43 protein-coding genes and 1 tRNA gene are annotated in these 53,125 nt (G+C 51.2%); 23 read left to right on the forward strand and 21 right to left on the reverse strand.

Annotated elements, in window-relative coordinates; genetic code table 11:
* Window positions 1-62: 62 nt before the first annotated feature.
* Together C7B82_RS34410 and treS are read left to right on the forward strand one after the other, a co-directional pair.
* On the forward strand, window positions 63-197 hold the full coding sequence (locus tag C7B82_RS34410) for a hypothetical protein (RefSeq protein WP_281259039.1): 135 nt from the start codon (window positions 63-65) through the stop codon (window positions 195-197).
* Between the two features lie 38 nt (window positions 198-235).
* Window positions 236-3,715: a maltose alpha-D-glucosyltransferase gene (treS, locus tag C7B82_RS24315; protein WP_245940072.1), complete on the forward strand. Its 3,480-nt coding sequence runs from the start codon at window positions 236-238 to the stop codon at window positions 3,713-3,715.
* A 172-nt stretch (window positions 3,716-3,887) separates the two neighbouring features.
* Here the strand turns inward: treS and C7B82_RS24320 are convergent, their stop codons facing one another.
* Together C7B82_RS24320 and C7B82_RS24325 are read right to left on the reverse strand one after the other, a co-directional pair.
* Window positions 3,888-4,880: a glycosyltransferase family 2 protein gene (locus C7B82_RS24320; protein ID WP_219904674.1), complete on the reverse strand. Its 993-nt coding sequence runs from the start codon at window positions 4,878-4,880 to the stop codon at window positions 3,888-3,890.
* 45 nt (window positions 4,881-4,925) lie between these two features.
* Window positions 4,926-8,633 (reverse strand): non-ribosomal peptide synthetase, encoded by a 3,708-nt coding sequence (locus C7B82_RS24325; protein ID WP_106259328.1) that lies wholly within the window; start codon window positions 8,631-8,633, stop codon window positions 4,926-4,928.
* Between the two features lie 904 nt (window positions 8,634-9,537).
* On the opposite strand from C7B82_RS24325, the gene hppD reads away from it, so the two are divergent.
* From hppD to C7B82_RS24375, 10 genes are all read left to right on the forward strand, one after another.
* Complete coding sequence (gene hppD / locus C7B82_RS24330; RefSeq protein ID WP_106259329.1) at window positions 9,538-10,623, forward strand: 4-hydroxyphenylpyruvate dioxygenase; 1,086 nt, start codon at window positions 9,538-9,540, stop codon at window positions 10,621-10,623.
* A gap of 58 nt (window positions 10,624-10,681) precedes the next feature.
* Entirely contained in the window at window positions 10,682-11,785 is a 1,104-nt protein-coding gene (gene tyrA, locus C7B82_RS24335; RefSeq protein WP_106259331.1) for a bifunctional chorismate mutase/prephenate dehydrogenase, read from the forward strand.
* A gap of 318 nt (window positions 11,786-12,103) precedes the next feature.
* Window positions 12,104-13,186 (forward strand): 3-deoxy-7-phosphoheptulonate synthase, encoded by a 1,083-nt coding sequence (locus tag C7B82_RS24340; RefSeq protein WP_106259333.1) that lies wholly within the window; start codon window positions 12,104-12,106, stop codon window positions 13,184-13,186.
* A 206-nt stretch (window positions 13,187-13,392) separates the two neighbouring features.
* Window positions 13,393-14,520 carry a carboxylesterase family protein gene (locus C7B82_RS24345; RefSeq protein ID WP_106259334.1) on the forward strand — a complete coding sequence of 376 codons (1,128 nt, stop codon included), beginning with the start codon at window positions 13,393-13,395 and terminating at the stop codon, window positions 14,518-14,520.
* A 381-nt stretch (window positions 14,521-14,901) separates the two neighbouring features.
* A complete protein-coding gene (locus C7B82_RS24350) occupies window positions 14,902-15,402 on the forward strand; it encodes a DUF2231 domain-containing protein (RefSeq protein ID WP_106259336.1) in 501 nt (166 codons plus the stop codon).
* On the forward strand, window positions 15,399-16,034 hold the full coding sequence (locus tag C7B82_RS24355; RefSeq protein ID WP_106259338.1) for a DUF2231 domain-containing protein: 636 nt from the start codon (window positions 15,399-15,401) through the stop codon (window positions 16,032-16,034). The genes C7B82_RS24350 and C7B82_RS24355 overlap by 4 nt, the downstream gene beginning before the upstream one ends.
* Before the next feature lie 4 nt (window positions 16,035-16,038).
* A complete protein-coding gene (locus C7B82_RS24360; protein WP_106259340.1) occupies window positions 16,039-17,016 on the forward strand; it encodes a cytochrome c oxidase subunit II in 978 nt (325 codons plus the stop codon).
* A 120-nt stretch (window positions 17,017-17,136) separates the two neighbouring features.
* Window positions 17,137-18,816 (forward strand): cytochrome c oxidase subunit I, encoded by a 1,680-nt coding sequence (gene ctaD, locus C7B82_RS24365; RefSeq protein ID WP_106259341.1) that lies wholly within the window; start codon window positions 17,137-17,139, stop codon window positions 18,814-18,816.
* A 134-nt stretch (window positions 18,817-18,950) separates the two neighbouring features.
* The gene (locus C7B82_RS24370; RefSeq protein WP_106259343.1) at window positions 18,951-19,568 is read left to right on the forward strand and encodes a cytochrome c oxidase subunit 3; all 618 of its coding nucleotides are present in this window, start codon (window positions 18,951-18,953) and stop codon (window positions 19,566-19,568) included.
* A 9-nt stretch (window positions 19,569-19,577) separates the two neighbouring features.
* The gene (locus C7B82_RS24375) at window positions 19,578-21,098 is read left to right on the forward strand and encodes a GMC oxidoreductase (RefSeq protein WP_106259344.1); all 1,521 of its coding nucleotides are present in this window, start codon (window positions 19,578-19,580) and stop codon (window positions 21,096-21,098) included.
* Window positions 21,099-21,341: 243 nt separating this feature from the next.
* Here the strand turns inward: C7B82_RS24375 and C7B82_RS24380 are convergent, their stop codons facing one another.
* The 3 genes from C7B82_RS24380 to apcA form a co-directional block, all read right to left on the reverse strand.
* Complete coding sequence (locus C7B82_RS24380) at window positions 21,342-21,539, reverse strand: phycobilisome linker polypeptide (protein ID WP_106259383.1); 198 nt, start codon at window positions 21,537-21,539, stop codon at window positions 21,342-21,344.
* A 278-nt stretch (window positions 21,540-21,817) separates the two neighbouring features.
* Window positions 21,818-22,306, reverse strand: coding sequence for an allophycocyanin subunit beta (gene apcB / locus C7B82_RS24385; RefSeq protein WP_106259346.1), 489 nt, complete (start codon window positions 22,304-22,306; stop codon window positions 21,818-21,820).
* Between the two features lie 60 nt (window positions 22,307-22,366).
* Entirely contained in the window at window positions 22,367-22,852 is a 486-nt protein-coding gene (gene apcA, locus C7B82_RS24390; RefSeq protein ID WP_106259348.1) for an allophycocyanin subunit alpha, read from the reverse strand.
* A 423-nt stretch (window positions 22,853-23,275) separates the two neighbouring features.
* On the opposite strand from apcA, the gene cbiB reads away from it, so the two are divergent.
* Window positions 23,276-24,268: an adenosylcobinamide-phosphate synthase CbiB gene (gene cbiB / locus C7B82_RS24395; RefSeq protein WP_106259349.1), complete on the forward strand. Its 993-nt coding sequence runs from the start codon at window positions 23,276-23,278 to the stop codon at window positions 24,266-24,268.
* A 99-nt stretch (window positions 24,269-24,367) separates the two neighbouring features.
* On the opposite strand, the gene C7B82_RS24400 is transcribed toward cbiB, so the two are convergent.
* A complete protein-coding gene (locus C7B82_RS24400) occupies window positions 24,368-25,930 on the reverse strand; it encodes a pentapeptide repeat-containing protein (RefSeq protein ID WP_245940074.1) in 1,563 nt (520 codons plus the stop codon).
* A gap of 290 nt (window positions 25,931-26,220) precedes the next feature.
* Here C7B82_RS24400 and C7B82_RS24405 point away from each other — a divergent pair, with 290 nt between their 5' ends.
* Window positions 26,221-27,057: a prephenate/arogenate dehydrogenase gene (locus tag C7B82_RS24405; RefSeq protein ID WP_106259385.1), complete on the forward strand. Its 837-nt coding sequence runs from the start codon at window positions 26,221-26,223 to the stop codon at window positions 27,055-27,057.
* 131 nt (window positions 27,058-27,188) lie between these two features.
* Here C7B82_RS24405 and C7B82_RS24410 read toward each other — a convergent pair whose 3' ends face one another.
* A complete protein-coding gene (locus C7B82_RS24410; protein ID WP_181357647.1) occupies window positions 27,189-28,136 on the reverse strand; it encodes an extracellular catalytic domain type 1 short-chain-length polyhydroxyalkanoate depolymerase in 948 nt (315 codons plus the stop codon).
* A 447-nt stretch (window positions 28,137-28,583) separates the two neighbouring features.
* Here C7B82_RS24410 and C7B82_RS24415 point away from each other — a divergent pair, with 447 nt between their 5' ends.
* The 4 genes from C7B82_RS24415 to C7B82_RS24435 all read left to right on the forward strand — a co-directional run bounded on the left by C7B82_RS24415 (window position 28,584) and on the right by C7B82_RS24435 (window position 32,257).
* Entirely contained in the window at window positions 28,584-29,351 is a 768-nt protein-coding gene (locus C7B82_RS24415; RefSeq protein WP_106259354.1) for a hypothetical protein, read from the forward strand.
* Between the two features lie 222 nt (window positions 29,352-29,573).
* Window positions 29,574-29,921: a hypothetical protein gene (locus tag C7B82_RS35290; protein ID WP_339375114.1), complete on the forward strand. Its 348-nt coding sequence runs from the start codon at window positions 29,574-29,576 to the stop codon at window positions 29,919-29,921.
* A gap of 66 nt (window positions 29,922-29,987) precedes the next feature.
* Window positions 29,988-31,259, forward strand: a complete 1,272-nt coding sequence (gene mltA, locus C7B82_RS24430) for a murein transglycosylase A (protein ID WP_245940075.1) — start codon at window positions 29,988-29,990, stop codon at window positions 31,257-31,259.
* A 338-nt stretch (window positions 31,260-31,597) separates the two neighbouring features.
* On the forward strand, window positions 31,598-32,257 hold the full coding sequence (locus C7B82_RS24435; RefSeq protein ID WP_106259357.1) for an FHA domain-containing protein: 660 nt from the start codon (window positions 31,598-31,600) through the stop codon (window positions 32,255-32,257).
* Between the two features lie 359 nt (window positions 32,258-32,616).
* On the opposite strand, the gene ahcY is transcribed toward C7B82_RS24435, so the two are convergent.
* Together ahcY and C7B82_RS24445 are read right to left on the reverse strand one after the other, a co-directional pair.
* Window positions 32,617-33,903, reverse strand: a complete 1,287-nt coding sequence (ahcY, locus tag C7B82_RS24440) for an adenosylhomocysteinase (RefSeq protein ID WP_106259359.1) — start codon at window positions 33,901-33,903, stop codon at window positions 32,617-32,619.
* A gap of 298 nt (window positions 33,904-34,201) precedes the next feature.
* Window positions 34,202-34,570 carry a cyclic nucleotide-binding domain-containing protein gene (locus C7B82_RS24445; RefSeq protein WP_106259361.1) on the reverse strand — a complete coding sequence of 123 codons (369 nt, stop codon included), beginning with the start codon at window positions 34,568-34,570 and terminating at the stop codon, window positions 34,202-34,204.
* A 200-nt stretch (window positions 34,571-34,770) separates the two neighbouring features.
* Here C7B82_RS24445 and C7B82_RS24450 point away from each other — a divergent pair.
* Window positions 34,771-34,852: transfer RNA gene (locus C7B82_RS24450), tRNA-Leu, on the forward strand.
* A gap of 165 nt (window positions 34,853-35,017) precedes the next feature.
* On the opposite strand, the gene cobO is transcribed toward C7B82_RS24450, so the two are convergent.
* The gene (cobO, locus tag C7B82_RS24455) at window positions 35,018-35,665 is read right to left on the reverse strand and encodes a cob(I)yrinic acid a,c-diamide adenosyltransferase (RefSeq protein WP_106259390.1); all 648 of its coding nucleotides are present in this window, start codon (window positions 35,663-35,665) and stop codon (window positions 35,018-35,020) included.
* Window positions 35,666-36,467: 802 nt separating this feature from the next.
* On the opposite strand from cobO, the gene C7B82_RS24460 reads away from it, so the two are divergent.
* Window positions 36,468-37,673, forward strand: coding sequence for a homospermidine biosynthesis protein (locus C7B82_RS24460; protein ID WP_106259363.1), 1,206 nt, complete (start codon window positions 36,468-36,470; stop codon window positions 37,671-37,673).
* Window positions 37,674-37,729: 56 nt separating this feature from the next.
* Here C7B82_RS24460 and C7B82_RS24465 read toward each other — a convergent pair whose 3' ends face one another.
* The 7 genes from C7B82_RS24465 to C7B82_RS24495 all read right to left on the reverse strand — a co-directional run bounded on the left by C7B82_RS24465 (window position 37,730) and on the right by C7B82_RS24495 (window position 43,222).
* A complete protein-coding gene (locus tag C7B82_RS24465; protein ID WP_106259364.1) occupies window positions 37,730-38,362 on the reverse strand; it encodes a YqiA/YcfP family alpha/beta fold hydrolase in 633 nt (210 codons plus the stop codon).
* A 5-nt stretch (window positions 38,363-38,367) separates the two neighbouring features.
* Window positions 38,368-39,594, reverse strand: coding sequence for a DUF1501 domain-containing protein (locus C7B82_RS24470; protein ID WP_106259366.1), 1,227 nt, complete (start codon window positions 39,592-39,594; stop codon window positions 38,368-38,370).
* 21 nt (window positions 39,595-39,615) lie between these two features.
* Window positions 39,616-39,900 carry a hypothetical protein gene (locus C7B82_RS24475; RefSeq protein WP_106259367.1) on the reverse strand — a complete coding sequence of 95 codons (285 nt, stop codon included), beginning with the start codon at window positions 39,898-39,900 and terminating at the stop codon, window positions 39,616-39,618.
* Between the two features lie 27 nt (window positions 39,901-39,927).
* Complete coding sequence (locus C7B82_RS24480; protein WP_106259369.1) at window positions 39,928-41,541, reverse strand: DUF1800 domain-containing protein; 1,614 nt, start codon at window positions 41,539-41,541, stop codon at window positions 39,928-39,930.
* 67 nt (window positions 41,542-41,608) lie between these two features.
* Complete coding sequence (locus C7B82_RS24485; protein WP_106259370.1) at window positions 41,609-42,133, reverse strand: Spy/CpxP family protein refolding chaperone; 525 nt, start codon at window positions 42,131-42,133, stop codon at window positions 41,609-41,611.
* 148 nt (window positions 42,134-42,281) lie between these two features.
* Window positions 42,282-42,656, reverse strand: a complete 375-nt coding sequence (locus tag C7B82_RS24490; RefSeq protein ID WP_106259372.1) for a hypothetical protein — start codon at window positions 42,654-42,656, stop codon at window positions 42,282-42,284.
* Window positions 42,653-43,222, reverse strand: coding sequence for a sigma-70 family RNA polymerase sigma factor (locus C7B82_RS24495; RefSeq protein WP_106259373.1), 570 nt, complete (start codon window positions 43,220-43,222; stop codon window positions 42,653-42,655). Before C7B82_RS24495 ends, C7B82_RS24490 begins: the two co-directional genes overlap by 4 nt.
* A gap of 308 nt (window positions 43,223-43,530) precedes the next feature.
* On the opposite strand from C7B82_RS24495, the gene C7B82_RS24500 reads away from it, so the two are divergent.
* The gene (locus C7B82_RS24500) at window positions 43,531-44,430 is read left to right on the forward strand and encodes an SDR family NAD(P)-dependent oxidoreductase (RefSeq protein ID WP_106259375.1); all 900 of its coding nucleotides are present in this window, start codon (window positions 43,531-43,533) and stop codon (window positions 44,428-44,430) included.
* Between the two features lie 87 nt (window positions 44,431-44,517).
* On the opposite strand, the gene C7B82_RS24505 is transcribed toward C7B82_RS24500, so the two are convergent.
* The 3 genes from C7B82_RS24505 to C7B82_RS32660 form a co-directional block, all read right to left on the reverse strand.
* Window positions 44,518-44,778 carry an NACHT domain-containing protein gene (locus C7B82_RS24505; RefSeq protein WP_106259376.1) on the reverse strand — a complete coding sequence of 87 codons (261 nt, stop codon included), beginning with the start codon at window positions 44,776-44,778 and terminating at the stop codon, window positions 44,518-44,520.
* A gap of 95 nt (window positions 44,779-44,873) precedes the next feature.
* Complete coding sequence (locus C7B82_RS24510; RefSeq protein WP_106259378.1) at window positions 44,874-45,161, reverse strand: hypothetical protein; 288 nt, start codon at window positions 45,159-45,161, stop codon at window positions 44,874-44,876.
* An 86-nt stretch (window positions 45,162-45,247) separates the two neighbouring features.
* A complete protein-coding gene (locus tag C7B82_RS32660) occupies window positions 45,248-45,406 on the reverse strand; it encodes a hypothetical protein (protein ID WP_181357648.1) in 159 nt (52 codons plus the stop codon).
* Window positions 45,407-45,728: 322 nt separating this feature from the next.
* On the opposite strand from C7B82_RS32660, the gene C7B82_RS24515 reads away from it, so the two are divergent.
* Window positions 45,729-47,417 (forward strand): hypothetical protein, encoded by a 1,689-nt coding sequence (locus C7B82_RS24515; RefSeq protein WP_106259379.1) that lies wholly within the window; start codon window positions 45,729-45,731, stop codon window positions 47,415-47,417.
* Between the two features lie 191 nt (window positions 47,418-47,608).
* On the forward strand, window positions 47,609-49,231 hold the full coding sequence (locus tag C7B82_RS24520) for a DUF2079 domain-containing protein (protein WP_106259392.1): 1,623 nt from the start codon (window positions 47,609-47,611) through the stop codon (window positions 49,229-49,231).
* 179 nt (window positions 49,232-49,410) lie between these two features.
* Here the strand turns inward: C7B82_RS24520 and C7B82_RS24525 are convergent, their stop codons facing one another.
* Window positions 49,411-53,091 (reverse strand): non-ribosomal peptide synthetase, encoded by a 3,681-nt coding sequence (locus C7B82_RS24525; RefSeq protein WP_106259381.1) that lies wholly within the window; start codon window positions 53,089-53,091, stop codon window positions 49,411-49,413.
* Window positions 53,092-53,125 lie beyond the last annotated feature (34 nt).

A 53,125-nucleotide genomic window follows, 5' to 3' on the forward strand; every position in this document is an offset into this window, starting at 1 on the left:
ACCGTTCCACAAGCCCTCAGAGCTTGGGCTAATCAACTGCATCAGGTCTTTCATTTCCTTGTATGAAACCACCCTGCGAGTTCCTACCGCAGGGTGGGCTGTGGAATCATTACAGTGATTATGACGATCGCCCGTGGGACTTAACTGGGCGATCGTTCCTACCTTTGCAAGATGACGATCGCAACTATTTCCGCTAACTTGTTTACGGACTCAGACGTCAGTGGATGGACTAACTTTGAAGAACGACTCCTTGTGGTTTAAGAACGCCATTATCTACGAAGTGCCTGTTCGCGCCTTTGCAGACAGCAATGGGGATGGTATTGGCGATTTTCGAGGACTCACTGAAAAGCTAGACTATCTACAAGATTTGGGCGTCACTGCCATCTGGCTCTTACCGTTCTTTCCATCGCCACTGCGGGATGACGGGTACGATATTGCCGATTACGTGAACGTTAACCCCATTTATGGGACATTGGATGATTTCAAAGCACTGATGCAAGCCGCGCATCAGCGGGGCATTCGGGTCATTATTGAACTCATCGTCAATCACACGTCTGATCAGCACCCCTGGTTTCAACGTGCGCGCAAAGCGCCTAAAGGTAGCACCGAACGCGACTTCTATGTCTGGAGCGATACGCCTGAAAAATATCAAGAAGCGCGGATTATCTTTCAAGATTTTGAATCTTCTAACTGGGCGTGGGACCCTGTAGCAAAGGCGTATTTCTGGCATCGCTTCTATTCCCATCAGCCAGATTTAAACTATGACAATCACGCTGTGCGTCAGGCCGTGTTTGACGTGATGGATTTTTGGCTGGCGATGGGTGTGGATGGGCTGCGAATGGATGCAGTGCCCTATTTATATGAGCGCGATGGCACGAACTGTGAGAACTTGCCTGAAACCCATGCGTTTTTGAAGCAACTGCGCCAGCACGTAGACGATAAATTTCCGAACCGGATGCTCCTGGCAGAAGCGAACCAGTGGCCCGAAGATGCTGCCGCTTATTTTGGGGATGGCGATGAGTGTCACATGAACTTCCACTTCCCGCTGATGCCTCGGCTGTTTATGGCACTGCGGATGGAAGACAGCTTTCCGATCGCCGACATCCTCCAACAAACGCCCGCCATTCCTGATAACTGCCAGTGGGGCTTGTTTCTGCGCAACCACGATGAATTGACGCTGGAAATGGTGACGGATGAAGACCGGGATTTCATGTATCGTGTCTATGCCCAAGATCCAGAGATGCGCGTGAATCTCGGTATTCGTCGGCGTTTGGCTCCCTTGCTGGGGAACGATCGCCGCCAGATTGAGCTACTCAATGGCCTACTGTTGTCGCTACCCGGTACACCCGTGCTGTATTACGGCGATGAAATTGGCATGGGCGATAACATCTATGTGGGCGATCGCAATGGGGTTCGCACACCCATGCAATGGAACTTTGACCGTAACGCCGGGTTCAGTCACGCCAGTCCTCAAAAGCTCTATTTGCCTCTGATTGTGGAAGCGGAATACCACTACGCCACGGTGAATGTTGAGGCACAACGGGCAAACCCCAACTCGCTCCTTAATGCGACCAAGCGGCTCATTGCCATGCGTAAACGCTTTCAGGCCTTGGGCAGCGGTGATTTGCAGATTCTCCATCCCGATAACCGCAAAGTCCTGGCCTTCACACGCACCTATGAGGATGAACAAATCCTGGTCGTGGCGAATTTATCGCGCTTTGTGCAAACGGTGGAGCTAGATTTAGCCGCCTTTCAGGAGCGGGTGCCCGTTGAGATCTTTGGGCGCACCGAGTTTCCCCCGATCGAGGGCTCCTCCTACTTTCTCAGCTTGGGCCCCTACGCCATTTACTGGTTCACACTCAAGCGGCAACCCAGCTCCCTGCAAACCGCAAAGCCACAAGTTGAGTTGCCGATGCTGGTGATGACCAGTACCTGGCAAACCGCGTTCTCTCAGTTGCAGTCTGCGCAGACGCGTAGTTTTACAGCGGCATTAGAATCGCTGCTGCCAGAGTATCTAGCCAGTCATCGCTGGTTTGGTGGCAGAACGCGCACCGTACAGTCCGCTCGCATTGCAGACGCGATCGCCATTCCCTACAAAGACAGCCACGCGCAGATGATCGCCCTGCACGTAGACTACATTCAGGGCAACCCCCAAACCTATCTTCTGTTTCTGGCCTGTGCTACAGGCGATCAGGCACTACAGTTGCTTACCGAAAACCCGCAAGCCGTGTTTGCACGACTCCGATCGCAAAGCAGTGATGCGGTCGCCGTGTTGTTTGACGCGATCGTTGACAAGCAATTTTTAACCGCTCTGTTGGATAGCATGGCTCAGAAGCAGCGCTACAAAAATGCGGCTGGTGAACTGGTTGCCCTGTCAACAAAGCTCTTTGCTGAACGGAGCGGTGGCAATCTTGACTTCGACGCTGCCTTGCTGAAAGGCATCCACAACAATACGTCGATCATGTATAGCGATGTGAGTGGCAGTGGGGTTGTGGCTCAAAATCGTTTGATTCTAAAACTCTTCCAAAAAGTGGAGGAAGGCATTCAACCCGATTTGGAAGTGCGCCGTTTTCTGGATGAACAACAGCGCTTTGCGTTTATCCCGTCGATCGCAGGTACCCTGGAATACCACCGTCCTAATGCGGAACCGATGACAGTTGGCATTCTGCAAGAGTTCATCCAAGATACACGTAACGCCTGGGACTACACGCTGGACAATCTGCGCGACTACTTTGAACTGGTGGTGATGCAACCATCAGACATCGCCGAAGCACCCATGCCATCGGGCTCCTTGCTAGAATTGCTGACTGCGATCGAAACCGAGACTGCAACCACCAGCACCGACGCGACGGCGGTCTTCTTTCCGTTGCCGTCCTGTCCAGTCGATTTTTCGCCCTCCCAAATTCCTGCCTGCAAAGCGATCAATAATTACCTGGCAAACATGCAGCTCCTGGGACAACGTACGGCAGAACTGCATCTCGCCCTGGCATCGGCTCCAGACCAGCCTGCTTTTACTCCAGAGCCCTTTACCTCGCTGTATCAGCGATCGATCTATCAATACAGCCGCAATCTATCCGGGCATGTCTTCCTACTCTTAAAGAATCGGTTGACGTCCCTATCACCTGAGACACAGCGCCTAGCGAACCAAGTGCTGCATCAGCATGATGCCTGTCTACAACGGTTCCAATTGGTCTTGAACCATAAAATCAACACCTTGCGCACTCGCTATCACGGCGATTACCACCTGGGGCAGGTGCTTTTTACAGGCAAAGATTTCTACATTATTGATTTTGAAGGTGATCCGGCTCGAAGCCTTAGCGAACGCCGCATGAAGCGATCGCCCCTGCGAGACGTAGCAGGCATGCTGCAATCCTTCTACTACGCTGCCAATGTGGCACTCGATAACGAAATGGAAAGCGGCATGATCCAGTCTGAACCGCTACAGCAGTGGGCAACCTTCTGGGATCGTTGGGTCAGCGCCACCTTTCTCAAAGCCTATTTGACCACTGCTAATCAAGGTAGTTTCCTGCCCAAGACCCACCAGGAATTACAGGTGCTGTTGGACTACTACTTGATTGAGCAAGCCATCTATGACCTGGGACGCGAACTAACTAACCATTCCGAGCAAGTTCACATTCCACTGCGACGGATTCTGCAACTGCTGGCGATCGCTGATGAAGCAGGCGGAGCAGTTGTAGCCACCGAAACGGTTTGAAGCTAAGGGGCTTTCGTGACTTAGCCCCTTTCGGTAGCACCTTCGCAACAGCATCCATTGCTACCCAAACCCCAAAATCCAGAGAGTTTGGAATCCAGAGATGTTACATCTGATGCTCTACTTATAGATGATCTGTGTGAACAATTGGCGGCATACATTCTAGCAAGTTTCTTTACAGCCCTTTATTCCCCCACTTTAGAAAGACGCTGTTTTGTAGGGAATCTAGTAATAGGTAGGGTGGATCTGCATCCGGTTTGCATTGAATCGCTCGTCGCACTCTCCATAAAGCAAAACTCAATGACCAGGCAAGATCGGCTAAGGCGGCATATAGAAAACCGTGATTCTTCACGAAATAGCGTCGGCGAGAATCAAAGAGATACTGTGGCAATCGTTTAGGAGTGTCATCTCTGGTTGTTACCCCTGTACTTGCTCCTGCGATATGCATGACGCGACCTTCAGGGACATACCAGCAAGACCAACCGCTCCGTCTAGCTTGGAGACAGAAATCTGTCTCTTCGTAATAGAGGAAATATCCTTCATCCATTAAACCTGCTGATTCAAACACTTGCCGACGGATCATCATACTTGCCCCAGGCAACCAGTCTACCTGCTGTGGCTCGTTGGTCATTGTTTGGGGAACAATCCATTTAGCTAAGAGTTTTGACACAATTCCTAATCGCACACCATTCTCTAGCTCGCTCAATATAGAGGGAAAGCGAAACGCTGTAGACCAGGTTGTGCCATCTGGATTTTCAAGACCGCTGCCGACAATGCCGACATCTAGGTGCTGCTCCATAAAGCCTGTGAGTGCCTTGAATAGACCGGGACGCACCTGCGTATCTGAATTGAGTAGTAGGAAATACGAGGGTGGATTGGGGGACTGAAGTGCGGGGCGAATTGCCAGATTATTGCCATAAGCAAAACCGCCATTATGGTCTGAGGGCAAGACTGAAGCCCAATTTCCCCAACCATTGGTTGTAATGGCTAAATCAATTGCTTCTGCGGAGTGATCTCCAGATGCATTATCAACCACGACAACACAAGTGTCTGGACGTGATCTCACTTCATCTTCAAGAGAGCGCAAACAGTCAATGGTCAGCGAGGACGTGCGGTAGTTGACGATGACAACCATTAAAGAACATGGATCCGTGTTTTGATTAGTCATATCCATAGGGTAAAGATTCAGTTCACTCGGTTTTAGCTGTCTGGTTTAGCAGTCTCTAGAAGACGGCTCTAGAAGCAAAGATGTTTCTGATTGTTGTGCCACAAGGCTCGGCGACGGTTGGTCTTTGGCTACATCGGCGATCGCCGCATCAATGTAAGCTTGCATCTGTTTAGCCATGATCTGCACATTGGGTGCTTGCAACATACTGGAATGCCCACCAGGGTTGGTATGAACTTTGATTCCTCCTGTTGCCCTGTTGCCCCATCCCAACAGCGAATCACTGTAAATGTCAGCGTAGGGGGTATCGTCAATGGGGGTACCGTCAATGAGAGTACCGTCAAAGCGATTACTTTTTTGAGTTGCCAGGACAAGAAGCAGTTCTCCTTCATAGGGAGCCTGCGGAACATATTCTCGTTCGGCAAATTTCAAGACGAGCCGAACGGGAAGATTGTACAGAAAGGGTGGGATGGGTCGGTCTTGATCCAGGCAATACCGGAACAGCTTGATCTTGGTCTGGTTTTGAACTTTCTTAAGCTTTGTCTGGATCTCGTAGCTGATCAGGTTGTAAATCTTCTGACTGGCTTTCTTCAAAATCGAGAGTAACGGCGGCGGGTTCCCTTCTCCCCCTTGACTTAAGGATTGCGAAAAACTGCTCAACCGTTTATTGGCAATCAAACCACTTCGCACCGTTGCTTCCACATCCGCTGTGTCAATCAGCGCGACCATGGCAACAGTTTGACCCTGCATTTGCAGTTGGCGAGCGATTTCAAACGCTAGAAAGCCACCGACACATAAACCGCCCAGTAAGTAAGGTCCGTCTGGTTGAACGGTGCGGATTTGTTCGATATGGTGGGCTGCCATCTCTGCAATGCGAGTGTGTAGGATAGGATGGCGCTCCTGGCTATGGGGTTGGATGCCATAGACGGGATGCTCCGGCTTCAGGCAGTAGGCCAGATTTCGGTAGAGTAAGGTTTCGCCCTCGCCATCATGAATGAAGAACACTGGGGGTTGGGTGCCGCCCTCCTTAAGTAAAACGAGCGAGCTACGTTGATCTAATTGCCCTGGCTGATTGAGTAATGCTGCCAATTGCGCGATCGTTGGCGCAGTCAGAAGCGCGCTGAGGGGAAGCATTTTACCAAACACAGCTTCGATTTGAGCCATAAGGGATACAGCCAGTAGGGAATGCCCTCCGACCTCAAAGAAATTGTCATGGATACCAATGGGACTGATGCCAAGTGTGTCTTCCCAAATAGCCGTCAACTGCTGCTCCCATGCATCGCGTGGGGCAACAAACGCTTTGAACCCAGCCATGTTTTCAGGCGTCGGCAGCGGCAAGGCTCGGCGATCGACCTTTTGGTTGATATTGACTGGCATGGCGTCTAACACCACAAACGCAGCTGGAACCATGTAGTCCGGTAATTTCTCTTGCAGTACGCTACGGATGCTTTCAATCAACGGCGTTTGAGCCTGATCGAGCACTACATAAGCGACCAAACTTTTTTCGCCCTGACCCGCTTCACGAGCACCCAGTTCGCGTGCCATGACGATGCCCTCGCGTACACCGGGGATCTGACGCAGAGTGGCTTCAATTTCGCCTAACTCAATGCGCATACCGCGCAGTTTAATCTGAAAATCAGTGCGACCCAGCATTTCCAGATTGCCATCCGCGTCGAGCCGACCTAAGTCACCTGTACGATAGAAGCGCTGACCATCGAGCGTGACAAATTTTTCCTGGGTCAAGGCTTCTCGTTGCAAATAGCCCTTCGTCACACCATCGCCACCGATATAAATTTCACCCGGAATGCCGATCGGCACCAGGTTTTGATGGGCATCATACAGGCGCACAGAAACATTTGAAAACGGCTTGCCAACCCGGCTTTTGGTGATCTGCTGATCTCTAACAACTGGATAGGTACAGCCCATACAGCTCACTTCACTACAGCCATAAATCACATAGACTTCTGCTTGCTGAAACACCTTCTTCATGGTGTCCAGCAACGCGGCAGGCACCATATCACCGCCTGTAGAAACGTGTTTGAGCGCTTGGAAGGGCTTGAGGTCTAAATGATTGTCTTGAATATAAGCTAAGAGCTTTTGCAGCAAACTCGGTGAGGTATGAATCACGGTCAACTGTGACAGAGTTTGCGTCAGGCGCTTGAAATCTAAAATATGATCCCGTTCTAGAATCATGAGCGTGCCACCTGCAACCAGCGGTGACAAAAGCTCAAACATGGTGATACTAAAGGTGAAACGAGCGATCGCGGGCATCACATCGTGGCAGTCAAAACCAAAGCGCTCTTGAGCCACCAAAATGTAATTCACCAGATTGCCGTGGCTGGTTACAACACCCTTGGGCTTACCCGTCGTTCCAGAGGTATAAACTAAATGAGACGTTTGATCGAGGCGAATCTCAACTTCAGGGTTATGCGTGGGGAACGGCTGCACCAATGCCCAATCTCGGTCAAGACAAAGAAGATGGTCTGCAAGTGCGGGTAAGCGCTCCGCAAGGTGAGACTGAGTTAATAAGACTTTGGGTTGAGCTTCTTCCAGAATGGTGGTCAAACGTTCTGCCGGATGGGTTGGATCAAGCGGCACATAAACACCACCCGCCTTGAAAATACCCAGCAAACTCACTGCAATGTCTAACGATGGTTCAACACAGACTGCCACCCGTACCTCTGCACTAACGCCAGCAGACCTTAAGTAATGAGCCAGTTGGTTAGCGCGTTGATTGAGTTCTGCGTAGGTGAGCTGCTGATCCTTAAACGTCAGAGCGATCGCATCGGGCCGTTGAACGGCATGAGCCTCGATATAGCGATAAATCGGCGCTTGTGGATACTGAGCGGGGGTACTTTGCCACGTCACTAACAGTTGCTGTGTTTCCGCCTGCGTCAATAATGGCAGTTGAGCGATCGAGCCATCCCGATCGGCCATAAGACCCTCTAGCAGTACTTGAAAGTGACCTGCCAAACGATTGATGGTCTCTGGCTGAAACAGGTTGGCATTGTATCGAAGCACGCCTGAAAGGTTGTGTGGCTGCTGCAGCATAATCAGATGCAAATCAGGGCTGTCAGAGCGCCCAGGCGTTTGCAGTTGAAAGTCTGCTAGCCACTGCTCCTTCCCTTCAATGCGAAAGAAGTCTGTAATAAAGGTGACAGCAACTGGTAAAGATAGGCGTTGATGGCTTGGCTGACCTGTCTGGGTTCGATCCAGCAACGTGTTTGCAGGTGCTTGAATTGCTTTTAACGTTTCTGAAAGTTGGTCAATTAAGGCACGAGCACTTAATTCACCGTCGATCGGAGTACAAATTTCGACTATGCAAGCCTGGTTTGTTGCGTCACCTGGAAGCTTCAGTTCCAGATCAATGCTTTCCTGCTGCGTATACCGATAAAGGAGCGCATTGAATGCGGCTAGTATGAGCGATCGCTCATCAATCTCATCCTGTTGAGCCTGCGTCTGCAGAGACTCAACCAGGCGATCGGGCAAGGTAAGTGCGCAGTACTTGGGCTGATACGTTGTCGTGGGTGTTTTAAGAAAATCGCTTGGTAATTGCAAAACCGATCGGTCTGGGTCTACCGTCTGTTCTAGCGCTATTTTTTGAGGGGAAAGCGCTCGTTGATTATCCGTCTTCATTAGAGTCGACGTTTGAGTTAACAAGTTTGCTTTTGCCAAACCTACAGGTTCTGGCGCTGGTTCAGGGTTGATGGCTGAGTTTTCGGTTGAAGAAAACGTTTTTTGATTAGTGGCAACCATAACAAAACTCCTAAATTTTCATAGCAAATTTTTTCAAACGTGCTTACACGAATGAAGAACCATTACCAAGGGTTTTAACGATCACAAACTGCAGACTTAGTTAAAACGATGAGTCGGCAGGCTTAAAGAGTGATCACCAAAGGCCCGTGAAGTAGAATGCAAGATCAATTACAACTGTCAGCTACGGTAATCCTGAGTTATTTGATCATTAAAGCCCCAAAGCATTGGGAAACCCGGTAAAAATGCTGATATGTATGAAGCACTCATCGCTGGGACATCAGCATCTGAGCCTTAACATCAACGTTTATGTGCAGCAAGAAAAAACCATTGGCTAATTGCCGTTGAAGGTTCAGTCTTAACAGGGAATGGACAGCAAGCGCAGCGACAGTCATTCATGCAAGCGAAGGTTGTCGAGCAAAACTTGGCTGAGTAGATGAGTCTGAGGGGCCTCAATCACAATTTATGCGAGACTAACACGGCTTTATTTGGAGCAACCACTGTTCTCCAAAAAGTTCATCAAGAGAATACAAGCTACTCACCCTATGATGAGCAACGCGAACTAAAGAATAGCGATGATTAGAGATGCCATGAGGCTTCTACGGGATTACCAGTCGAAGCACGTAGGCAATTGGATTTAAACTTCCCGTAAATTCTCGGTCAAAAACGGCTGCATTGAGAAGGTTACGCTTTATGGCTTTCTTCCAATCGACCTTGAAAGACCACCAGGCATAGCTTCCGAGCAATCTTTACGAAGTCAGACTTTTTAATGAAGACTGCGTAATTCCACTAGGCATTTCTTCTAGAGAGCAAATAGAGTTAACCAATCAAGTCGATAAAACTCCTAACGAGTCCTGAGGCTTGGTTGGTGTGAAGCCTTTTCTTGTCATCTTTAAGAGAAATTACTATGAACGACAACTGCCCTATCAAAGGACTTGACCATCTGGAGTTTTATGTTGGCAACGCTAAGCAAGCTGCACTTGTTTACTCTAAATGTTTTGGCTTTACCACCACTGCTTATCGAGGTTTAGAAACTGGCGATCGCAAAGTGACATCCTATCTCTTGCAACAGGGAGAGATACGATTCGTTTTGAGTTCAGCATTAAATTCAGAGTATGCCATCGCACAGAGCGTTCTAAAGCATAGCGATACCATTGCCGTCATTGCGTTAGAAGTCTCCGATGCAGCAGTCGCCTATAAGCAAGCAGTTGATCGAGGCGCGATCGGAGCAATTCCACCGACTAATCATGAAGACGAGTATGGTGTCTTACGTTATGCGGCCATCCGTACGTTTGGTGACGTTTTGGTGAAATTTATCGATCGTAGCCACTACGTGAATAACTTTGCACCAGGTTTCGTCTCGCGATCGTCGGCATCCACCAATGAAGCCGGGTTGAAGCGGGTTGATCATATCGTTGGCAATGTTGAATACGGCGCGATGGATCAATGGGTTGACTTTTTTGTCAAGACGATGGGCTTTGATGTGCGCATGCATTTTGATGACCATGCGATCTCAACTGAATATTCAGCCCTGATGTCAAAAGTGCTGGAAAACGGTAGCAAAACAATTATTAATATTAATGAGCCAGCACCGGGACGACGTAAATCTCAAATTCAAGAGTATCTGGATTTTCATAACGGCCCTGGAATTCAACATATTGGTCTGGCAACCGATGATATCGTTCAAACGGTCGTTTATTTGAAGCAGGCTGGGGTTGAATTTCTACCCATTCCCCAAACCTATTACGACAATCTGGAAGACTGGGTCAAGGAGCTTGATATTCCAGTGAAGCAACTGGCAGAGCTAGGGATTTTGGTCGATCGCGATGACGATGGCTATCTCTTGCAACTATTCACAAAGCCAGTGGGCGATCGACCAACACTGTTTTTTGAAATTATTGAACGACATGGTTCACGCGGCTTTGGAGCGGGCAATTTCAAATCTCTCTTTGTCGCCCTAGAACGCGAACAGGCCGCACGGGGAAATCTCTGAACCAACAAACAAGACTGTCGTGAGTGCATGCAACAATTCTCTCCCTTTGGTAGTGATTATGAACACCTCTGAAACGCTCCGACAACTTGATCAAACGTTAATTGCACTTCTCAGCGATCGCATCTCACTCCTGGCAACACTAGAAACGCCTTCAAGGCAGGAACAGCTAGCCAATTACCAATCACAGCTGACCCAAGCGGGCGTTCCAGCCTACCTTTGGGATAGCATCGTCACCCATTGCATGGCAGCGTTAGCGAATGCACCATCACGTCACACGATTGTTGAGCCACGTAATATCACTGTGGTTGGTGGACGTGGTTTGATGGGATGCTTTTTTGTCGATCGACTGTCTGCAGGCGGTCACAACGTGAGTGTTTTGGAATATGACGGTTGGGAACATGCTGACAGACTGCTGGGAGGTGCCGATTTGGTGCTTCTTTGTGTACCGCTAAAGGCCACAGTAGCCGTAGTTCGGAGGGTCGCCCCATACCTTTCGCCAACGACAACACTGGCAGACATTGCCAGTACCAAGGTTTCCATTATGCAAACCATGATGGAATGCCATTCAGGTCCTGTCATGGGTCTTCATCCCATGTTTGGTCCGGGGCCTAGCTCCTTTTTGGGGCAAAAAGTGGTGACTTGCCCAGGGCGAGACCCCGAAGCGAGCCAGTGGTTGCTGGATTTAATTGAAGCGGATGGTGGCAAACTCATTAGTTGCACGCCCGATGAGCACGATCGCATGATGGTTGCAGTGCAGGCCATTCGCTTCTTTGCTAACTTCACGCTAGGGGCTTTTCTGGCAGAAGAGGGGATTGATATCGAACGCAGCCTTGAATTTGCTAGCCCGCTCTATCGCATCGAAATTAACACCGTTAGCCGTCTACTGGCACAAAGCGCCGCTCTCTATATTGATATTCTGCTAGCGTCAGACGAACGTTGTGAGGCGATTAAGCGCTTAGTCAAAACCTCCGATCGGTTAGCGAAGCTCCTGGCACAAGGTAACCGCGCCGCCTTAATCGAAGAGTTTGAAACCGCTCACAAGGCGTTTGGGGATTCACCACGAGCGCTCGAAGAAAGCAATCATGTCATCAGTCATCTGAGCACCTTTCTGGCTGCTAACGCAATGAAGACGAGAGCCAAGGTGGAACCAATCTACAGTTAATTAAGCCCATAAGGACGCAAGGCCCTGCGCCCCTACGAGGATAAGAGGTTTCTCAGCGATCGCCTTCAATCCAACAGGGTTGAAGGCACGACATACCAAGCTCGCTGCGCGACTCCAGATCAGCTGATCGGTACGATTTTTTGTAAGATGGGGTATGTAGTGCTAGTTCACGCAAGCGGCTTGGGTTCTCTGCCGTAATTCAACGTGCAAGCAGCTTGAATGCTTGTCAGCAGCTTGAATTTACTCACACCCATACTTCCTGTTGATCGTAATTGACAAACAACTGCTAAGGTTCTTCATTGAACTATTGACACCCACATGCCTAAGACCTCCGATCTCCACGTCATTGAGACTCGCCCGCTGCTAAGTCCAGCTTTTATTCACAGCGAGTTACCCATTACCGAGAAAGCGTCGGTCTTGGTGACCGAAACCCGCGATCGCATCCGTAATATTCTGCGGAGTGAAGACAGACGATTGCTGGTGATCGTCGGTCCCTGTTCAATTCACGATGTTGATGCTGCTTACGCCTATGGCGAAAAGTTAGCAGTTTTGCGCCAAGAATTAGACGATCAGCTGGAAATTGTGATGCGGGTGTACTTTGAAAAACCTCGCACAACGATCGGCTGGAAAGGGCTGATTAATGATCCTCATCTAGACGGCAGCTTTGACATCAACACAGGACTACGACGGGCGCGGCGGCTCTTGCTAGACCTGGCTCATTTAGGGCTTCCCGCTGCTACCGAGCTGCTTGATCCGATTATTCCTCAATATATTGCTGACGTCATTTCCTGGACGGCGATCGGAGCTCGTACAACCGAAAGTCAAACGCACCGCGAAATGGCGTCTGGACTATCGATGCCCGTAGGCTTCAAAAACGGGACTGATGGTGGATTTGGCATCGCTGTAAATGCAATGCTGTCCGCCAGTCAACCGCATCGCTTTTTGGGGATCAATTTTCATGGTTTAGCGAGCATCGTCACCACCACAGGCACACCAGATACACATCTGGTGCTCCGAGGGGGTAAACATGGGCCAAACTATGACGCCGTTAATGTCGAAAAGGCAGTCGCGGAAATAACGAAACATGGGCTAAACCCGCGAGTGATGGTGGATTGTAGCCATGACAATGCAGCCAAGGACTACACAAACCAGCCAATCGCCCTCCAAAACATTGCCGATCAAATCACAGCAGGCTCTCACCACCTGATGGGAGTAATGATTGAAAGTCACCTGGTGGCAGGCAATCAAAAGCTTGCCAAAGATCTAACCAAACTGGTTTATGGACAAAGCATCACTGATGCCTGTGTGGACTTTGCAACCACTGCCGACATGCTGCGATCGCTAGCGAACTGTCTTGCCAGAGCCAACCCTGAACAGAGAGCAGTGGTCGCTGTTGACTAAGGGATGTTGGCCAGGGGATTGAGAAGAAAGAGCGTCGGGTTATGTAGCAATCAGCAGTCAGCGGCCAGCTTTCGGCTCACTGCTGACTGCTGCTAACAGAATGTCTTTTACGATTTAAATCTGGCGATTTAAATCTGGGATCGCTATCGTTAGAAGGCATCATTGCGAAGGCATTCGTTTTGCTTGTGCGCCATGAGACCGTTGCGATGACACCGCTATCGATGCAGCGTTTAATCCAATTTGCTTTGCTGGTTGTGCTTTTGAGTCTGGTGGCGATCGGCGACATTGGCCTCCAGAGGAACGCGACCGTGGGCTTATCAATCGGCGATCGGACAGCCGAGGAGGGGCAGGAGCGTACGCGCTTGACGCGGATCAGTGCTGGCAGCACCGAAGACGTTTGGACGTTACCGATCGTTCAACTGGCAGCAACGGCAAGTAAAGTCCCTCAGTACACGACGTGGGCAAACGTTGAGGCGTTGATGATCGCGCGGGTCAATCTGATGACCGATCGCGCTTCAGCCGGAAAGCCTGTTCAGGTGCTGGAAGCGGGTCAGCAACGAGCGACAGGAGCCCTGCAACATTCCTCCAGCGAGGCTTCAAAGGCTCAAGACCCAGTGTTGCTAGCGGCGACTTGGGAAACGCAGAAGGACACCCAAACGATTGATGCTGAAAAGCGTGACCGTGATGGGTGGCATCGACTGCGCCAGCAATTGGATACCGCTATCCGTTATGGGTACTTTGTCAAGCTACCGCAGGGCTACGAAACAGACGCACTCCAACGCTGGCCTGTCATTTACTACTTACATGGTTCTGGCGGCGGTGATCGTGACGCCTGGTCAGGGACAAAAGAAAACGATGGGCCGCAATATTTTGCTCGCACTAAGAACAACTTTCCGTTTATCGTTGTCTCTCTCCGCAGTCCTGGCGGTTGGCATCCACCAGCAGTAAAAGATGTGATGGATGAGGTTGAACGCAGGTATCGCATTGATCCAACACGTGTCTATCTCACTGGCTTCAGTATGGGTGGCGTCGGCACATGGAGCGTTGCGTATGACCAACCCGATCGGTTTGCGGCGATCGCCCCAGTCGGCGGTTTAAAGGGCGATCCATCACGAGCCGCTCAGTTAAAGTCTATTGGCGTTTGGGTCTTTAATGGAGCCAACGATCATGTGACACCAGCAGCAGACGCACGAGTCGCGGTCAAAGCGCTACGAACTGCTGGAGTGTCAGTCAAGTACACCGAGATTCCCAATGCTGGACATGTCGAGTCGCTAGACATCGCCTACCGCAACCCAGAGCTGTATACCTGGTTCCTCAAACATCATCGTCCTTGAAGCTTGGACAAGGCTTGGAGCTTACGTAGCGGCACTTGTGCTCAAACGGTTGCTCACACCCTGACAAAAGCACCTGACTATTAGTATTGACGTAGCGCTATCAAGCGCACGGACACCGATCGAGGTCTCAATTACCTGATCGGGAAAGCCCGCGATCGAGAGCTGATTCGTTCGGCTCAGAGCCTAAGGTCTCCCAGGTTATTGCGAAAATAGCACAGTTATTGATAATCTTCTCTGTGTCTTCTGGCTTAAGAAGTGTAATGTGATTACCATATCTATTAAGTACAAGAAGTTTATGAGAGACTTCGTGACATTAGTCTTGATGTTGCATGGTGAGTAGTACGTTTGGTGATTTAGCCCTCGATCGCCAAGGAGAATCGCATGTTTGAGTATCTTCCGCCTCTCAATGACCACAACCTTCCCTACCCCGATACCATTCACCCGATCGTCGTTCACTTTGTGATTGCGATGGTGCTGTTTGGCGTGTTTTGTGACATTTTAGGCTCACTGACGCGCAATCCCCGCTTGTTTGAAGTGGGTTGGTGGAATCTATTTTTTGCCACGCTTTCGATTTTCATTGCCGTGCTGTTTGGGCAAGTCGAAGCGGGTTTATCAGAACCGTATGCAGCGGCGCGATCGGCACTGAATATCCACACCTTACTGGGTTGGTCACTCTCGGCAATTTTGGCTGGCATTACGGCATGGCGTTTCATCATTCGCTCCCGTGATCCGCAAACGCTACCCAAAGCGTTTCTGGGTGTCGGTGTACTACTGAGTGCGCTCGTGTTTTACCAGGTGTATTTGGGCGACAAGCTGGTCTGGGTGTATGGGCTGCATACAGTGCCAGTGGTAGAAGCAATTAGAGATGGGGCGCTGCGATGAATCCAGAACTCATTCAACAGGTAAGCGATCAGCTCGGTGCAAACGGCCTACCTTACACCATCCCCATTCATCCGAATCTGGTTCATATTACACTCGGTCTTTTCATCATCGCGATCGCTTTCGATATTGCGGGCGTCCTGTTTCCACTGGAAAAATCCATTCTCAAGTTTCTGTCGATCGATGCGGTGCGATCGAATTTTTTTGATGTGGGTTGGTACAACATGGTGGCAGCAGCCGTTGTCACCTTTTTTACGGTAGCAGCAGGCTTTTACGAAATTATGCTGGCAACCCCGCCCGCAAATGTGAAAAGCGCCTGGGGCTTACAGGCAATGGAGACAATGCTGTGGCATGGCGTTGGCGGTGTGTTGCTGCTGGCGTTGATTGTCGGCATGGCCGTCTGGAGAGGCTTTCAACGGTTTGTCTGGCGCAAAGATACGGCCAGACAGGTGCAGTGGAGCTACGTGCTAGCAGGCGTTTTCATCCTTGGCATTATGTTTGTACATGGCACACTAGGAGCGCATTTGGCAGGGGAGTTTGGTGTACACAATACAGCCGATCGCCTATTAAGGGCGGGTGAAGACCCCAATATTGTGCTGCAACAGTCTGGAAAAAGCCCGTCAACAGGAACGTGACGTCATGAAAGCCGTAAGTTATTTGCCGTGGGTGGTGTATGCAGGGTTTGTCATCCTGGTCAGCTTGTGGATGGGACAGCAATCGCATGGCTGGTTACCCCCGCAAGCCACTGCCGAATCAGTCTTGATTGACGACCTGTTCGGCTTCCTGGTGACATTGGGGACGATCATTTTTTTGGGCGTGTTTGGCGTGTTGGCGACTGCGATTCTCACCAGCCAGGTCAGTCGGTTTGATCTTGACGATGGCCCGCCGATCGAGGGCAATGTCACGTTGGAAATCGTCTGGACAGTGATCCCCGTGCTGCTGGTCACTTGGATTGCGGCAACCAGTTTCAATGTCTACAACCAGATGAGTATCCAGGGCCCAATGGAGGTGGTGCATCTGCATCATTTGGGGATGGAACCTGCCTATGCGGCTACGCTGGACGAAACGGGACAGCCGATCGAAGACATCGAAGTGAACGCAAAGCAGTGGGTGTGGACGTTCCACTATCCGAAGCAGAATGTTACCAGCACGGAATTACATGTGCCCGTCGATCGGCGTGTTCGTCTCGCTCTGTATTCTGAAGACGTACTACATGGCTTTTTCGTCCCTGCGTTTCGCCTGAAGCAGGATATTTTGCCCAAACGCACGATCGACTTAGAATTCACGCCCATCCTGGAAGGCAAATATCGGCTCGAAGATTCCCAGTTCAGTGGCACTTACTTTGCCGCTATGCAGGCAGATGTCCTGGTCGAGTCGGCTGCTACGTATCAAGACTGGCTCAAACGCGCCGCTGCTGCAAAACCAACCCCAGCGTTCAATCAAGCGTATTCAGAGTACTATCGCGGCGAACCCGACAAACCCGTCGAAGTGGGCTGGGCATCGGTGCCACCGGCAAAGCCACCAATGGTCAACCAGCCCACACCACAGGGGATTGACAAGGAAGTGCCGGATAAGAAAGGGATTGAGAAAGACATGGAGCAAGGGAATGGGGAGTAGGGAGTAGGGAATGGGGAGCAGAGGAGGCAAGAGTTTTGTGCTGACCGCTGACCGCTGACCGCTGACCGCTGACCGCCAGTTGCCAAAAACTAACAACCAATAACCAACCACTTCTTCCTCATGACAAACATTTCAGTCGAGAACCTGGGCGGCAGTGAGGCAGAGCCTCGAAGCAAACCGCCGGAATGGCGACGCTACTTTTCCTTTAGCCGCGATCACAAAGTGATTGGGATTCAATACCTCGTCACTTCCTTTGTGTTCTTTTTAATCGGCGGGTTTCTCGCCATGATTATCCGCGCTGAGTTGATTACGCCCAAGTCAGACGTGGTTGATCGTGCGCTCTACAACGGCATGTTCACCATGCATGGCTCGATCATGATCTTTTTGTGGATCTTTCCGACCTTGCTGGGTCTAGCCAATTACCTGGTGCCGCTCATGATTGGCGCGCGCGATATGGCATTCCCAACCCTGAATGCGGTGGCGTTTTGGATGGTGCCTGTCTTTGGCATTTTGCTGTTGAGCAGCTTTTTTCTGCCGGATGGCACTGCACAGGCAGGCTGGTGGTCGTATCCGCCCGTGAGTCTGCAAAATCCAGGTGGGCACCTGATCAATGGGCAGTTCATCTGGATTCTGGCAGTCGCCATTTCAGGTGTGTCATCCATTATGGGTGCGGTCAACTTTGTGACGACGATCGTGCGAATGCGCGCACCAGGCATGACCTACTTTCGGATGCCCATCTTTGTGTGGACGGTGTTGAGTGCTCAGATGATTCAACTCGCGGGGTTGCCGGTGTTGACTGCGGGAGCTGTCATGCTGTTGTTTGACCTCACACTGGGGACCACCTTTTTTGATGCCGAAAAAGGTGGCAATCCAGTACTGTATCAACACTTTTTCTGGTTCTACTCCCATCCTGCCGTCTACGTAATGGTGCTGCCGATTTTTGGTGTACTCTCTGAGATTTTTCCTGTCTACTCGCGCAAGCCCCTGTTCGGCTATAAAGTCGTGGCAGTTTCTTCGTTAGCCATCACAGGTTTGAGTGTGCTGGTCTGGGTGCATCATATGTATGCCAGCGGTACACCTGGCTGGATGCGGATGTTCTTCATGTTTACGACGATGTGCATTGCTGTGCCCACAGGCGTGAAGATCTTCGCCTGGACGGCAACCGTCTGGAAAGGCAAGCTGCGGCTAGATACCCCGATGCTGTTTGCCTTGGGTGCGCTGGTGATGTTTTTGTTTGCGGGCATTACAGGCGTAATGCTGGGTTCCGTTCCGATCGACATTCACGTCAACAACACCTACTTTGTGGTTGGGCACTTCCATTACGTCGTCTACGGCACGATCGCAATGGGCATGTTTGCCGCCATCTACCACTGGTTCCCCAAAATGACCGGGCGGATGTATTACGAAGGCTTGGGCAAACTGCACTTCTGGCTAGCGTTTATCGGCACCAACCTCTGCTTTCTGCCGATGCACCCATTAGGCTTACAGGGAATGCTGCGTCGCGTCTCTTCCTATGACGACCAATACGCCTTCTGGAACGTGCTTGCCAGTCTGGGCGGCTTTCTGTTGGGGATGTCTACGCTGCCCTTTATTTTGAATATCGTGGGCTCCTGGGTACAGGGCAAGAAAGCCCCCGATAACCCTTGGCGTGCGATCGGGCTGGAATGGATGATCCCTTCTCCACCACCAGAAGAAAATTTCGAGGAAATTCCGATCGTCGTCTCCGGCCCCTACGGCTACGGCATGAATGAACCGTTGACTGCAACCGAATCACCTGAAGAAGTGGCGGCAACGCAGTGAGGGATCGTTGTTAGTTGTTGGTTGCTGGTTGTTAGTAGCGGTCAGCGGTCAGCGGTCAGCTTTTCCCCTACGCCCCTCACCTCCTCACTCCCCTTGCCCCCTCTACTCCCCACTCCCTACTCCCCACCCCTTACATGGACACATCCCTCATCCCCAATCAGTTACAGCCGCTCCCTGAAACAAAGGACGGACATGAGCATGGTGAACATCCTGATAACCGCATGTTCGGGTTCATCGTGTTTCTGCTTTCCGAGAGCATGGTGTTTTTGGGCTTTTTCGGTGGTTACATTGCCCTAAAGCTCACGACATCAGACTGGCTACCGCCTGGAGTAGATGGGTTGGAAACCTTTGATCCAGCAATCAATACGGCCGTGCTGGTTTCCAGTAGTTTTGTGATTTACTTTGGGGAACTAGCGTTAGAGCGTAACAAGCTAAACGTCTTTCGCTTATTTTTGTTCGCCACGGCGGCGATGGGGACGTATTTTTTGGTCGGGCAGGCGATCGAGTGGAACGGTCTGAGCTTCGGTCTGACGAGCGGCTTGTATGGTGGTACATTCTATTTGCTGACAGGCTTCCACGGGCTGCACGTTCTCGTTGGCATTCTGCTTCAACTGGGTGTGTTGATTCGATCGTTCACACCCAAGCACGCGACGCCTGAAAATCACTACGGCTTTGCCGCGACATCGTTGTTCTGGCACTTTGTCGATGTCATTTGGATTATTTTGTTCAGCTTGATTTATCTCTGGCAGTGAGGACTACCAATGATTGTTGACGATCAGTATTACGACGTAATTATTATTGGTACGGGTGCAGGCGGCGGCACACTGGCATACAAGCTGGCACCCACCGGGAAGAAAATTCTCATTCTGGAGCGGGGCGGTTTCATGCCCCTGGAGGAGCAGAACCGCAGCAATGTAGATGTGTTCCGCAAGGAGCGCTACCATGCACCAGAGCAGTGGTACGACATTTCAGGGGAACCCTTTTCACCGCAGACCAATTATGCCGTTGGTGGCAACACAAAAATCTATGGGTCTGCACTGCTGCGCATGCGAGAGCGGGATTTTGAAGCCGTAGAGCATCCAGACGGCCTTTCGCCAGAGTGGGGGCTGAAATACAGCGACTTTGAACCCTATTACACGGAGGCAGAGCAGCTCTATAAAGTGCATGGGCAGATGGCTGAAGACCCCACTGAGCCACCGCACAGTGCGGAGTATCCGTATCCTGCCGTTGCCCACGAACCCCAAATTCAGGCGGTTGTAGAGGCGATCGCCCAGCAAGGTTTGCACCCAACCGCCATTCCCCTCGGTCTCACGCTTCAGGACGACGACCCAACCAACGATTCTGAAGTCAGCGGGATTGCGCCAGCACTGAAGTTTCCTAATGTGACGTTAAAGACTGACGCCAAGGTCTTGTATCTGCATACTAATGAATCCGGCAAAGTCGTGAAAGCGGTACAGGCCGATGTAAACGGTAAACCTCATTTGTTTTTGGGCGATCTAGTCGTGGTGGCTTGTGGCGCGATCAATTCGGCGGCGTTGCTATTGCGATCGGCTAACGAAGCGCACCCCAAGGGTATTGCCAATAGTTCTGACCTGGTGGGTCGCAACCTCATGAAGCACCAGATCTCGTCAGTTGTGCAGTTGAGCGCACCGAACTCTGGTAAATTTCAGCGCAGCGTGAGCGTCAATGATTTTTACTGGGGCGAAAAGGATTTTCCCTACCCGATGGGTCATATTCAAAACACCGGTGGTTTACTACAAGACGTGATTTTTGCCGAATCGCCGCCCATGCTCTCGGTCTTTGCCAAAGTGCTGCCCAACTTTGGACTGCAACAGTTAGCGACACGCTCGATCGGCTGGTGGGTGCAGACTGAAGATTTGCCCGATCCCAATAACCGTGTGCGAGTAAATGGTGAAAAGCTGTACGTCGATTACATCGCCAACAATACCGAGACGCATGCGCGGTTAGTGTACCGCTGGACAGAAGTGTTGAAGACCACTGAAAAAACTGTGAAACAGTCTGTCCTACAGCGTAGCGGGATGCATCCTCACGGCGAAGTGCCGCTGCAAGTGGTGGCGAACCAATGTGGCACCTGTCGCTTTGGCACTGACCCAACGACGTCTGTACTGGATCTGAACTGTCGCACTCATGAGGTCGATAATCTCTACGTGGTCGATGGCAGCTTCTTTCCATCTAATGCTGGGGTGAGTCCAGCGCTGACGATTATTGCCAATGCGCTACGGGTGGGTGATCATCTGGTCGATCGCTTAAAAACAAGCTAATTAAGAGCGTGCAGCCTTTGCAAACGTCGCCCTGCAATTAATCACGGGCGGGTGACGCCATGAACGAGGACGTTTGAAACTCTCGCTCAAAACAATTGCCCCGTTGCTTAACGTTGCAAGGGGGCAATGAGAGTAGATAAGCTCAGGCGATCGGGTAAAGCGTGTGTCTTTAATGCTCGATCGCGGTGACCAAATGAAGTGTTGGCATCACCGCTGCGAAACATTATCAACCCATACCAAGCTTCAGGAAATGCCTGTGTTTGTTCCGGGCTTACCCGTTGCCAACTCAACTTTAATAATTTTGCCACCCATTTTCATAATGCGTTGCTGTTCGCGGAACCAGTTATCGTAAGGAACCAGTTTTGTAAAATAGGTATTCTGCAGTTCCCGCTGTGTCCGAATACGAGTTTGGCTAGGAACGCAGGCAGTCACCTTAAACATACGCGCCATAAGGGTTATCTCTCCTGGATGGGTTAAGCAATTTTTGATTTGAAGGGAAGTCGAGAATGGTTTTGATTGATTCAGTGCGTTTTGAAGCAGAGGATCTTATCAAAGAGGCTGCAACCGAACGGAGGACAAGGGCTGGAAGTCGAAAATCAATATTAGACCGCTAAAGCAAGCCTACCAGATAGAAGGAGCCTTTGACGAGCTAACACTCATCTCAGACTTCCAGCCCTCACACCAAAGCGATTAGCAATGAGCTAACAGCTCAGGAAAGGCTAGCTTAAGCCAGAGGAGATGTAGTCGAGGTAAACACCCAACTCTTTGCCAGCGTCAGAACCCACTAGACCAGCGGCAACTTCTTTGATCGCTTGGATTGCTTGAATGGTCGAAGAAACTGGAACGCCTAAGGAGTTATAGGTTTCTTTCAAACCGTTGAGCACGCGCTCATCCAGGATGGAAGGATCGCCAGCCAGCATCGCATAGGTTGCATAGCGGAGGTAGTAGTCGAGGTCGCGAATGCAAGCAGCATAGCGACGGGTGGTGTACATGTTGCCACCGGGACGAGTGACATCAGAGTACAGCAGGGACTTTGCCACAGCTTCTTTGACGATCGCAGCTGCATTAGCACTAACAGTGCCTGCTGCCCGAACCCGTAGTTCACCTGTGTTGAAGTATGCCTTCAGCTTTTCCAGAGCGCTGCTGTCCAGATATTTGCCCTGAACATCGGCGGAATTAATTACAGAAGTGATTGCGTCTTGTGCCATGATTTTGGGTCCTCAGAGTTTCGTAATTTTCAAATACTTAGCAATGTGCAGAAACAATGATTACTGCAAAGCGCCAATGACGTAGTCGAAATAAGCACCAGCTTCAGCCGCATCTTCACCAGAAAGGAGAGAGGTAGCAACACTCTTAAGGCCACGAACACCTTCGCCAACCGCTGCGATCGGGGTTCCCAGAGAAGAGTACATTTCACGCACGCCCACGATGCCGATTTCTTCGATCGGGGTTACATCACCAGCGACAATACCGTAGGTCACAAGACGCAGGTAGTAGTCGAGGTCACGCAAGCAGGTTGCAGTCATTTCTTCGCCATAAGCGTTGCCACCAGGAGAGACAACGTCAGGACGCTTTTGGAATAGCTGATCGCCAGCTTGCTTGATGATGCGTTCGCGAGATTCGGTCAGCGTTTGAGCGATCCGCAGTCTCCGTTCGCCAGTGGTGACAAAGCTCTTGATGCGATCTAGTTCGCCAGGGCCAAGGTAGCGAGCTTCAGCATCTGCATTCACGATCGATTTCGTGACAATACTCATTGATGGATTCCTCCAGAAGAATGTAACCGATGTTGTTACGGGTCGTGTATTAAAGGGGAAATACCCAAGCAGGCTCTGAGTCTCCCTGAAACTGATTGGAGAGGGTGGGCGCGATCGTGCGTCAACCTACTCACGCTTGCCAGAGCTTACAAACAGTTGTGACTGCTTCGCTCAAACCCTGGCAAGGCTTTAAATCAGCTTCAGCTGGGCTGCCGAGGCATAACGCTTTGTGGCAGTTTTACCCTGTACTTCCGAAGCGTTCAAGCGGTCTGGAATTCCAGATGCTTTGAAATCTTGGATCGTACAGGCGCTTCAGACTCAGCTCCCTTCCGTAGTTAATTTTGCGGCATCACGTTCCCTGTCCCTGATGGAGCGTAATAGATTGTAATATTATCCTCATGTTTAAAGGGGCACTGCGATCGTCTGTTCAATACCACACTTTATGGATCAACGGCTGTTTTAGTCTTCGCAGCAGTGTTGGATTATTGGCTGGGTGACCCTCGCGGTTGGTGGCATCCAGTACAAGGAATGGGGTGGGTGATCACTCATGTCTCACGCTTGGCATTCCGTTTTTTGCAAACACCCGTCGCCTTACGATGGGCTGGAGTCTTTCTAGGCAGCAGTTTGATTGTGGGCAGTGGCTTGGTGGGATGGCTGCTGGTAGCGATCGCCCACCACACTCACCCCCTGTTGGGAACGATGACGGCGAGTGTGCTGCTGGCAAGCTGTTTAGCGGGTAGAAGCCTTAGGGACGCTGCAAATGACGTCCTGAGTGCCCTCAGCACGGGAGATTTGGTCAACGCTCGCCGTCGCTTGAGCCAGTACGTTGGTCGCGATACGGACGGCTTGTCCGAAACAGAGATCTTGCGCGCAGTGTTCGAGACGGTTACAGAGAATGCCACTGACGGGGTACTTGCGCCTCTTTTCTATGCTCTTGTAGGAGCCCTCCTACCGGGCGGCAGCGTCCCGCTAGCACTAGCCTATAAAGCCGCCAGTACGCTCGATTCGATGGTCGGCTACCGTGATGCACCTTATACCGATTTGGGTTGGTTTAGCGCCAAAACAGAGGATGTGTTGACCTGGCTTCCCTGTCGGTTGACCGTACTGACGATCGCCCTACTGTCGCGAAGACCACTGCACGTCTGGCGACTTTGCCTGCGTGATGCACCGCAAGACCCCAGCCCCAATTCTGGCTGGAGTGAATGTGCCTACGCCGCCGCTTTGGATGTGCAAGTCGGCGGTATCAACTGGTATCGGGGAGCAGCCAAGCACAAACCCTTGTTAGGCGATGCCCTTCAACCCATGACCGCAAGCGCCGTCGATCACGCGCTCCGACTCACTCGCTGGAGTATGCTGCTCTGGCTAGCAGTCTTTTTAAGCGCCCTTTACGTGAGGAGCGTTTTGAGTTTTGAGTAGCACTTTGTGCCGCTACGCTAGAGAGTTTTGAGCTTTCAGTTTGGAAGCGAGGAGTCATGGGTTAGAAAGTGACAAGTGACGAATGCCCACTCCTCCTGCCTACTCAGCGCGATGAAAACCCTGGATGAAATTGACTAGCTCCGTTAACGGCGGAAGATGGTTAGACGAGGACTGAGGTGCGATCGCGATTACGGTGGGATCAAGCTTTGCCATCATTCGTTTGCCAAAAAGCGGATGGCAATGCAGCGTCAAACTGTGATTACTAGAGTTAATCAGCATAGTTTTGGTCGGAGCGTGGAAGAATGAGATTTTGCTCAGCGTTTGCAGAGAAGCTTCTGACAGCTTGAACTCGTTGACCTGAGTCAGCGTCTGTGTCAAGGCCGCTTTGAGCGGTTGAAACCACTCCAGCACGCCAAATCGAATCTCTATCTCTGCCGACAGCAGCAGTTTTACAAGGGCGATCGTGCGCTGCTGAACCTCGATCGCATCCTTAAACGGAAACAGGGCAACGCAGCAAATAGCAAAGAGTTGATCATCGCGATTCAGCTCAAACGTCAGCGTAGTACGACGACGACCCACCTGGATATTGGGTGGGCTAAACGCCAGGTGGTAATGTTGCGCCATCTGACGGTAAGTCACTGCAAGAGCATAATGGGCGTCCTGATCGAAAATATCGTCAATCATCAGACGTACAGTTGGCGGTGCCGCATGAAAAAACCCGGTCTCATCGCCAGAGAAACGGTAAATCTTGCTCTGGTCGCCGATCGGACTCAGATCAACCCACTCACAAATAATGCCATCCGTTTTCACACCAAAGTGTGGCACGTCGTAGAGCTTGGCTCCTGTGAGAGTCGCACCACTCAAGTCTGCGCCAGCCCAGTCTGCACTAATCAAGTTAGCTCGTGTGAGATCGACGTGCACGAGCGTCGTGCCGATGAGGTTCGCGTTGCTGAGGTTAGCACCTGTCATGTTTGCACCACTCAGCTTGGCACCACTCAGGTCTGCACCACTCAGGTCTGCGCCACTCAGGTCTGCCCAGCGTAGGTTTGTGCCGCTCAGGTTAACCCCTCGCAGGTTTGTGCGGCTTAAATTTGATTGCCGTAATTCTGTGTTGCTGAGGTCGGCACCGCTGCAGTCTGCGCTGCTCATATCGGTGCCGTGGAGGTTTGCTTCAGCTAAATTAGCGCCCGTCAACACCGTCCATTTGAGATCGGCGCGGCTTAGATTGGCATTTGTGAGGTTGGCATTGCGGAGTTTGGCATCTTTAAGGTCAGCACCGCTCAAATTAGCGCGACTGAGGTTGGCGTTGCTCAGGTCTGCCCGGCTCAGTTCCGCTCTCACAAGCGAGGCTTGACTCAAATCAGCACCCGTCAAATCAGCAAGCGTCAGATTGGCAACGTTGAGAATGGCTTCACTCAGGTTGGCTTTGGCCAAGTTTGCGCCACTGAGTTTCGCAACATTCAGTTTGGCTCGACTCAAGTTGGTTTCACTCAAGTTCGCCCCGCTGAGATTTGCCACGCTCAAATTACCGCCACTCAGATCTGAGCGGCTCAAGTCAGCACCACTTAGATTAGCTTCATTTAAGTTGATGCCAGCAAACGTACGTTCACCCGCTACATAGCGTTTGAGAACATCCTCAGCTTTCATTCCCTCAGCTTTCATTCAGATTTACCTTTACAACGAACTCAGGCCGCTTTAGAGCCAGCGCTTCGATCACTGAACACGCTTTAGTGTGCCTATAAAAATTATCAACGAAAATTCTCAATGAGATCGTTATGACGAAGCCCGATGCTACGGCACAGTCCAATGCTAAGGTGCCCGCATTGAGCTCAAAAATTAGCCTGCGCTCGATCGAAGGTTTGGGTTAACAACAGTGGATGATAGACATAAAGGCTTTAGTAATGGGGCTTTGGCACACCTCAGGCTAAAGATTAAACATGATGGAAGGTGGCATGAAGATTGGCATGATCGGGTTGGGGCTCATTGGCGGTTCGCTAGGGCTGGCTTTGCGATCGCATGGGCACACAGTTTTGGGCGTTAGCCGTCAGGCACTCACCTGCCAGCGCGCGATCGCGCGCGGGGCCGTTGATGATGCCAGCCTTAGCCTCAGCCTGATGCAAACCGTTGATGTCGTCTTTCTCTGTACGCCTTTGGCAGCGATGCAGGCGACTGTGATCGAATTGGTGCCCCATTTAGCAGCCGACACTGTACTCACTGATGTTGGATCAGTGAAAGGTTGGGTGGTGGAGACGATCGCGCCCCTCTGGTCAAACTTTGTCGGTGGACATCCGATGGCGGGGACTGCCGAAAGCGGCATTGAAGCGGCACAGCAGGATTTGTTCATCAACGCTCCTTATGTCTTAACGCCGACTGAAACCACGCCAGCACGGGCAGTACAACTCATCGAAGACCTGGTGCGACCGCTACAAACCCGACTCTATCATTGTCATCCAGACGATCACGATCTTGCCGTTGCCTGGATCTCGCATTTACCCGTCATGACCAGCGCCAGTCTGATTGCCGCTTGTCTTGATGAAGCCGATCCAGCCGTTTTAGGGCTGGCACACGCACTCGCCAGTTCTGGCTTTCGGGATACCAGTCGAGTTGGTGGTGGCAACCCTGAACTGGGTGTCATGATGGCGCAGTACAATCAAGCCGCCCTGAGGCGATCGCTGCACGCCTACCGCGATCGCCTCGACCAGATCATTACCCAAATTGAGCAATCAGACTGGCAATCGCTAGAAGCCTTACTCAAGGAGACGCAACAGTCGCGATCGGAGTTTTTGTAGAAGGGGGAAGGGGGAAGGGGGAAGGGGGAAGGGGGAAGGGTGAGGGGAGGCAGAGGAAGAAGTTTTGAGTTTTGAGTTGCAAGAGAGAAAGCTTGAGTTTCCCTACTCCTCACCCCCCACTCCCCACTCCCTCACCCCTGGCCCAGTCGATGTCGCTGAAAGAAGCTCCAGATTTCCTCGCTGCCGTTCAGCAATGACGCTGATCCAGAACCACCTCTGGGCCATACATGTCCAACTCCTTTCAGCGTCACCAGTTCGACTTCTGAGCCGCCCTGACAGTTGGGATAGCGGGCAATTTCAACCCGATCACCCGTTAGCTGCTTGACGTGTGGTGATGGTGGGCAGTTGTTGCGGCGTTGCCAAAAGTCGATCGTGCCTGGCACCGATAAAATCGAGCCATAGCCCAAATTTCCGCCCTGCCAGGGGACTTTACGATCGTCAGTACCGTTAATCATCAGGATGGGTACAGGCGTTTGAGGGTTGCAGGAGCCTTGTAGCTGGCTGGGAAGGGTTGCTACGACGGACGCAAAGGCCGCAATTTGAGACGACGACTTGCAGGCAAGCCGCTGTACCAAAAAGCCACCATTCGATACACCTGCTGCATACACTCGACGGGGATCGATCGCCCGCACCTGCTTAATATGGGCAATTAAAGCAGGCACAAAGCCAACGTCATCGACACCCGTCAGAAGTTTGTTCAGCGGATTCCAACGACGATCGATGCCGTCAGGGTAGACCACTACAAAGCCTTTCTGCTCCGCTGTTTGGTTGAAGCCAGAACCGTTTGCCAGATCTTTACCCTGAGAGCCGTAGCCATGAAAGGCCAGTACTAGGGGTACAGGGCGATCGGGCTGATATGTTTTCGGCGTGTAAAGGTGATACGTCCGCCGTTGACCTTCATAGACCAACTCGCCTGTCGCGTCTCCCAACTGCAGCGGTTGAGCCGCAGAGGCCGCATCTGAGTGCGGCGACGCCTCACGTTTCCCTGACGGTAGCCGGCAGGCCGTTAGCCCGATCGCGATTGCCATTGGCAGTGGAACCAGCCGAACCACACGCCACCAACCCACAACTCTGTTCATCACAGCAGGCTCCATTTAGCGTCGAGAACTCACTGCTGTCATGCGGTAAAGCCACCGTAACAAGCAGCTTTTGTGAACAACCCGTATCGTTAAGTCGGCAAGCTTAACAAAAATTCATGAGTAAGAAGTCTGTCTCTAGATTGATTATCTTGCTCCAATCACATGGTCTTGCCCTAGATCAACCGACTTATTTTGGTACAATTGTACCAATGCGGTAAAGTAGAGCCGCTTTATTTAAGAAACGATCGGGTTTAGCGATCAATTCAGCTGACTCCTGACCACTAACCAGTCTGCACTTGAACGGAGCTACGTGTCAGTTATCTCATTAGGGTATGCAAGCCGTTCATCTCTGGATACAATGTGCCAACACGGCAAGGCGGGAAGGTCACTCAGAGCATACAGGCTCTAGTATTGCTGTTGTTTTAAACTCATGAGGCAGAGCGCAGAATGGCTATTATTGCCCTCAAAGCCTGGTATCTCCAGGAATATGAGCCGATTAAAGAATTAGAAAAACGTCCCCACGATCTGCGCCTGAGCAAAAATAGTTTGCTGAAGTCAGGACTAAGAGCAGACTTTTTAGAAGACAGCGCCGAAGTAAAGCAAGCCGTTTGGTTTCAGCGCTATTTAGAGGGTGAAGCCGTCGAGTTTTACATTGAAGGTAGCGGTGGGTATGCGATTGCCAACATTGACCTCCAAAGCCACGAAATTTACTTTTCCAAGCAAGATGCCCTGACGCATCTGGAGCCAACGATCTTTCTCTGCTATCAAACCGAGTACGCTGAGTCCAGCGATTTACTACGCGAAGAGTTGCAGACCTTCATTGAGAAAATCAACCCACGATCGCGCCTGCCCTTAACGCTCGTCGAATCCCATCGCCTAACGGATGGGCCGACCCGTTTGAGCAGCAAGATGATGCGATCGATTCGCCAAAGTTTGCTGTTTATCGCCGATGGCACCTCGATCGCCAGCATTGATGACACACCGCCTCAACTCATTCCCAGCCCTAAAGTGTGTGTCGAAGTGGGTTATGCGTTGCAGTGTAAACGCGCTGAACAAATTATTCTGACGCAGATGGAGCGCGCCGACTTGCCCGGACAGTTCCCCTTCGATCTTCCCAGTCAAAATCGCCTCGTCTTCAAAGACAAACCCCAACTCCACAAAAGCCTGCCCTCGCTGGTGCAGACGCAACTGCAGCGGTTTAATCTTTTAGCCTAGAGTGATCGGTCGTCGGACAGCAGAAAGGACGTAGGAACGCATTTCATGTTCTTACTAAGAAGGTTAAAAGCTGATCGCTGATAGCTGACGGCTGATAGCTGATAGCTGATAGCTGATAGCCACTCACTGATAACTTCATACCTATTTCTGGGCAATGTTAATGTAATCAGCCTAACTGCACCGATAATTGGGAAGGTTCTCACGCATTTAAGGGAACGGACTATGACAGGTAACTTCAACCAACCACAACCAGGCGATGCTGTCGCTGCGGGAACGCCCAATCAGGGAGCGGCTCCGGGCGAACAACGACGCAGTAAATATGCTCGCACGCCCACTGAATATGCCGTACACATCTTGATTGATGGCGGGCACCGTGAAGAAGTGCGGTTTGCCACAATTCAAGAATTTCAGAAGTGGTATAGCAGTGAGCTGGTGCCCAAAGCAAGCTCCCATGACTTCATTACAGTGCCCATTAAGAATGTCCAGGGCGAGTATATGGTACTGCGTCCCTCACGAGTGCTAGGCATTCGCGTGGAGCCCGTCTTCAGCTCTAGCGTCGAGCGGTTCTAAGGTGGGTAAAAGGCTCTACTACTATAGGGGCGCAAGGCCTTGCGCCCTAGCTGAGCAAGACAAGTTGTGGGTAATTTGTTTTCTGGAAGTCGCTTAAATTCAGGCATGACGAGAGGGACAGTAGCGATTAACCGTTGGTTTGCGTGCTTCTGCACTGGTATCGCGCTGACGACTGCAATGTTGCCAGCACAATCGCGCGCTGAAACGGCGATCGATCGCCCCGTCAAGCTTCCAGTTGCAGCCCCAAGCCGATCCTCTAGTGCCCTTGTGCAACTGCCAAAGCCGCCCGTCGGTGAATCAGCGACGAGCCAGCTTCTAGGCGACTTCAGCACACCTGCTGATCGTCGTTCGCTGCTAAGAGCGATCGATTACAGCCTGCGTTACTTGCAAACAGAACGGGCGATCGCCGCATATCGTCGGCCTCCAACACCTGGCATTACCCGTGAGCGGGTTGCACGTAGCTTGAGACGCTTTCGGCAGTTGCTTCTTACAATAGCCTCCGCAAAGGCTCTACAGGCAGCGATCGAGCGTGAGTTTGTGTTCTATCAAGCCACAGGTAAAGATGGTCAGGGTACGGTGGCATTCACGGGCTATTTCGAACCCGTTTATGCTGCCAGTCGTCGTCCGACCGCAGCCTTCCGCTATCCTCTTTTTCGGCTGCCGCCTGATTTGGCGAACTGGTCGAAGCCTCATCCTACTCGCCTTCAGCTAGAGGGTGCCGATGGTTTGCAGTTTCAAAATCGTTGGCTTAAGGGCTTGGAGCTTGTGTGGCTACGCGATCGACTGGAAGCCTTTCTCGTACAGGTACAAGGCTCAGCACGGCTGCAACTGGTAGATGGCGGTGTGATGACGGTTGGACATGCTGGCACAACAGATTATTCATACACCGGGATCGGTCGAGAGTTAGTCAAGGCAGGCAAATTTAAGCTGGAAGATCTGACGCTCCCCCTGCTGATCCAGTATCTGGCTGACCACCCCGACGAGCGTGATGTGTACCTGCCTCGCAATAACCGCTTTGTCTTTTTTAAGCCCACGGATGGTGCAGCAGCGATCGGCAGCTTAGGCGTACCCGTGACCGCAGAACGGTCGATTGCTACTGATAAGACCCTCTTTCCACCCGGCGCGCTGGCGTTGATGCAGACACAGATTCCCTACCCGAATGCCGCTGCTCAACTAGAAAAGCGTTTCGTCAACCGCTATGTGCTGGATCAGGATACAGGTGGTGCCATCAAAGGCGCAGGGCGAGTGGATGTCTTTATAGGCACAGGTCAATTGGCAGGCGATCGGTCAGGGCTGATCAATGCTCCTGGAGCCCTTTATTACCTGCTGCTCAAGTGAACGACTCAAGCGTCGAATGAGAAGGTTTCTGTGTTGAAGCACCAGGGTTTAGTTGACTCAAACCAAAGAAACGTGGTTTCTAGAATGAAGCCCCCTTTGCATCCCCACACCCCACACCCCATACTCTATCCAAGCGCCCTATACTGCTTTCACCTGGGCAATGCCCACACCTTTCAACGGTGTCTGTGCTTGCTCAATCGCTCCTTGACGATCGTCAATGACTCGTGACAGTTCAGCTTCTGTCCACTGAGAAGCCAGTCTCCGTTAGACTGAGATGACTTCCAGGGCACCCTAGTCTAAACCGAAAAGGTCGTCACACCCTTGTTTAGAAAGCGCGAATGAACCCGAAACTCAGCTCATTTGAAAATCAACGACAGCCTACTGGGCAGCAACCCTCGATCGAGCATACGGAGGCTCAATTGGAACCGTTTGATCTGTTTGGCGACGGGGATGATGCGTCGTTTGCCAAAGCTGCAACGTTGATGATGGATCTGCCAGGAGGCAAGCCAGAAGCCGTCAATCTTGAAGCGCCCTCAGAACCGCCGAAGTATATTCAGGGTGTAGTGCAGGGAAAGCAGGCTTTTATCATTACGAATCTGCCTGATGAAACGCAAACCCTGGCTCAGCCTCAGATGGTCTGGACGATCGGTCGTCATCGAGAAGCTGCGATCCCACTGAGAGATCGTGCGATGTCTCGTCGTCATGCAGTCATTCTTTACATCCAGAGCGTTGGCTTTCAGTTGGTTGATCTAAACAGCATGAACGGCTCGTTTATCAATGGCGAGCGGATTCAGCAGCGTCGTGTACTCAAAGATGGCGATCGCATCCGGGTCGGCAGCATCCACTTTACCTTTTATGTGAGCCACCGTTCGCGCGCGCTCGATCCGATTCATCCTGAAGTGCTGGCTCGCTTCAACACGACCCAATCGCGCTCTGCAGACTTCATTGACTATGCCGAACTTGAAGACCCCGAAGTGTTGTTTAAGATTCGAACCTGAGCAGCAAAAAGGGACACAGCACTGCTGCATCCCTCAAAGTCGTCTGGATCCAATGACCCGATCGATCACGTAGGACTTGTTAAAAAATAACTGCACCTTTTGGCTGAGCTATCAGCGTTCAGCTATCAGCGTTCAGCTATCAGCGTTCAGCGCTTGGGATCGTGGATCAATTAATCTGAACATTTCCCTTCTGTAGGGACGTTCCATGTCACGTCCCTACAGCAAGAATTACACCTTATTAAATCTGCGTTCCTTAGAGAAAAGCTGAACGCTGACGGCTGAACGCTTAAACCCATGACGTTAGTTGCTTGGCAGCCCCGTAGGGGTTTGGCAGTGCCAAGACCCCATCCCATCGGGGATCAGGTTCCCGATGTCCAGGAGTTTGCGTACTCGATTTGCTCTGGGGTGAGCGAGTCGATCGCAATGCCCATTGCCTGAAGCTTGAGGCGCGCAATTTCCTTATCAGCTTCTACTGGAATCGAGTGAATGCCTGGTTCTAGCTTGCCTTTGTTCGTGACGAGATACTCACAAGCCAGTGCCTGGTTAGCAAAGCTCATGTCCATCACAGCGCTGGGGTGTCCCTCTGCTGCCGCCAGGTTGATCAAGCGACCCTCGCCCAGAACCACAACCGATTTGCCGTTTTTGAGACGATATTCTTGGGTAAAGTTACGCACATCCTTCACTTCGGTTGCTTGTGCGCCTAGTGCTTTGAGGTCAATTTCAATGTCAAAGTGACCCGAATTGCAGACGATCGCGCCATCTTTCATCGACTCGAAGTGTTCGCCTCGGATGACATGCTTGTTGCCAGTGACGGTGATGAAGATATCGCCATGCACGGCTGCTTCTGACATCGGCACAACGCGGAAGCCATCCATGACCGCTTCGATCGCCCGTACTGGATCGATTTCAGTAACGATCACGTTGCCACCCATACCGCGTGCTCGCAAAGCGGTTCCTTTACCGCACCAACCGTAGCCCGCAACGACGATTGTCTTACCTGCCAGCAGGATGTTGGTGGCTCGGATAATGCCATCTAAGGTCGATTGTCCGGTGCCGTAACGGTTATCGAAGAAGTGCTTGGTGTCAGCATCATTGACGTTCACGGCTGGGAAGGTCAGCACACCCGCTTTGAACATGGCGCGTAGTCGTACAATCCCAGTCGTCGTTTCTTCGGTAGTGCCGATCAGCTCAGCAAGCTGCGCCTGGCGCTCTTGCACCATCGTTGCCACCACATCACAACCATCATCCACAATAATGTTGGGTCGATGATCGAGGGCAATTTGCACGTGACGGAGGTAGGTTTCGCTATCTTCGCCGCGCTGAGCAAACACAGGAATGCCATAGTCTGCCACTAGACTCGCTGCCACGTCATCTTGAGTAGAAAGCGGGTTGCTGGCAATCAAAACCGCATCAGCACCACCGCTTTTGAGCGCGATCGCCAGATGGGCCGTTTCAGTTGTGATGTGACAGCAAGCGACCAAACGGATACCTTTCAAGGGCGTTTCTTTGGCAAACCGCTCCTGAATCTGCCGCAAAACTGGCATCTCTCGCCCTGCCCACTCAATCCGCTGCCGACCCAAAGGCGCGAGGGACAAGTCTTTGACTTCGTATTTTTGTTCTGTCGGACGAACGGGAGTAGCAGTCATAGATGATTTTCCTTGAAACTAAAGCTTGAAACTGAATAAGCAGACTAGATGACTCGAAGGCTAGCATCTCAGCTAGGACGATCGCCCGTGAGCTGTAGCGACTTGTAGCCGCGATCGCAAACCCTAAAGCGTTGCTGCATCCCTTTAAAGAGGAAAAATGCAGCCTTAAGCTAATACAACCTTAAGACAATACAACCTTAAGCGATGATGCGGAATTCATCAAACTTGTGAGCCGAACGATGACCTGACATGGTTCCTAATCAGCAGAGAATGGCCAACCGTGAAGAAGGAAACTGACTTAAGCAAGCTGTTCGAGATGAGCCATACGGTTGGCGTAATCCTTCATCACTTGCAGCGCAAACATCGGTGTCTCCTGCACCGCAAAGAGAAACCGATATTCATCGAGAGATGCCAGCTTGCAATTTGTTTTAGCAACGGCAGTATACCCACGGTTGAGCACCCCAACGAGGGCACCAACCCCAAACACAGAACCGTGCTGCAGCGTATCAATGACTTTACTATTGATCAGCAAATCGACTTCGCCTTCGAGAATGCCGTACATGACATCACCAGATTGCCCTTCTGCAAAAATGACTGCTCCAGCCTCAAACGCCTGCGGTTCTGGCTGTTTTTGAAAGATGGCGACGGTGTCGGCAGGGGATAGCATAGAGGAAATACTCCTGATCGTAGTGTGAGGGCTGAGCACCTCCGAAATTGTCAGGGGCTAAGGTTAAGAGACGGTTACTTGAGCGATCGTGCTAACGGCTGAAGACCGAAGCAAAACTCAATGGGGCTCGATCGTTCTGACACCGCAAACGATTAGCGATCGTGCGGCAGAGCTTTTGCTATAGTAGTTAAGCCAGATAAGCGGATGTGGCGGAATTGGTAGACGCGCTAGATTTAGGTTCTAGTTTCGTAAGAAGTGAAGGTTCAAGTCCTTTCATCCGCATCATCTAAAGTTCGGGTCACCGTTTTTGCTGTGCGATTGCCACTCGATCGCGCACTATCTCCTGAATGTTGAGCGATGATGTTCATTGTTGGGGGTACTGTTTGCTGGAGGCAGCTTGTCTTGAGGGTAGCTGCTAGAGGCTAACGAAACTCGATCGAACAGCGCTCAAAACTCGATGCCAGGTTGAGCTTTTACACCTTGTTCGCGGAAGGGGTGTTTGAGCAGCGTCATTTCGGTCACGAGGTCAGCACGATCGCACAACGCTTTGGGTGCCCCTCTTCCAGTCAAAATGACGTGAGAATCAACTGGCTTTTGCTCTAAGCCTGCTAGCACTTGCTCGACGCTCAGGTAGCCTAGTTTGAGCGCGATGTTGACTTCATCCAGCAAGACGAGTTTGAAGTCGGGATTTTGGATAAAAATAAGTGACTTTTCCCACGCTTCCTGGGCTTTTTGGGTATCCCGATCGCGATCCTGCGTTTCCCAGGTAAAGCCTTCGCCCATCGCATGAAATTCCAATTGTTCAGACCAGTGGCTGAAAGCAGCTTTCTCGGCGGGTTCCCAGGCTCCTTTGATGAACTGAACGATCGCTACTTTGTAACCATGACCGAGCGATCGCAGCACCATGCCCAAGGCTGCGGTGGTTTTGCCTTTGCCATTGCCCGTATTAACGATCACCAAGCCTTTTTCCTCGACCATGCCAGCAAGACGTTGCTCTTGTACGTCCTTGCGGCGCTCCATTTTCTGGCGGTGTTGATCGGCGGTCAGAGAGGAACCGCGATCAGTAGAGTCGTTTTTCGGCGATGTCACAGCCATACCCAGTAGTAGTGAAAGATGCCAAATAGCATAGCGAATGTAAGCAGGCAACAACAGGCTGCACAAAAGAGTTGCTTGTTGTCGCCTTAGCTACAGTCTCCGACAAACAACGGAAAAAATCATCCGTTTGGTGAAGAAGCCTCGAAACAATAGTGCTAAGTTAAGGATGCTAGTGTCTGAAGGTTGTGTAACAAGCATTGAAACTTCCTTCCTTAACTGGGTACCCTTGGAGACCGCTCTGGTACCTGGAGATGAAACTAAAGCGGAAGCGGCAATGTGACCCCGCGCTGTCCTGGGCTGATCGGTGCGAAGCGCCCAGTATGAGCTGACCGACCTGTAACTTAAGGTTCACGATCGGCAAAGAACGACCTGAATGATTTCGTAAGAATCGTTTTTCTTCTTTACTCCATCGCGAACTGGGTCGGTCAAGTTCTCTATAGGAGAATCTTTGATCTGAATACCGGATTGGTTCTGTTGTCGTGCCTGCGCTTAAGCGGGTTGAGCAACCGACGCAGGGTTTTCTAACTCGGATCCTTTGATCTGAACGCTAGTTCCGATAGTGGTCTGGGCAGACACCTTTATTCGCCAGTGCTGCGAGTCTTTTTAGTTTGTCCTTCTGGACGGGAAACCTGAATTTAGCTGGTTGCGTTGCAGCCTGCCATTGTCGAGCATGCTTTTTAACAGTCCCACCGATCTCTGCTAGTCTTTATGCCTGCTGCGGCTGGAGTGCTAGCTGGCTTGAGGTGCTGTCTGTAAACCCTCTCACTTCTTTTATGCTGTCCACTTCTGTTGGAGTCAAAAAATGTCGAAACTGCTTAGCCACAAAATCGCACCCTCCCCCATGCCTGCCTCGATCAGCGTCGTTGACCTGATTGACGGCTACTTTACGGCATACAACTCAGCTCGTTTGCGCGAAATCTGTCACCTGTTGAGCCGCGAAGTGATGCAACCCGGCGTCACAGTGGGCTTGAGTCTTTCTGGAGCCATGACCCCCGCAGGTTTTGGGGTATCAGTACTCGCCCCGTTAATGCGTCACGGGTTTGTGGACTGGATCATCAGCACAGGCGCGAATCTCTATCACGATATGCACTATGGCTTGGGACTGGAACTCTACTCCAGCAGCCCCTTTTTGGATGATGTGAAGCTGCGTCAAGAAGGTCGCATTCGCATCTACGACATTGTGTTTGACTATGACGTGCTGCTGGAAACCGATGCGTTTCTGCGCGAATTGCTCAAAGCGGAACCGTTCCAAAAACGCATGAGTACGGCAGAGTTTCACTACCTGCTAGGTAAGTATGTGAGCGAAGTGGAAAAGCAAGTGGGTGTGAAAAACTCCTGCCTGCTGGCAACTGCCTATGAGTGTGGTGTACCCATTTACACATCATCTCCTGGCGATAGCTCCATTGGTATGAATATTGCCGCGATCGCCCTCGAAGGCTCTCAACTCATCCTCGATCCATCGCTGGATGTGAATGAAACCGCCGCGATCGCCTATGCGGCTCGTGACAGCGGGATTCCTGATGTGGAAGGCAAAAGCGCTGCGCTGATCATCGGTGGTGGTAGCCCCAAGAACTTCTTGCTGCAAACACAGCCCCAACTGCATGAAGTCTTAGGTCTGGAAGAGCGGGGGCACGACTACTTTATCCAGGTGACGGATGCGCGTCCCGACACAGGTGGACTTTCGGGTGCCACACCGAGCGAAGCTGTGAGCTGGGGCAAAGTCGATCCAGAGGAGTTGCCGAATACGGTTGTTTGCTACACCGACAGCACGATCGCGCTACCCATCATGACGGCTTACGTGATTGACCAGTGTGACGCTCGTCCTCTGAAGCGGTTGTACGATCGCCGGGAAGCGCTGTTAGCTAAACTCCAGGCAGATTACCTTGCCGCCAAGGCGAATCCCACACATTCAGTCTCGTCCCCGATACCAGCTGTGGAATCAGTAGAGCGGGAACTGGTTGCAACCTATCCCTGCGGTACACCCATCCGCAACGGACATCGTAAGTAAGCGTCTAAGCGTCTAAAGAAACCGGGTTTCTTGAAGAAACCCGGTTTCTCTTGAGCCTACAAGGCACAAAAGGCTTGAATTGCTTGCCAGATTTTGGTACTCACGTCGGTCAGCGCATGGTCGCTATCCAGTTCAATCAGCTGTACCCAGGGGCGATTCTTTGCAAAGTCAAGGCTTGCTTGTAGGGGGATCACATCATCTTGCTTGCCATGCAAAATCAGGGTGGGGAGTGATCGCGCAATGGACTCCTCCCGATATTGCATCGCATCAGTCACAAAGCCATAACTGAGCGGGAGTTTTTGCGCCTCGCCATAGTGATAGACCCGGAGCTCGCCTTCTGTTTGCCACTGGTTCACCTGCATTTCACCAAGACGCTGCAGCCAGTGATCCAAAAAACCAAAGGCAGGCGCTAATAGAACGAGGCGATCGACCTGTAAATGACGCTCACCCAACCAGGCAGCAGTGAGCCCCCCTAAGCTAGAACCAATCAGCGTCACAGGTTCTGGAGCGGGTGGAAAGAGTGCTTCAACCTGTTGAAGCTGGCGACTGAGCGTGAGATGAGTAAAGTCGTTCTGGTTGAGGTCTGGTATTACGAGGGGAATGTCGAGTTTGGCAAAGCGTTCTTTCAGTACCACTGCCTTTGTCGATCGTGGGCTGGAGGCAAACCCATGAAGATAGATGTAGTGCATGAAGCTTACACGACACTGACTGACTGACCAGGAGTATAGCCTGGAAAGACTTGAGCCAGTTTCGTCTGATTTAAGCCCATGTGTCGCGTCAGGATCGGGCTAATGACCGCACGGAAGTCTGTGGTGATAGGGACATCGCGACCCTGGTAGAGACGATCGCCGGCGAGCCCTTCCCACTGACCGTAAAGCTTGCCGCCCTTGACGTTACCGCCTAATACCCACATCACATTGCCATGTCCGTGATCGGTGCCACCATTGCCATTTTCGTGCACCGTGCGCCCAAATTCTGATAGGACGACGATCGTGGTGTTGGCGTAGGCAGCGCCCAATCCCGACTGCAACGCAGCTAACCCTTTGCCCAACTGATTGAGATTACGAGCAAGCTGTCCCTGGCTGGAGCCTTGGTTCACATGGGTATCCCAGCCACCCAGCGCCATAAACGCCAGTTCCACTTTGGGATCACGGAGCATCACATTGGCTAACCGTCGCGCGTCACTGGCAAATCCATTCGGTAACGGTGCGCCGTTGTTCGCCATTTTAGTTTCGGCATCCAGATCTTGCAGGAGCGCTTTGCGGGCAGTTCGTCCTTCCCGATAGGTTTGGCTCAAGGTGTCGTTGCGATCGTAGAGTTTGTCGAACGCTGCAGCCACTTGGGGACGATCCAACGGGATGGCGTTGGCAGCACCACGTCCGAGCGCAATGCTTGCGACTGCCATGCGACCAGAGAGAATGCGCGGCGTGGTGGCTCCTACATTTACTGCCTGAATGGGGTTATGCCCAGACATGACTGCCAGTAAGCGATTCATCCAACCGTCCGGTGTTTTTTTCACACCGGGAGTGCCACTTTCCATATAGTCCTGGGCGTCAAAGTGCGATCGTGATGCGTCAGGAGAACCAGAGGCAGGGATAAAGGCAAGGCTCTTCTGTTGCCAGAGCGGCAAGAGATCACTCAGCGCCGGATGCAGCCCAAACTGACCATCGAGATCCAACGCACCACCGTCTTTACCCGGCTGAGGAATGGCGATTTTGGGTCGAGCGTTGTAATAAATCGCTTCTTGATAGGGCACAACCACACTGAGTCCATCCACGGCACCGCGCAGAAAAATGACGATAAGTCGTTTAGTCGTGGTGGTTTGGGCGTTAGTTCTAACAGCCCAACCGTGAGTGCCGATCGCCACCAGCGTCGAAGCCGACAAGATCCCAGCATGAGCAAGCAATTCGCGTCTGTTCATATAGGTTGAACCATACAAGGGTTAGAAAGCAGCAATGTCTGTTGCAGTGCGGTAGATCTCTTCCTGGATGAAGCGGATCGCAAGACAATGAACACCGAGGACAATCCGCGCGTACCAGCGCAGTTGATCGATCTGGCTTAACAACCGATCGACTAACTCCGGCTCTAAACAATGGATCACTAACGTATTGTTCGCATTGAGACAGAGGGGGCAACTGATTAGAGCACTAAAGAAAAAGGAACGAAAGCGTTGCAGTCGGTACTGCTCCAGCATGAGCAAATCATTGGTGGTGAGTTCTAAGGGCATAGCTTTCTTCAAAGGCTATCGTGCAGATTATTTGTGCATAAACTCTGGACTACCAAGCATCAGCGCTGCGCTGAGTTGAGAGGGGTTAGTGGCGATCGCCTGTTGGGTCTTTGCAGAGAACGGATGACCGAGTGTTGCTGCCAGTTGGGTCGCATCAAGGGGCTGCACTGCCTTAGGCGTGCGCGTCAAGGCTGGCACTGGCGCGACTGAAGACATTTCGGCAAGCGGCGAGGCTGAGCTAGCGTTTGCTGTTAAGGATGGCGTTACAGACAGTGGCATAGGCGCGATCGCCTGAAGCGGCAGTCGTCCACTAGCAAGAGTCGTCGCAAAGCTGATACGGCGGGTCATGGCGTCTGGGTTTAACCACACGTCTTGCGTGTTCTTATAGCCATCTGGGGTCACACAACCATAGAGTGGCATACCTAGCTGTTGCAGCGTATTGGTCAGTGGTTGGACATTGGTGACCTCGATTCCGGTAGCTCGCACTGCCGAAACAACGTACTGGTAAGGTGTTTTGAACTTCACGTTGTAGTACTGAGTCTGCCAAAATTCTGGGCTCTGGAAAAGAGCCTTTAGTACTGCACGCAGATCGCCATTGGTAGAGAGATATTGCTTTGTCAGGCGATCGACCAGGAGTTTAGGGGGAGTGTCGGCGACAAAATACTGCGCCAGTTTGTAGCTGATGTGCCGTGCCGTTGCCGGACTTTTGGCAAGAATATCGAGCGCTTTCTCGCCTTCTTCGACACCACCACCTTTGATCCGGTAGCCCAGAAAGACTTTATCGCTGGCATCATGCCGTTTTGGATCAAAGTAGAAGCCTGTTGTGCGATCGGTGGGCGGCCCGTTGCGTCGAAAGCCCCAGCCCGTGAAGATTTTTGCCAGAGTGATGACATCTTGCTGACTGTAGCCACCCTCCACACCGAGGGTATGGAGTTCCATGAGTTCGCGGGCGTAGTTCTCGTTTAAACCTGTGAATCGACCGCGAGCACCGGGACTACCAGGTGCCGTGTTTTGCCAATTGTCCAGGTAAAACAGCATCGCAGGATGATGGGCGGTGGCTCCTAATAAAGCGCGAAACCGCCCGATCGCGTAGGGGCGAATGGCCTGCTGCTCATAAGCACCGACCAAGATGCGATCGAGCCCCTTGCCTGCAAAGACGTTGAAGTGGTTATACCAGAAGTCAACCATGACTTCTTCAAGCTGTCGTGGGCTTGCAGTGGCTCGCAGGAGTCGCGCCTGTATAGCCTGCTGCATCACCACTCTAGCTTTCTCTCGTAAAACCTTCCGTTCGTCGGGCGTGAGTTTTTGCCCGTTGGCAGCCTTGACGGGCTCATACTGTGACAGTAGCGCTGGCGGTGTAAGGTTCAGTGCCTCAAGCTGCGAGAGTTGCGTTGTGAGAGACTGTGGTACAGGTATGGAGTCAGGCGCTAACTGCTGCTGAATGTAGCGATCGACCCCCATTTTGGCAACCATCTGTACGTCACCTGGACGTGGGCCAAAGCTCAAGCGATTGAGGACATGCAAGATTTTTGGATCAACAGGCATCGCAGCCGTTGCAGGGCTATAAAGCGAACTCCAACCGGGCATTACTCCGAACCAAAGCAGCGCTGTCAGTTTCCAGACATTTGGTTTCAGGTGCATAGTGAAGAGAGCGATAGAACAATACAGATGACTAATGGAAGCGATCGTCACAGTTATGGGTCGAGCCTTAGCTTTGATCGGGTTGCCGACGCTCTCCTCGTTCTCGCCACTCTCGTGGTCGATCGCCCCCGTTTTGCCGCTGCTTCAGCATCTGGCTAGCAAACTTACGGCGCTGTTCCAGGTTCAGCACATTTCGTGTTGCCAACATGCTTTCAAACTGGGCATCTGCCACTTGTTGTTTGAGCGTTTTGACCTGCTTATATTTTTCCCGAATCTGAGTTTCGGACGCGTCTCCAGCCATCAGTGTCTGCAATTCCTGCCGTGACTGTCGCACCGCCTGCCGACCCTGGCTAATTTTGTCCTTATACTGACCGCGAATAGCGCGCATTTTCTGCACCTGGTCGGCACTGAGGTTGAGCTCCTTAAGCCAGCCCGGTTCCGTTAAGTGATCGGAGTTAGCAGATGCTGTTGGGCTGGGAGAGGCCGGGGCTTGAGCCAGCGGGAAGCGCAGCGAAGAGGGGTTAGCGATCGCCACAGCACCCCCAAGGGCAACCAGCACAGCAGCAAGGATAGAAAGACGACGGGGAGACATGAGAACCACTTCCTTGGAAGAGAGAAGAGAGAGTTTTGAGTTTTGAGTTTCGAGTTTTGAGTTTTGAAGTAGCGCTTTGCGCCGCTACGCTAGAGTTTTGAGTTAGCTCTAATCGCTGACCGCTGACCGCTGACGGCTAACCGCTAAATCAATTCGTTACATCATTAAACAGCGGTGTTTCCTCATCCGTGCTGCCGCTATTGACGGTGCCTTGCCAGTTGCTTTCAATGAACGCTTGCAAATTGGCAAGCTCGGTCGCGCTGGGCTTCGCTGGCATGAGCAGGCGATAACCAATCACGCTGACCAGTAACCCTGCTGCCAGCGTTGGCGGCACGAACCAGGCGATCGATCGTCTGACCCGCGGCTGCGATCGCCGCAATGGCGTCACATTATCCTGCTGCGGTTGTGACTCGATCGCTGCAAAGAGCCGCTCTTCTAGCACCGGATCGGCTGGGGGTGTCTGGGGACGATGTTGCTTCAAGAAATCGACCAACTCGTGATCATCATTGGGGAGCTGACTCATAACTGGACTCCTTCCTTCTGGAGAAATTGGCGCATAGCAGCGCGAGCGTGGAACAAACGAGACTTAACCGTACCCACTGGAATGTCAAGCATCTCGGCGACCTCTTTTTGGGGCATTTCCTCAAGGTCATGCAGTACCAAAATGGTACGGTGGTCAAAGCTAAGCGTTTCTAACCCTCGTTTGACCACATCCTGATAGTGCAAGTGCATCACGCCAGGATCATCATGCTGGGTTGCTGTTTGGCTACTGATCACCTGGAGCCGCGTCCGCCGCTGAGCCGCTGCTCGTCGTTGATCAGAGGCCACATTCCAGGCAATCCGATAGAGCCAGGTAGAGAACTGAGCCGTTTGGCGAAACTTGGGCAACCCTTTCCAGGCACGTAGAAACACCTCTTGCACCAAATCGTCTAGCACTGATGCATCGCAAAGTTGGTAGAGAATCGACCGTACCCGCTGCTGATGCCGACGGTAAAGCTGGCGAAAGCACTGGGTGTCTCCTTGAAGACACTGCTGCACCAGGTGGTGATCGGATTCACCCTGTGGGCGATCGCTAGAAACCGTCGGCACAACTGACACCCGGAAAACTCACTGCCTCCATCTTGCCGTTATATAAGTTAAGACAGCGTGCTGAGCCAAAAGGTTCAACGAACGGGGTAAATCTGCATAGGAAAAAAGTATGGGTGTTGCAAGCAAAAGTTCAGTGGTCAGTAGTGGAAAAGGCATTACAACGATGGCTTTTAGATTGGGGAGATGATTCATTTAGCTGCAAACTACTGTGAATGATCGGCTGTGAATGATCGGCGATCGACTAATCAAAGAGCGCACCCCGATCGCATAGTAGAATTTCGCCATCCCCTTCCCCCCCCGTTTACCCCATGTCCCATCTCCCTGCTGCAAATGTTGTCCTCATCACAGGTGCCTCAGCTGGAATCGGCGCGGCGCTGGCACAAGTCTTGTCAGAGCGCTTTCAGGGTATTCGGTTAGTCCTGGCAGCACGCAATAAAGCAAAGTTGGAAGCGGTCGCCGCTCACTGTCGGCATGCAGGTGCTGAGGTGCTGACTGTGGTGACCGATCTGGCACAACCCGATCAGGCGATCGACCTTGCGACCAAAGCGCTGCACCACTTCGGGCAGATCGATGTTTTGGTCAACAACGCGGGTTATGGTCAAATGGGGCCACTGGAGCTAGTGCCGATCAGCGCCTGTCACCGTCAATTTGCGGTCAACCTGTTAGGACCACTGGCACTCACACAGGCAGTGATTCCCCACATGCGCGATCGCGGTGGTGGTCGCATCATTAATGTAAGTTCCATTGGTGGCCGACTCGCATTTCCGATCGGCGGACTCTACAGCGCCTCGAAGTTTGCCCTCGAATCGCTCAGTGATACCCTGCGGATGGAGTTGGAACCCTTTAATATCAAAGTGAGCGTGATTGAACCAGGGCCTGTGAGCACTGAGTTTATCAGCGTTGCCGGGACACAAGCCAAGCAGGTAATCCCCGATCCAGAAGCAACGCCCTACCGTGCAGCTTTCAAGAAATTGGAGCAATTAGAGCAAAAGACTGGCAATAACGCGTGGACATCGGAACGGGTCGCCCAGGTGATCATCAAAGCAATGTTGGCCGATCGCCCTCGCCCTCGCTACGTTGCGGCAACAGGCGGCGATTTTCTTCTGTTTATGATGCGACGGGTGTTGCCCACTCGTATTGTCGATCGCTTCTGGCAAAGCTTTTACGGCATTGACCTTGTGGCAAAAGAATGGAAGCAGAAGCCGTAGCGAGTTGTTCATAATACAGACTACGGTTTGCTAGAGGGTACAGCTAGAAGATGTAGCAGTAAACGCTTCAGTGTGCGGACGAATGTTTTAGCGGCCATCCAGCAAGACTAACAGCTTGCCTGCTTTCAGAAGTTTTTCAGTCTGTTCCGCATGGTTTGGAAAGCCGCAGACACGAAATTCTTCGGCAATGGCTTTCTCAATGTCGATCTCGCGATTATTGAAGCCTCTTAGCTCAATCAAGACGGGAATGCAGCTATGGTTGAAGCCACCGTTCTTACCTTTGAGTGCCTCCAAGCCTATTCGCTTGAGAAAGGTCGACTTTCCGGCTCCAGGTCCGCCCAGCACCATAAGATATTGCGTCTCGTTGGCAACGGCTAACCCATCCTGTCTGGGGCAGTCCTTATCCCGAAAGCCGCGTCGCGTTGCCTGTCGATAGGCTTGCTCTAACGATTCAATGGATTCTGCAAGCCACGATCGTCTAAAAAGCGTACAGCCGCGTAGATCTCTTCGAGTTTGACGGGTTCGCGCATTCCTAAGACTTTGAGGATGCCGTGGCGATCGCCGTATTTTTTAACGTACGTCTGCGATGCCTGATAAATCAGCTTTTGTGTAGCTTCATCTGTCGTCCTGCCAAACAGCCCCAAGACTTTCCCGCTGCCATCCCACACGGTTTTAATGACAACTTTGCCGATTTCAGTCGCAATGGCTGTAGAAAGTGGGTCAAGCGCCATACTGTTTTCAGAGCGTATGCAGTGACGAACACCATTAGCCTACTTCAGCGATCGACCGATCGCCCAGACAATATCCCTTTTTCAATTCAAAACGCAATCGTTCCTACTTGAAGCGACACTGTTCTTGTTTCAAACAGCAGCATTCCTATTTCAAACAGCAGTATTCCTACTTCAAACAGCATTACTCCTGTTTTGAATGGCATCGTTCCTATTTCAAGCAACATCGTTCCAGGTTTAAACAACATTTTCCTTGCTTTAGTCAGCAGTATTCCAGCTCAAACCGAGAACGTTCCTATTTTAAACCCCAAGCGCCGAGTTCTCAACTCAAAGCGTCGAGTTCCAAGCCTGGTGTTTCGAGTGCGAAACTGCAAGCATCGAGGTCAACAGTGCAAGTTTCGCGTTCGAGGCTCGGTGTAGCACTTGCAGTACACTAATAATCCGGTTGAGTCGTGCGATCGTCGTCTGCTGTGTTCTCTCATATAGATGTTGTATCTTAACGAGAACGTACGTTGTCGCGGCTCCGATGCCCTGGAGAACGATCGGCAACCCTGATTAAGGGCAGACTTCATGAAACGCATCTACTCACATTTTTGGTTCATATTGAACCTGGTCTTTGCCTTTGGCTACAGCCTCATCTGGCTCAAGGTAGCGTTTGCTGCTAAATACAGTGTGCAAGCCGATGCCAGCATGTATGTGTTTTGGATGCAGCGATTTCTCGATCCAGCGTTGCTGCCCAATGATTTAAACGTGGCGTATCACGAGTCCATTTCGCCTGTTGGCTATACGGCTCTCTTTAAAGGCATCGCCAGTCTGGGTGTGCCACCCATGTTAGCCAGCAAGCTGTTGCCGATCGTGTTAACCCTCACGACAACCGTTTACTGCTTTAATTTTTGCCTGCAACTATTGCCCATACCAGCGACTGCGTTTGTCTCTACACTGCTGTTCAACCAACACCTATGGCTAACCGATGACGTCAATTCGGCGACCCCACGGGCGTTTGTCTACCCCTTCTTTTTTGCCTTTCTCTATTATTTAAATCGCGGTGCCAATGTAAGAGCGATCGTGGCGATCGGGCTCTTGGGGCTGTTTTACCCAACGATGATGTTTGTTGCCGTTGGGGTTTTAGCGGTGCGCTTGGTGAGCTGGACGAAAGGACGGCTGTGGTTGTCGCAGCGGCGAGGCGATTACCTTTTGCTTGCGGCTGCGATCGGCATGGCTGGCTTGACGCTGCTGCCCTACGGGTTGTTTGGTCACGCAGAGTTTGGGCCGCTGGTGACTGCTGCACAGGCAAGAGCCATGCCCGAATTTCAGGCACCGCTTGGGCGCATTTCCTTCTTCAACCATCGCGATCCGCTGGACTTCTGGTTTGATGGGATTCATAGCGGGCTCGGCTTATCGTTAAACCCGCTGATTGTCAGCGTTGGGTTGCTGTTGCCCGTGCTGTGGTGCTATCCACGCCAGTTTCCATTAGTGCAGCAATGTCGTCCTGCGATGGCGTTGCTGCTGCAGATCCTGATCGCCGCGATCGGTTTCTTTTTGGCGGCTCATGCGCTGCTGTTTCACTTGTTTTTGCCCAGTCGCTATACCCTTCATAGTCTGCGAATGGTGGTCGCGATCGCAGGAGGCGTGGCGTTATGCATCCTCATTGATGCGGCGGTGCGGGCGTATCAGCAGCGGTGGCAAGGCAAAACTGCGCGGCTTGTCGCATGGGGCATCGCTGTTTTGGTCGCAGTGCCCCTGCTCTTTTTTCCACAAATCTTCTGGGCGAAGCATTTTACAAGAGCAGGACTGGTGGCAGGCACGCATCCAGCCCTGTACGAGTTTTTTCAACAGCAGCCCAAAGACAGCCTGATTGCCACACTGTCTGCTGAGGCAGACAATTTACCCGTCTTTGCCCAGCGATCGGTCTTGGTGTCTGGTAAATATGCGATTCCGTACCATCCGGCTTACTACAATCAGATTCGTCAACGCGCGATCGCTTTAATCCATGCCCAGTACAGCTTCGACGGGGCAGCAGTCCGAGAGCTAATACAGAAGTACGGCGTTGACTTCTGGTTGGTGGAGCGAACCGCCTTCACGCCTGCTTACCTGGATAGTCGCTGGCTGAAGCTTTTTGAGCCAGCCAATACAGAAGCGCGGGCTCAGTTAGCCACAACGAAGCCTCCAGTATTGGCTCAGATGATGGATCGCTGTAAAGTCTTTGAGAGTGGGAATTTTGTTGTCTTGCAGGCAGATTGCCTCCGTAAAGAAACCTGATTCGACTTTGTGAAGACCCGAGCCAATGTGCGCTGCCCTAAACCCTGTGATGTTTTGCAGTCAGACCCATTTAAACTGTTGAGGCGACCCGATCCCGTAGGGTCATGGCATGCCCAGCGTCCAATCAACGGGTGTCGGGTAACGTCTTTAGATTCAGAGGGATGAGCTCCGGAGTGCGTTTAAAAATGGCGATGAACCGATCGAACTTGTTGACGTTGCGGCCGTTTGCTAAGCAGCCCATCCTGGCAGTGGCAATGCTGTTTGCAGCCTGCTGCCTATTGTTGCTGACGTATCGCCACTACAGCCTCTATAGCTCTTACGATCAGGGCATTTTCAATCAACTGTTCTGGAATAGTGCTCATGGCAGGCTGTTTGAAAGCTCCTTGTCATCGGTACTATCGGCGGATGTCGTCCATCAGGGTGCGATTCCGCTGGTGTCGTATCGCCATTTAGGGCAGCACTTCAATCCGATTTTTCTGCTCTGGTTGCCTCTTTATGCGCTATTTCCGTTTCCAGCGACCCTTAGCGTCCTACAGGTTGTGCTGATTGCTGCGGCTGGGCTGGTGCTGTATGCACTGGCGCGACAGTCTTTAGCGCCAGCGCTTTCGGGGGCGATCGGGGTCAGCTTTTACGGCGCGAATGCGGTGTTGGGGCCTACGTTGGGCAATTTTCACGACTACAACCCACTGCCGTTACTGCTCTTTAGCCTCTTTTTGGCACTCGAAAAGCGCTGGTGGGTGCTGTTTTGGGCAATGGCGCTGCTCACTTTGAGCGTTCGAGAAGATGCGGGTGTTACGCTCCTCAGTGTGGGGGCGTATCTAGTGATCAGCCGTCGTCAGTGGCGGGTGGGTCTGGCACTGTTTGCGATCGCGGTTACCTACATTTTGCTGTTGACCACTGTGGTAATGCCATCGTTTTCACCCGATGTGTCGCAGCGCATGATTGTCGAACGGTTTGGGCAGTATACGGGCGGTAAAGCAGCAACCCCTGTAGAGGCGATCGGGGCCATGCTGTTGCAGCCCGGCCAGATTCTGGCAGAGATTTTTTCGCGCTTCCCTAAAAAACTATCGTATTTGGTTGACCACTGGCTACCGCTCGCCTTTGTGCCTGCCATTGCCGCCGATGCGTGGCTGTTGGCAGCCTTTCCCTTCTTAGAGTTACTGCTCATGCGGGGAGAAACCCCGCTATCGATCAACATTCGCTATGCCACGCTGGCCGTGCCGGGACTCTTTTACGGAGCCATTCTTTGGTGGTCTCAGCACCCAAAAGCGTTCCAAGTGCGTATGAAACGTTTCTGGGCCGTTTGTCTGGCGCTTTCGCTGTTATTTACCGTGACCTCCAATCCCAATCGGACGCTGTCTTTTCTCATTCCCGACTCCATCCGTCCGTGGGTCTATGTGCCGCCGCTACAACAGCTTCAGCATGCTGCACAGGCACGTACCGTTATGGCACAGATTCCACCCCAGGCCAGTGTTGCAGCAACTACCTACTTGATCTCGCCTCTATCCAGTCGGCAGGCGATCGTGCGGTTTCCAACCTCCATTCAGTTTCGGAATGAAGCTCAGCAGACTGAAAAAGTGGCGTACATCATTGTTGATTTGTGGCAATTGCAACAGTATCAGCCAGCGTTTAAGCTCGAAAGAAATTTACTGCAAAGAAGTCTAAATCTGATTGATCAGCTCCTAAAAACACAGGAATACGGCATTCAAACGTTTCAAGATGGGGTAGTACTGTTGCAGCGAAGTATCAAAACCGAGCCTGGCATCGCTGCTCAATGGCAAGCGTTTACAAAGCGAAACCTCACGACACCGTAGATATGGGGCAGCTTCCAAGAAAGATTTACCCCTTGTAGAGACGCAACGCCTTGCGTCCCTACATAAGACCTGACCCTGGTTACCTGACAAAAGCCCTTGAAACTCATCCCCAATCTTTGTTGAAGTTGGCAGCTAACCGCCCAGCAAAAGGTTTTGTCAGTCGATCGATGTCGTCTGGACTAAAGTCGAGCTAAGGCTTGATCCATACACGCCCTCATCTTTTTCGCTAGAAGCTGAACATTCGGTTCTTGAAGGATGCCAAGGTGATCTCCAGAAATATCGTGAATCTCCAATCCTCCAACGGCCAGACTTTTCCAAGCTTTCAAGGTGCTAAAGTGGTTTTCATCGATCGCACGGAATAAAACAGCCTCACCTGAATACGGTTGTGGTGTGTAGCTGTTAAACGCGTAATCCCGGAATATAGTCTGAGCCTCTACATCAGAAACCCGAACACCCACATCAGAAACTGGTGCAGCGGCTGGATGAATTCCTTTCTGCATTCTCTTCCGAATATAGGGGATCCCTTGTCGTAGAATTTTTCTAGCATGAAGATGAAGTAGTTGCGTAAACGAAAGTTTATTTTTTCCTGGGATTGCACTGTCAAACAAACCCAGCAATGCTACTTTTTCACCCTGCAGATGGAGTTGCTGCGCCATTTCAAAAGCGACCAAACCACCCAAAGATTCACCTGCAAAGAAATAAGGACCCACAGGTTGCTGTGCCCGTATTTCTTTAAGATAACGGGTAGCAAGCTCAGTAATGCTAACTAAGTTCATTGATGATTGGTCGGATTTCTCACCCTGAGCAGCATGTAATTCTTCTTCTAGATAGACTCCGTATACTGTTTGATCTGTGCCTAAATGTTTTGCCAGCTCATAGTAAAGAAAGATTCCGTAAATACAGAATAAGGGAGTCTTAGAGTCACCTTTTTGAATTGTGACTAAAGTCTGCGAAGATGATGAACAACCTTCCTTCCGTAGCGTATTAGCTAATTGCTGAACAGTAGGAGCTTGAAAAAGAATCGACAGGGGTAGCTCTTTCTTATAGGTTTTCTCAATTTCAGTAATTAAGGCTACAGCTAAGAGGGAATGCCCCCCTAATTCAAAGAAATTATCCTCCATATTGATTGGAGAAATATTCAAGACGTTCTCCCAAATCTTGAGCAGCTGAAGATCGAGATCATCCTGAGGAGCGATAGATGTTTCATGAACAGTTTCTGAAGACGGTCCTGAAACCTTTTTGCCAATTGGGCTAATGACTTCCTGACGGGTTTGATCGGGTACAGGTAAAGCTTTACGATCAACCTTCCCGTTCGGAGTCAAGGGAAGAACATCAAGAAAGACGAAGATGGAAGGCACCATATACTCCGGCACGTTCGCTCTCACTAAGCTTCGTAATTCACTCGTAGATGGTGACTGATTGTTTAGAGCAACAATGTAACCCACTAGACGTTTATCCCCGGGAGCATCTTCTCTCACAATCACCACCGCTTGCTGTACAGCAGGGTGCTCCACTAAAACGGATTCAATCTCCCCTAATTCAATGCGAAACCCACGAATTTTCACTTGAAAATCTAGACGACCGAGACATTCAATACTGCCATCGGGCAAGTAGCGAGCTAGATCACCAGTCTTATAAATGCGGGACGCTCCAGTTTCACAAAAGGGGTTTGGGATGAATTTTTCAGCCGTCAAGTCAGGACGCTTCAAATAGCCCTTGGCTAATCCTGCTCCACCGATATGCAATTCCCCTGCGACGCCGATCGGTACTGGTTGTAAAAGAGCATCTAAGATATAGATTTCAGTGTTCGCGATCGGTTTACCAATGGAAATTCGACGCTCATTCAGTCCAACTTTATAGACTGTTGACCAAATCGTTGTTTCGGTCGGTCCGTATAAGTTCCAAAGTTCTCCGCTTTTTGCTAACAATTCAGCCGCTAATTCTCTGGAGATTGCTTCGCCGCCAGAAAGGACTTTCATCGTCTGATTTCCTTCCCAGCCAGCTTCTAGCAATAGTCGCCAAGTTGCTGGGGTAGCTTGCATGACAGTAATTCCCAAGTTGGAGATGGTTCTTGCCAATTTCCTACCATCCATTGCGGCCTCGCGACTGAGTAACACCACTCGCGCTCCGACAATCAACGGTAAGAAAAGCTCTAGCACCGCAATATCAAAAGAAAGAGTAGTAACCGAAAGCAACCGATCGTCAGGGCTAATTCCGGGCTGCTGCTTCATGGAGTCTAAGAAGTTCACAACGCCACGATGCAAAACTTGCACACCTTTTGGTTTACCTGTTGAACCTGACGTGTAAATAACATACGCAATATTGTCTGGAGTAACGCTACTACTAGGCGTTTCCTGAGACTCCTGAGCAATATCATGCCAGTCTGCATCTAAACAAATAACAGATGCTCCCTGTGTAGGTAATTTTTCTACTAATCGCTGTTGTGTTAACAGCAATTTAACTTGAGCATTATCGAGCATATAGTCCACTCGATCCGAAGGAAAATTGGGATCGATCGGTACGTAAGCGGCTCCAGCCTTGAGAATACCAATTAATCCCACAACCATTTCTAGGGAGCGCTCGACACAAATACCAACTAAGCCATCCGGTTGTACACCTGCTTTTTGCAGGTAATGAGCCAACTGATTCGCCCGTTCGTTCAATGCTTTATAGGTAATTGCTTGATCTTCAAAAGCAACAGCAATTGCCTCTGGGGTACGGTCTGCTTGTTCAGCAACTAACTGATGAATGCATTTATCGTGAGGATAATTTGTCTGAGTACCATTCCATTCCACAAGTAGCTGCTGTTTTTCTTTCGCTGTTAGCAGCGGCAACTCAGAAATAGCTCGGTCTGGCTGAGTAACAATCCCTTCTAACAAGGTCTGAAAATGTCCGTTCATCCGTTCAATAGTCTCAGCGTCAAACAAGTCAGTGTTGTATGACCAAATTCCTTCCAATCCATTAGTAGTTGGCTTTAAGAATAACGTTAAATCAAACTTCCCTTCATTATTTTCAATCACCCAGGGACTTGCAGTTGTTCTGGAAAGCTCAACTGCTTGTAAAGGAACATTTTCCTCAAAGACAAACGTGACCTGAAACAAGGGCGCATAGCTTGAGTCTTGCTGCGGACACAGTTCATCAACTAACAAGCAATACGGTGCAGATTGGTGAGTTTGAGCGAGCGACGCTACTTTCTGTACCCTCCCCAATAGTTCTTGAAACTTGGGGTGACCAGACAGATCGGTGCGCAAGGGCACAGCATTAACAAAGTTTTCTGAACCAATACGGCTAACCAAAGGAGAACCGACGATGATATCTTCTGTACCTGCATGACGGTAGAGTAAAACATCAAACGCTGCTAATAACGTTGTAGAAAGGGTGACTCCTGCCTGTTTGCTCAATAAGTCGAGCGCTGCCGTTAGTTTCTGAGAAATTAAAAAGGACTGAGACTGGCCTCCGAAAGATTGCTCTGCGGGTCTTGGTCGGTCAGTTGGCAACGATAACAACGGTGGTGCGCCAGCAAGTTGTTGTTTCCAATAGACGAGGGAATCCTGGATGGGCAATTTGCGTAGCTCTGCAAGCAGGGTTTTGAAAGATGCGTCGTAAATATCTTTATTAATACATTTCAGCTTTGGGTCATAGTGCAAGATCAAGCGCAGGATGCCCAAAGCCGCAACCCACTGCCCGGCTTGTACATGTCTGATAATTTCGTAGGGTAATCGATCGATAAAAAGCTTTGTCCAAGCCCGCTCACCCTGCCTGTAAGCGGCTTCATAGTTCTTATTTCCAGTCTCTTGAATATAACTCCACTGCAAACTAAGTAGCTGAGGGTTACAAAGCTCAGGTATGTAACGGTTCATGAATGAGCCAATTTCGAGGGAAACCGAAATCGTT

This window comes from Stenomitos frigidus ULC18, from assembly GCF_003003795.1.
In the GTDB taxonomy this organism is placed as follows: domain Bacteria; phylum Cyanobacteriota; class Cyanobacteriia; order Leptolyngbyales; family Leptolyngbyaceae; genus Stenomitos; species Stenomitos frigidus_A.

Excerpts from the sequence above, each read along its gene's own strand:
- C7B82_RS34410 (WP_281259039.1), top strand. The coding sequence starts at position 63 with ATGAAACCACCCTGCGAGTTCCTACCGCAGGGTGGGCTGTGGAATCAT.
- C7B82_RS24320 (WP_219904674.1), bottom strand. The coding sequence starts at position 4,880 with ATGACTAATCAAAACACGGATCCATGTTCTTTAATGGTTGTCATCGTC.
- C7B82_RS24325 (WP_106259328.1), bottom strand. The coding sequence starts at position 8,633 with ATGGTTGCCACTAATCAAAAAACGTTTTCTTCAACCGAAAACTCAGCC.
- hppD (WP_106259329.1), top strand. The coding sequence starts at position 9,538 with ATGAACGACAACTGCCCTATCAAAGGACTTGACCATCTGGAGTTTTAT.
- tyrA (WP_106259331.1), top strand. The coding sequence starts at position 10,682 with ATGAACACCTCTGAAACGCTCCGACAACTTGATCAAACGTTAATTGCA.
- C7B82_RS24340 (WP_106259333.1), top strand. The coding sequence starts at position 12,104 with ATGCCTAAGACCTCCGATCTCCACGTCATTGAGACTCGCCCGCTGCTA.
- C7B82_RS24345 (WP_106259334.1), top strand. The coding sequence starts at position 13,393 with ATGACACCGCTATCGATGCAGCGTTTAATCCAATTTGCTTTGCTGGTT.
- C7B82_RS24350 (WP_106259336.1), top strand. The coding sequence starts at position 14,902 with ATGTTTGAGTATCTTCCGCCTCTCAATGACCACAACCTTCCCTACCCC.
- C7B82_RS24355 (WP_106259338.1), top strand. The coding sequence starts at position 15,399 with ATGAATCCAGAACTCATTCAACAGGTAAGCGATCAGCTCGGTGCAAAC.
- C7B82_RS24360 (WP_106259340.1), top strand. The coding sequence starts at position 16,039 with ATGAAAGCCGTAAGTTATTTGCCGTGGGTGGTGTATGCAGGGTTTGTC.
- ctaD (WP_106259341.1), top strand. The coding sequence starts at position 17,137 with ATGACAAACATTTCAGTCGAGAACCTGGGCGGCAGTGAGGCAGAGCCT.
- C7B82_RS24370 (WP_106259343.1), top strand. The coding sequence starts at position 18,951 with ATGGACACATCCCTCATCCCCAATCAGTTACAGCCGCTCCCTGAAACA.
- C7B82_RS24375 (WP_106259344.1), top strand. The coding sequence starts at position 19,578 with ATGATTGTTGACGATCAGTATTACGACGTAATTATTATTGGTACGGGT.
- C7B82_RS24380 (WP_106259383.1), bottom strand. The coding sequence starts at position 21,539 with ATGTTTAAGGTGACTGCCTGCGTTCCTAGCCAAACTCGTATTCGGACA.
- apcB (WP_106259346.1), bottom strand. The coding sequence starts at position 22,306 with ATGGCACAAGACGCAATCACTTCTGTAATTAATTCCGCCGATGTTCAG.
- apcA (WP_106259348.1), bottom strand. The coding sequence starts at position 22,852 with ATGAGTATTGTCACGAAATCGATCGTGAATGCAGATGCTGAAGCTCGC.
- C7B82_RS24400 (WP_245940074.1), bottom strand. The coding sequence starts at position 25,930 with ATGAAAGCTGAGGGAATGAAAGCTGAGGATGTTCTCAAACGCTATGTA.
- C7B82_RS24405 (WP_106259385.1), top strand. The coding sequence starts at position 26,221 with ATGAAGATTGGCATGATCGGGTTGGGGCTCATTGGCGGTTCGCTAGGG.
- C7B82_RS24410 (WP_181357647.1), bottom strand. The coding sequence starts at position 28,136 with ATGAACAGAGTTGTGGGTTGGTGGCGTGTGGTTCGGCTGGTTCCACTG.
- C7B82_RS24415 (WP_106259354.1), top strand. The coding sequence starts at position 28,584 with ATGGCTATTATTGCCCTCAAAGCCTGGTATCTCCAGGAATATGAGCCG.
- C7B82_RS35290 (WP_339375114.1), top strand. The coding sequence starts at position 29,574 with ATGACAGGTAACTTCAACCAACCACAACCAGGCGATGCTGTCGCTGCG.
- C7B82_RS24435 (WP_106259357.1), top strand. The coding sequence starts at position 31,598 with ATGAACCCGAAACTCAGCTCATTTGAAAATCAACGACAGCCTACTGGG.
- ahcY (WP_106259359.1), bottom strand. The coding sequence starts at position 33,903 with ATGACTGCTACTCCCGTTCGTCCGACAGAACAAAAATACGAAGTCAAA.
- C7B82_RS24445 (WP_106259361.1), bottom strand. The coding sequence starts at position 34,570 with ATGCTATCCCCTGCCGACACCGTCGCCATCTTTCAAAAACAGCCAGAA.
- cobO (WP_106259390.1), bottom strand. The coding sequence starts at position 35,665 with ATGGCTGTGACATCGCCGAAAAACGACTCTACTGATCGCGGTTCCTCT.
- C7B82_RS24460 (WP_106259363.1), top strand. The coding sequence starts at position 36,468 with ATGTCGAAACTGCTTAGCCACAAAATCGCACCCTCCCCCATGCCTGCC.
- C7B82_RS24465 (WP_106259364.1), bottom strand. The coding sequence starts at position 38,362 with ATGCACTACATCTATCTTCATGGGTTTGCCTCCAGCCCACGATCGACA.
- C7B82_RS24470 (WP_106259366.1), bottom strand. The coding sequence starts at position 39,594 with ATGAACAGACGCGAATTGCTTGCTCATGCTGGGATCTTGTCGGCTTCG.
- C7B82_RS24475 (WP_106259367.1), bottom strand. The coding sequence starts at position 39,900 with ATGCCCTTAGAACTCACCACCAATGATTTGCTCATGCTGGAGCAGTAC.
- C7B82_RS24480 (WP_106259369.1), bottom strand. The coding sequence starts at position 41,541 with ATGCACCTGAAACCAAATGTCTGGAAACTGACAGCGCTGCTTTGGTTC.
- C7B82_RS24485 (WP_106259370.1), bottom strand. The coding sequence starts at position 42,133 with ATGTCTCCCCGTCGTCTTTCTATCCTTGCTGCTGTGCTGGTTGCCCTT.
- C7B82_RS24490 (WP_106259372.1), bottom strand. The coding sequence starts at position 42,656 with ATGAGTCAGCTCCCCAATGATGATCACGAGTTGGTCGATTTCTTGAAG.
- C7B82_RS24500 (WP_106259375.1), top strand. The coding sequence starts at position 43,531 with ATGTCCCATCTCCCTGCTGCAAATGTTGTCCTCATCACAGGTGCCTCA.
- C7B82_RS24505 (WP_106259376.1), bottom strand. The coding sequence starts at position 44,778 with ATGGTGCTGGGCGGACCTGGAGCCGGAAAGTCGACCTTTCTCAAGCGA.
- C7B82_RS24510 (WP_106259378.1), bottom strand. The coding sequence starts at position 45,161 with ATGGCGCTTGACCCACTTTCTACAGCCATTGCGACTGAAATCGGCAAA.
- C7B82_RS32660 (WP_181357648.1), bottom strand. The coding sequence starts at position 45,406 with ATGTTGTTTAAACCTGGAACGATGTTGCTTGAAATAGGAACGATGCCA.
- C7B82_RS24515 (WP_106259379.1), top strand. The coding sequence starts at position 45,729 with ATGAAACGCATCTACTCACATTTTTGGTTCATATTGAACCTGGTCTTT.
- C7B82_RS24520 (WP_106259392.1), top strand. The coding sequence starts at position 47,609 with ATGAACCGATCGAACTTGTTGACGTTGCGGCCGTTTGCTAAGCAGCCC.
- C7B82_RS24525 (WP_106259381.1), bottom strand. The coding sequence starts at position 53,091 with ATGAACCGTTACATACCTGAGCTTTGTAACCCTCAGCTACTTAGTTTG.